The organism is Sulfitobacter brevis (assembly GCF_900112755.1).
GTDB classification, from domain to species: domain Bacteria; phylum Pseudomonadota; class Alphaproteobacteria; order Rhodobacterales; family Rhodobacteraceae; genus Sulfitobacter; species Sulfitobacter brevis.
Genome location: NZ_FOMW01000002.1, coordinates 225,280 through 282,287, shown reverse-complemented (window position 1 = coordinate 282,287; position 57,008 = coordinate 225,280). Strand labels below are relative to the sequence as shown.

Annotated in this window: 53 protein-coding genes (1 of these 53 running past the window's edge); 27 read left to right on the top strand and 26 right to left on the bottom strand. The window is 60.1% G+C overall.

The window, feature by feature from the left end:
* Window positions 1-166 precede the first annotated feature (166 nt).
* Window positions 167-1,705, top strand: coding sequence for a trimethylamine methyltransferase family protein (locus BM174_RS03870; protein WP_093922509.1), 1,539 nt, complete (start codon window positions 167-169; stop codon window positions 1,703-1,705).
* Here BM174_RS03870 and BM174_RS03865 read toward each other — a convergent pair whose 3' ends face one another.
* Window positions 1,706-2,008, bottom strand: coding sequence for a DUF6477 family protein (locus BM174_RS03865; RefSeq protein WP_093922508.1), 303 nt, complete (start codon window positions 2,006-2,008; stop codon window positions 1,706-1,708).
* 250 nt (window positions 2,009-2,258) lie between these two features.
* On the opposite strand from BM174_RS03865, the gene BM174_RS03860 reads away from it, so the two are divergent.
* Window positions 2,259-3,404: a DUF6456 domain-containing protein gene (locus BM174_RS03860; RefSeq protein ID WP_093922623.1), complete on the top strand. Its 1,146-nt coding sequence runs from the start codon at window positions 2,259-2,261 to the stop codon at window positions 3,402-3,404.
* Window positions 3,405-3,550: 146 nt separating this feature from the next.
* On the opposite strand, the gene katG is transcribed toward BM174_RS03860, so the two are convergent.
* Complete coding sequence (katG, locus tag BM174_RS03855; protein ID WP_093922507.1) at window positions 3,551-5,734, bottom strand: catalase/peroxidase HPI; 2,184 nt, start codon at window positions 5,732-5,734, stop codon at window positions 3,551-3,553.
* Window positions 5,735-5,753: 19 nt separating this feature from the next.
* On the opposite strand from katG, the gene BM174_RS03850 reads away from it, so the two are divergent.
* Both BM174_RS03850 and lipA read left to right on the top strand, forming a co-directional pair.
* Window positions 5,754-5,951, top strand: a complete 198-nt coding sequence (locus BM174_RS03850) for a hypothetical protein (RefSeq protein ID WP_093922506.1) — start codon at window positions 5,754-5,756, stop codon at window positions 5,949-5,951.
* A 136-nt stretch (window positions 5,952-6,087) separates the two neighbouring features.
* Window positions 6,088-7,041, top strand: a complete 954-nt coding sequence (gene lipA / locus BM174_RS03845) for a lipoyl synthase (protein ID WP_093922622.1) — start codon at window positions 6,088-6,090, stop codon at window positions 7,039-7,041.
* 8 nt (window positions 7,042-7,049) lie between these two features.
* On the opposite strand, the gene BM174_RS03840 is transcribed toward lipA, so the two are convergent.
* From BM174_RS03840 to hpt, 4 genes are all read right to left on the bottom strand, one after another.
* Window positions 7,050-7,961 (bottom strand): c-type cytochrome, encoded by a 912-nt coding sequence (locus BM174_RS03840; protein ID WP_245766257.1) that lies wholly within the window; start codon window positions 7,959-7,961, stop codon window positions 7,050-7,052.
* 3 nt (window positions 7,962-7,964) lie between these two features.
* The gene (locus BM174_RS03835) at window positions 7,965-8,447 is read right to left on the bottom strand and encodes a c-type cytochrome (RefSeq protein WP_093922505.1); all 483 of its coding nucleotides are present in this window, start codon (window positions 8,445-8,447) and stop codon (window positions 7,965-7,967) included.
* A 69-nt stretch (window positions 8,448-8,516) separates the two neighbouring features.
* Complete coding sequence (locus BM174_RS21005; protein ID WP_177209407.1) at window positions 8,517-8,690, bottom strand: hypothetical protein; 174 nt, start codon at window positions 8,688-8,690, stop codon at window positions 8,517-8,519.
* Window positions 8,687-9,223 (bottom strand): hypoxanthine phosphoribosyltransferase, encoded by a 537-nt coding sequence (gene hpt / locus BM174_RS03830; protein WP_093922504.1) that lies wholly within the window; start codon window positions 9,221-9,223, stop codon window positions 8,687-8,689. Before hpt ends, BM174_RS21005 begins: the two co-directional genes overlap by 4 nt.
* Before the next feature lie 67 nt (window positions 9,224-9,290).
* Here hpt and BM174_RS03825 point away from each other — a divergent pair, with 67 nt between their 5' ends.
* Window positions 9,291-9,743: a type II toxin-antitoxin system RatA family toxin gene (locus BM174_RS03825; RefSeq protein ID WP_093922503.1), complete on the top strand. Its 453-nt coding sequence runs from the start codon at window positions 9,291-9,293 to the stop codon at window positions 9,741-9,743.
* Between the two features lie 27 nt (window positions 9,744-9,770).
* Here BM174_RS03825 and BM174_RS03820 read toward each other — a convergent pair whose 3' ends face one another.
* From BM174_RS03820 to BM174_RS03805, 4 genes are all read right to left on the bottom strand, one after another.
* A complete protein-coding gene (locus BM174_RS03820; protein WP_093922502.1) occupies window positions 9,771-10,952 on the bottom strand; it encodes an ammonium transporter in 1,182 nt (393 codons plus the stop codon).
* Between the two features lie 140 nt (window positions 10,953-11,092).
* On the bottom strand, window positions 11,093-11,575 hold the full coding sequence (locus BM174_RS03815) for a CinA family protein (protein WP_093922501.1): 483 nt from the start codon (window positions 11,573-11,575) through the stop codon (window positions 11,093-11,095).
* A gap of 1 nt (window position 11,576) precedes the next feature.
* On the bottom strand, window positions 11,577-12,068 hold the full coding sequence (locus tag BM174_RS03810) for a phosphatidylglycerophosphatase A family protein (RefSeq protein WP_093922500.1): 492 nt from the start codon (window positions 12,066-12,068) through the stop codon (window positions 11,577-11,579).
* On the bottom strand, window positions 12,065-13,210 hold the full coding sequence (locus BM174_RS03805; protein ID WP_093922499.1) for a bifunctional 2-C-methyl-D-erythritol 4-phosphate cytidylyltransferase/2-C-methyl-D-erythritol 2,4-cyclodiphosphate synthase: 1,146 nt from the start codon (window positions 13,208-13,210) through the stop codon (window positions 12,065-12,067). The genes BM174_RS03810 and BM174_RS03805 overlap by 4 nt, the downstream gene beginning before the upstream one ends.
* 158 nt (window positions 13,211-13,368) lie before the next feature.
* Between BM174_RS03805 and dusB the strand changes: the two genes are divergently transcribed.
* From dusB to ntrX, 5 genes are all read left to right on the top strand, one after another.
* Window positions 13,369-14,358 (top strand): tRNA dihydrouridine synthase DusB, encoded by a 990-nt coding sequence (dusB, locus tag BM174_RS03800; RefSeq protein ID WP_425442321.1) that lies wholly within the window; start codon window positions 13,369-13,371, stop codon window positions 14,356-14,358.
* Window positions 14,355-15,428 carry a two-component system sensor histidine kinase NtrB gene (locus tag BM174_RS03795; protein ID WP_093922498.1) on the top strand — a complete coding sequence of 358 codons (1,074 nt, stop codon included), beginning with the start codon at window positions 14,355-14,357 and terminating at the stop codon, window positions 15,426-15,428. The genes dusB and BM174_RS03795 overlap by 4 nt, the downstream gene beginning before the upstream one ends.
* 2 nt (window positions 15,429-15,430) lie before the next feature.
* Window positions 15,431-16,804 carry a response regulator gene (locus BM174_RS03790; protein ID WP_093922497.1) on the top strand — a complete coding sequence of 458 codons (1,374 nt, stop codon included), beginning with the start codon at window positions 15,431-15,433 and terminating at the stop codon, window positions 16,802-16,804.
* Between the two features lie 215 nt (window positions 16,805-17,019).
* The gene (locus BM174_RS03785) at window positions 17,020-19,149 is read left to right on the top strand and encodes a sensor histidine kinase NtrY-like (protein ID WP_245766256.1); all 2,130 of its coding nucleotides are present in this window, start codon (window positions 17,020-17,022) and stop codon (window positions 19,147-19,149) included.
* Window positions 19,146-20,555: a nitrogen assimilation response regulator NtrX gene (ntrX, locus tag BM174_RS03780; RefSeq protein WP_093922495.1), complete on the top strand. Its 1,410-nt coding sequence runs from the start codon at window positions 19,146-19,148 to the stop codon at window positions 20,553-20,555. Before BM174_RS03785 ends, ntrX begins: the two co-directional genes overlap by 4 nt.
* 108 nt (window positions 20,556-20,663) lie before the next feature.
* Here the strand turns inward: ntrX and BM174_RS03775 are convergent, their stop codons facing one another.
* Window positions 20,664-21,128 carry a hypothetical protein gene (locus BM174_RS03775; protein ID WP_093922494.1) on the bottom strand — a complete coding sequence of 155 codons (465 nt, stop codon included), beginning with the start codon at window positions 21,126-21,128 and terminating at the stop codon, window positions 20,664-20,666.
* A 135-nt stretch (window positions 21,129-21,263) separates the two neighbouring features.
* On the opposite strand from BM174_RS03775, the gene trkA reads away from it, so the two are divergent.
* The 5 genes from trkA (at window position 21,264) to BM174_RS03750 (ending at window position 26,405) form a co-directional block, all read left to right on the top strand.
* Window positions 21,264-22,640, top strand: coding sequence for a Trk system potassium transporter TrkA (gene trkA, locus BM174_RS03770; RefSeq protein ID WP_093922493.1), 1,377 nt, complete (start codon window positions 21,264-21,266; stop codon window positions 22,638-22,640).
* An 18-nt stretch (window positions 22,641-22,658) separates the two neighbouring features.
* On the top strand, window positions 22,659-24,197 hold the full coding sequence (locus BM174_RS03765; RefSeq protein ID WP_093922619.1) for a TrkH family potassium uptake protein: 1,539 nt from the start codon (window positions 22,659-22,661) through the stop codon (window positions 24,195-24,197).
* 178 nt (window positions 24,198-24,375) lie between these two features.
* On the top strand, window positions 24,376-24,615 hold the full coding sequence (gene hfq, locus BM174_RS03760) for an RNA chaperone Hfq (protein WP_007119530.1): 240 nt from the start codon (window positions 24,376-24,378) through the stop codon (window positions 24,613-24,615).
* Complete coding sequence (gene hflX, locus BM174_RS03755) at window positions 24,612-25,910, top strand: GTPase HflX (RefSeq protein ID WP_245766255.1); 1,299 nt, start codon at window positions 24,612-24,614, stop codon at window positions 25,908-25,910. Before hfq ends, hflX begins: the two co-directional genes overlap by 4 nt.
* A 93-nt stretch (window positions 25,911-26,003) precedes the next feature.
* Window positions 26,004-26,405 carry a DUF2177 family protein gene (locus BM174_RS03750; RefSeq protein WP_093922492.1) on the top strand — a complete coding sequence of 134 codons (402 nt, stop codon included), beginning with the start codon at window positions 26,004-26,006 and terminating at the stop codon, window positions 26,403-26,405.
* Here BM174_RS03750 and BM174_RS03745 read toward each other — a convergent pair.
* Window positions 26,402-26,965: a pseudouridine synthase gene (locus BM174_RS03745; protein WP_093922491.1), complete on the bottom strand. Its 564-nt coding sequence runs from the start codon at window positions 26,963-26,965 to the stop codon at window positions 26,402-26,404. The genes BM174_RS03750 and BM174_RS03745 overlap by 4 nt on opposite strands.
* 1 nt (window position 26,966) lies before the next feature.
* Window positions 26,967-29,432, bottom strand: a complete 2,466-nt coding sequence (locus BM174_RS03740; RefSeq protein ID WP_093922490.1) for a penicillin acylase family protein — start codon at window positions 29,430-29,432, stop codon at window positions 26,967-26,969.
* Between the two features lie 76 nt (window positions 29,433-29,508).
* On the opposite strand from BM174_RS03740, the gene BM174_RS03735 reads away from it, so the two are divergent.
* On the top strand, window positions 29,509-30,402 hold the full coding sequence (locus tag BM174_RS03735) for an NAD(P)-dependent oxidoreductase (protein WP_143092418.1): 894 nt from the start codon (window positions 29,509-29,511) through the stop codon (window positions 30,400-30,402).
* A gap of 83 nt (window positions 30,403-30,485) precedes the next feature.
* Here BM174_RS03735 and BM174_RS03730 read toward each other — a convergent pair whose 3' ends face one another.
* Window positions 30,486-31,052 (bottom strand): lipid-binding SYLF domain-containing protein, encoded by a 567-nt coding sequence (locus BM174_RS03730; protein ID WP_093922488.1) that lies wholly within the window; start codon window positions 31,050-31,052, stop codon window positions 30,486-30,488.
* Window positions 31,053-31,221: 169 nt separating this feature from the next.
* A complete protein-coding gene (gene hemB, locus BM174_RS03725) occupies window positions 31,222-32,220 on the bottom strand; it encodes a porphobilinogen synthase (RefSeq protein ID WP_093922487.1) in 999 nt (332 codons plus the stop codon).
* Between the two features lie 119 nt (window positions 32,221-32,339).
* Here hemB and BM174_RS03720 point away from each other — a divergent pair, with 119 nt between their 5' ends.
* From BM174_RS03720 to BM174_RS03710, 3 genes are read left to right on the top strand one after another with little or no spacing between them, the layout of a single operon-like run.
* Entirely contained in the window at window positions 32,340-32,867 is a 528-nt protein-coding gene (locus BM174_RS03720) for a component of SufBCD complex (RefSeq protein ID WP_093922486.1), read from the top strand.
* A gap of 31 nt (window positions 32,868-32,898) precedes the next feature.
* Window positions 32,899-36,399 carry a transcription-repair coupling factor gene (gene mfd, locus BM174_RS03715; RefSeq protein WP_093922485.1) on the top strand — a complete coding sequence of 1,167 codons (3,501 nt, stop codon included), beginning with the start codon at window positions 32,899-32,901 and terminating at the stop codon, window positions 36,397-36,399.
* A complete protein-coding gene (locus BM174_RS03710; protein WP_093922484.1) occupies window positions 36,396-36,710 on the top strand; it encodes a hypothetical protein in 315 nt (104 codons plus the stop codon). The genes mfd and BM174_RS03710 overlap by 4 nt, the downstream gene beginning before the upstream one ends.
* An 18-nt stretch (window positions 36,711-36,728) precedes the next feature.
* Here BM174_RS03710 and BM174_RS03705 read toward each other — a convergent pair whose 3' ends face one another.
* From BM174_RS03705 to BM174_RS03690, 4 genes are all read right to left on the bottom strand, one after another.
* Window positions 36,729-37,931, bottom strand: coding sequence for a multidrug effflux MFS transporter (locus tag BM174_RS03705; RefSeq protein WP_093922483.1), 1,203 nt, complete (start codon window positions 37,929-37,931; stop codon window positions 36,729-36,731).
* A gap of 148 nt (window positions 37,932-38,079) precedes the next feature.
* A complete protein-coding gene (locus tag BM174_RS03700; protein ID WP_093922482.1) occupies window positions 38,080-38,565 on the bottom strand; it encodes a nucleotidyl transferase family protein in 486 nt (161 codons plus the stop codon).
* Window positions 38,566-38,723: 158 nt separating this feature from the next.
* The gene (locus tag BM174_RS03695) at window positions 38,724-39,365 is read right to left on the bottom strand and encodes a DsbA family oxidoreductase (protein ID WP_093922481.1); all 642 of its coding nucleotides are present in this window, start codon (window positions 39,363-39,365) and stop codon (window positions 38,724-38,726) included.
* Window positions 39,358-40,854 (bottom strand): class I adenylate-forming enzyme family protein, encoded by a 1,497-nt coding sequence (locus tag BM174_RS03690; protein WP_245766254.1) that lies wholly within the window; start codon window positions 40,852-40,854, stop codon window positions 39,358-39,360. Before BM174_RS03690 ends, BM174_RS03695 begins: the two co-directional genes overlap by 8 nt.
* A 77-nt stretch (window positions 40,855-40,931) precedes the next feature.
* Here BM174_RS03690 and BM174_RS03685 point away from each other — a divergent pair, with 77 nt between their 5' ends.
* Window positions 40,932-41,555: a helix-turn-helix domain-containing protein gene (locus BM174_RS03685; protein WP_093922479.1), complete on the top strand. Its 624-nt coding sequence runs from the start codon at window positions 40,932-40,934 to the stop codon at window positions 41,553-41,555.
* Window positions 41,556-41,627: 72 nt separating this feature from the next.
* On the opposite strand, the gene BM174_RS03680 is transcribed toward BM174_RS03685, so the two are convergent.
* Window positions 41,628-43,346, bottom strand: a complete 1,719-nt coding sequence (locus tag BM174_RS03680; RefSeq protein ID WP_093922478.1) for an extracellular solute-binding protein — start codon at window positions 43,344-43,346, stop codon at window positions 41,628-41,630.
* Window positions 43,347-43,841: 495 nt separating this feature from the next.
* Here BM174_RS03680 and BM174_RS03675 point away from each other — a divergent pair, with 495 nt between their 5' ends.
* Window positions 43,842-44,627 (top strand): 3-hydroxybutyrate dehydrogenase, encoded by a 786-nt coding sequence (locus tag BM174_RS03675; RefSeq protein WP_093922477.1) that lies wholly within the window; start codon window positions 43,842-43,844, stop codon window positions 44,625-44,627.
* Window positions 44,628-44,848: 221 nt separating this feature from the next.
* On the top strand, window positions 44,849-45,883 hold the full coding sequence (locus BM174_RS03670; RefSeq protein WP_093922476.1) for a patatin-like phospholipase family protein: 1,035 nt from the start codon (window positions 44,849-44,851) through the stop codon (window positions 45,881-45,883).
* 21 nt (window positions 45,884-45,904) lie between these two features.
* Here the strand turns inward: BM174_RS03670 and BM174_RS03665 are convergent, their stop codons facing one another.
* From BM174_RS03665 to BM174_RS03650, 4 genes are all read right to left on the bottom strand, one after another.
* Window positions 45,905-46,690, bottom strand: coding sequence for a DUF502 domain-containing protein (locus BM174_RS03665; protein ID WP_093922475.1), 786 nt, complete (start codon window positions 46,688-46,690; stop codon window positions 45,905-45,907).
* A 219-nt stretch (window positions 46,691-46,909) separates the two neighbouring features.
* Window positions 46,910-47,830: a pseudouridine-5'-phosphate glycosidase gene (locus BM174_RS03660; protein WP_093922474.1), complete on the bottom strand. Its 921-nt coding sequence runs from the start codon at window positions 47,828-47,830 to the stop codon at window positions 46,910-46,912.
* A complete protein-coding gene (locus tag BM174_RS03655) occupies window positions 47,827-48,717 on the bottom strand; it encodes a PfkB family carbohydrate kinase (protein ID WP_177209405.1) in 891 nt (296 codons plus the stop codon). Before BM174_RS03655 ends, BM174_RS03660 begins: the two co-directional genes overlap by 4 nt.
* Window positions 48,718-48,812: 95 nt before the next feature.
* On the bottom strand, window positions 48,813-49,628 hold the full coding sequence (locus BM174_RS03650; protein ID WP_093922617.1) for a DUF4198 domain-containing protein: 816 nt from the start codon (window positions 49,626-49,628) through the stop codon (window positions 48,813-48,815).
* On the opposite strand from BM174_RS03650, the gene BM174_RS03645 reads away from it, so the two are divergent.
* On the top strand, window positions 49,627-50,808 hold the full coding sequence (locus tag BM174_RS03645; RefSeq protein ID WP_093922472.1) for a HupE/UreJ family protein: 1,182 nt from the start codon (window positions 49,627-49,629) through the stop codon (window positions 50,806-50,808). The genes BM174_RS03650 and BM174_RS03645 overlap by 2 nt on opposite strands.
* A gap of 26 nt (window positions 50,809-50,834) precedes the next feature.
* Here BM174_RS03645 and BM174_RS03640 read toward each other — a convergent pair whose 3' ends face one another.
* Window positions 50,835-51,461 (bottom strand): thiamine phosphate synthase, encoded by a 627-nt coding sequence (locus BM174_RS03640; protein ID WP_093922471.1) that lies wholly within the window; start codon window positions 51,459-51,461, stop codon window positions 50,835-50,837.
* A 160-nt stretch (window positions 51,462-51,621) separates the two neighbouring features.
* On the opposite strand from BM174_RS03640, the gene BM174_RS03635 reads away from it, so the two are divergent.
* The 4 genes from BM174_RS03635 (at window position 51,622) to BM174_RS03620 (ending at window position 55,629) form a co-directional block, all read left to right on the top strand.
* Window positions 51,622-52,374, top strand: coding sequence for an RNA methyltransferase (locus tag BM174_RS03635; RefSeq protein WP_093922470.1), 753 nt, complete (start codon window positions 51,622-51,624; stop codon window positions 52,372-52,374).
* Window positions 52,375-52,494: 120 nt separating this feature from the next.
* Window positions 52,495-53,643 (top strand): heme A synthase, encoded by a 1,149-nt coding sequence (ctaA, locus tag BM174_RS03630; RefSeq protein ID WP_093922469.1) that lies wholly within the window; start codon window positions 52,495-52,497, stop codon window positions 53,641-53,643.
* Between the two features lies 1 nt (window position 53,644).
* Window positions 53,645-55,123, top strand: coding sequence for a carboxypeptidase M32 (locus tag BM174_RS03625; RefSeq protein ID WP_093922468.1), 1,479 nt, complete (start codon window positions 53,645-53,647; stop codon window positions 55,121-55,123).
* 167 nt (window positions 55,124-55,290) lie between these two features.
* A complete protein-coding gene (locus tag BM174_RS03620; protein ID WP_093922467.1) occupies window positions 55,291-55,629 on the top strand; it encodes a hypothetical protein in 339 nt (112 codons plus the stop codon).
* A 312-nt stretch (window positions 55,630-55,941) separates the two neighbouring features.
* On the opposite strand, the gene gyrA is transcribed toward BM174_RS03620, so the two are convergent.
* Window positions 55,942-57,008, bottom strand: the end of a protein-coding gene (gene gyrA, locus BM174_RS03615) for a DNA gyrase subunit A (protein ID WP_093922466.1). Its footprint extends 1,690 nt past the window's final position; only the last 1,067 of its 2,757 coding nucleotides appear in the window; its start codon lies off the right edge, out of view — the gene reads right to left on this strand; the stop codon is at window positions 55,942-55,944.

Below are 57,008 nucleotides of genomic sequence, written 5' to 3'. Positions count from 1 at the left end.
GACAGGTGGCAAGGGCGGATCGGGGCTCTGCCCCGAACCCCGGAGGTTTATTTGGCCAAATGAAGCGGGTCATGTCGTTTTTTTCTCTGGCAGGGCGTTATACGCGCGAGCGGGGTCGAAACGGTGCGGTAGAGACAGGCAACATTTGGGTTTGAAGGGAACGATCATGGCAGGAGAAGCACGACGGGCACGGGGCGGCGGCGGTGCGGCGCGGCGCGCGGAGCGCAGTGCGGTTTCGTTCGAGACGGCAAAGTACATCGAGCGCAACATTCCCAACTTCGAGATCTTGTCCGAAGAGGCGCTGGAGATCATCGAGCGCAATGCTGATATCATCCTCGAAGAGATCGGGGTGAATTTCCCTGATAACCCCGAAGCCTTGGCGCTGTGGCGTGAGGCCGGTGCGAGCGTGGATGGCGAACGCGTGCGTATTCCCAAGGGGTTGGCCCGCGAATTGTGCAAGACCGCACCTTCGGAATATACGCAGGTGGCGCGCAATCCGCAGCGCAATGTGGTGATTGGCGGGCGCAATCTGGTGCTGGCGCCGGTTTATGGCCCACCCTTTGTACGTGATGCGGCAGGTGGGCGGCGCTATGCCACGATGGGTGATTTCAATAAGTTCGTGAAGCTCGCCTATATGTCGAAGTGGCTGCACCATTCCGGCGGCACCGTCTGCGAGCCGACCGATGTACCGGTGAACAAGCGCCATCTGGATATGTTGCACGCGCATATGACGCTGAGCGACAAGCCATTCATGGGATCGGTGACCGAGCCGAGCCGTGCGCAGGATTCGGTCGATATGTGCGGTGTGTTGTTTGGCGAGCAGTTCGTTCAGGACAACACGGTGATGACATCGCTGATCAACATCAACTCGCCGATGACATTCGACGATGTCATGATGGGCGCGCTGAAAGTTTATGCCGAGAACAATCAGGCGGCGATCATTTCACCGTTTATTGTTGGCGGGGCGATGGCGCCGGTCAGCGTGGCGGGGACTTTGACGCAGGTTTTGGCCGAGGTTCTGGCAGGCATTGCCTATAGCCAGTTGGTGCGCAAAGGCGCGCCGGTGATTTTCGGGGCCTTCGTTACCTCGATCGACATGAATTCGGGCGCGCCGACATTTGGCACGCCTGAGGCCGCGCATATTACTTATGGGGCGGGTCAGCTTGCACGGCGGATGAACCTTCCGTTCCGCTCAGCGGGTTCGTTCTGCGGCTCGAAGCTGCCGGACGCTCAGGCGGCTTACGAAACTTCGAACAGCTTGAACATGGGCCTGCTGTCAGGGGTGAACTTCATGTTGCACGCCTGCGGATGGCTTGAAGGCGGTCTGGTCAGCAGCTTTGAGAAGTTTGTGATGGACGCGGACCAGTTAGGCACGTTGCACCATCTGGCGCAGGGCATCCAGATGGACGAGAATGCGCAGGCGCTGGATGCGATCCGCGAAGTCGGGCCGGGCGGGCATTATCTGGGCTGTGCCCATACGCAGGCCAACTTTAAGGCCGCGTTCTGGAAGAGCGATCTGCTGGACTACAAACCGTTCGAGACGTGGTCTGAAGAAGGCGCGCGCGACACCCAGACGCTCGCCAGCCTGCGTGTCGAGAAGATGTTGGCAGACTATCAGCAGCCCGCGATGGATCCGGCGACCCGTGAAGCTCTGGACGCGTTTGTGGCCCAGAAAAAGGCCGCCGAGCCCGACAGCTTCATGTAATCACACCAGCCCTAGCGGCACTTGCGCGGCCCGCAATATGCGGGCTTCGCCGACCATCGCAATCAAAACGTCAAGGTGCCGCATCAGGCTGTAGTCTGGTTCGGTTGCCTTGCGTTTTGTATTTAGCTCGGTCTCGATTTCAATCAATTTAAGAAGTGCCTGATAGTGGCGTGGCAACGTGCTGTGACCCAGCAGGCGTGGCAGATGCGCGTCGCGGCGGTAGCCTTCGGCGCCCACCTTGGCGGCACGCATCATCAGGCGGGGTCTGTGCATGTTTTGCAGCATGGTGATTACATCTTGCATTGAAAGCTCCTGAACAGTTTCGCAGTGAACCGACTCGGTCCCGTAAAGCGAGCATTGCACAACTTTTGAGGGTGTTGCGTGGGCTGGGGCAGGGCCGCACGCCGCCGTTACGACTGTTTATCCTTTGGAAACAATGATGGCTAAGCGAGGCTATTTTAACGAACAGGTAACTAATGCAACTCAGAGTCCTGTGGGTATGTCTGGGGATAACCTGTTGGTAACGCCAAATTAGATGGAGGTGGTAGACGCGATGCAAGTGGATTTGAGGCTTAACGAGCGTGGTGCCATTGGTGGGTTTGGCTTGCCCGGCTGGGTGCCCAAGGGGGTGCGGCATTACCTGGCCCATACCGAAACCGGCGAGCCGATTAGAGCGCTCGCACGGGAGGCGGGATGCCATGCCTCAACCATCTTGCGCCAAATCCGTCGGATCGAGACACGGCGCGATGATCCATTGGTCGATGCCGCCTTGCGGCACCTGATTGAGGGGCCCGCCGCCGCAAAACCACAGACGTCCATTGAGGAGAACAGGGTGATCACCAAACCGCAACAGGACGCCCTGCCAGACGAGACCACGCTGAACCGCGAGGCGCTTCGTATTCTACGGCGGCTTTGCGAGACCGGCGCGGTATTGGCAGTGGCGGCGCAAATGGACAAGGCAATTGTGGTGCGCGAAACAGCAGGAGGAGCCGGCGCGCGAACGGCAGTGGTGGAGGCTTCTGTGGCGCAGGCAATGGCGCTCAAAGACTGGATCTCGGCGACGAATACAGGGCGGATTATCCGCTATACTATCACTTCGGCAGGCCGTGCGGCGCTGGAAGAGTTGATGAGCAAACTGGGTGACGACGGCACCGGAGCGGCGGGATTTGCTGAAAGCCAGACGGCATTTTCGGGCAAGACGGCGGACGACGAGATGGCGGACGATATCGGGAACGATGCCCGCGGGTCACGCCGCGTGCGCTATAGTCTGGCCGAGAGCCCTTTGACAGCGCTGGCGCGGCGACGCGACAGAAGCGGCGAGGCGTTTTTAAGCGATGCGTTGGTCCATGCGGGCGAGCGGCTGCGCGAAGATTTTGAACTGGCACAGATGGGCGCACGGGTTGCCCAGAACTGGGACCACTTTTTGACAGCAGGGGCGGGCGGCGCGGCGGCAGGAAGCGGGGGCGGTGATGCGCCTGCGCGGGCGCGGTTGCGGGTGGCGTCGGCATTGGCAGATTTAGGGCCGGGCCTGTCGGACGTGGTATTGCGGTGCTGCTGCTATTTAGAAGGCTTGGAGGCAGCCGAGAAGCGGTTGGGGTGGTCGGCCCGATCGGGCAAAATTGTGTTGCGCATCGCCCTCATGCGACTGAAGCGGCATTATGATGAGACGACGGGGCCGGGTGGTGCGCTTATCGGGTGAGCGGATCATACTGGCGCAGATGTGCGTTTGGATGGGCGGGCCTCTGGTGGAGGTGTTTTGCCAAAAAGTGAAGCTGACTCGCAAATCCTCTACAAAGGAAAAAGGGCACCCGATTGGATGCCCTTTTTGTTGATTGTGGCCGTGGATCAGGCCAACTCGTGGCGGTCCGCCATCATCACCTTGTCCCAAGCGGCGACGAAATCGCGCAGGAATTTTGGCTCTGCATCGCTTTGACCGTAGACTTCAGCCAAGGCGCGCAGTTGCGAGTTGGAGCCGAAGACCAGATCGACACGCGAGGCGGTAAAGCGCTTTTCGCCTGATGTCCGGTCTTTTCCTTCAAAGTCGGCTTCGTCTTCTGATGTGGGTGTCCAGCGGGTGTTCATGTCCAACAATGTGACAAAGAAGTCGTTGCTGAGCGTGCCGGGGCGTGTGGTAAGCACACCGGTTTTGCTGTCGTCCCAGTTTGCGCCAATCGTCCGCATGCCACCCAGAAGGACGGCCATTTCAGGGGCGGTGAGGCCCATGAGTTGGGATTTGTCGACCAGCATTTCCTCGGCGGTGATGCGGTAGCGGCCTTTGAGGTAGTTGCGGAACCCGTCGGCGACAGGCTCCATAACATCAAAGCTTTCGGCATCAGTCTGTTCGGCTGTGGCATCGGCGCGGCCTGGAACGAAAGGCACGGAGATGGCGTGGCCTGCGTCGTTCGATGCTTTTTCGAGCGCGGCTGCACCGCCCAGCACGATGAGATCGGCCAGCGAGATTTTCTTGCCGTTGCTCTGCGCGCTGTTGAAGTCGGACTGGACCGCTTCGAGCTTCGACAGGATACCAGCCAGCTCGGACGGGCGGTTCACTTCCCAATCCTTTTGTGGCGCCAGCCGGAGGCGGGCACCATTAGCCCCGCCACGCATGTCGGACGCGCGGTAGGTGGAGGCTGATGCCCATGCCGTTTGCACCAGATCAGAGGTAGAGATGCCGCTGTCGATCAGCTTTGCCTTCAGGGCTTTCACATCAGCCTCATCGACAAGCGGGTGATCGACCGCAGGCACCGGATCTTGCCAGATCAGGTTTTCGGAAGGCACGTCAGGACCGAGGTAGCGCGCCTTGGGGCCCATGTCGCGGTGGGTCAATTTGAACCATGCGCGTGCGAAGGCATCAGCGAACTCTTCGGGGTTGGCATGAAAGCGGCGGGCGATTTTCTCATAGGCCGGATCCATGCGCATCGCCATGTCGGCGGTGGTCATCATGATCGGCACCTTACCGTTGCCATCGACCTGCGGAGCTTTCTCGCTCTCTTTCATCTCTTTCGGCTGCCACTGGTTGGCACCGGCGGGGCTTTTCGTCAGTTCCCACTCATTGCCGAAGAGCACGTCGAAATAGGTCATGTCCCACTGGGTCGGGGTCGGGGTCCAAGGGCCTTCGACGCCGGAGGTGGTGACGTGGATGCCGACACCGGTCTCATGGCTGTTGTTCCAGCCAAAGCCCTGATCGGCCAATGCGCCGCCTTCGGGGTCGTTGCCGACCATCAGCGGATCGCCCGCACCATGGGCCTTGCCGAAGGTGTGGCCGCCCGCAACCAGTGCGACGGTTTCTTCGTCGTTCATCGCCATGCGCGCAAAGGTGTCGCGGATGTCACGGCCTGAACCCATCGGGTCCGGGTTGCCATCGGGGCCTTCGGGGTTGACGTAGATCAGGCCCATCTGCACGGCGGCCAACGGGTTTTCAAGATCCCGCTCGCCGGAGTAGCGGCTGTTTTCTTTGTCACTGGTGGCGAGCCATTCGTTTTCGCCGCCCCAATAGACGTCCTGCTCGGGGGCCCAGACATCGGTACGCCCGCCGCCAAAGCCAAAGACCTTGCCGCCCATCGATTCGATGGCGCAGTTACCGGTGAGGATGAACAGGTCGGCCCAGCTCAGGCTATTGCCGTACTTCTGCTTGATGGGCCAAAGCAGGCGGCGCGCCTTATCGAGGTTGCCGTTATCGGGCCATGAGTTCAACGGAGCGAAACGCTGGCTGCCGGAGCTTGCGCCGCCGCGGCCATCTGCCGTGCGGTAGGTGCCTGCAGAGTGCCATGCCATGCGGATGAAGAACGGGCCGTAGTGGCCGTAATCTGCGGGCCACCAGTCCTGGCTGTCGGTCATCAACGCGAAGAGATCTTTCTTGACCGCATCGAGGTCGAGCGATTTGAACGCCTCGGCATAGTCGAAGTCAGCGCCCAGCGGGTTGGATTCGGCTGAGTGCTGGTGCAGCACCGAGATATCCAACTGGTTTGGCCACCAGTCACGGTTTGATCGTTTTGCTCTGCCCATTGGGCATTTATCGCCACCGTCCATAAAACCTCCGGAAGGTTGTTTGTTTGCAATTTCTTATCAACCCGCCTGCCTGCGTTGGAAAACGTGGGTCAGCGCGGCTGTTAGAATCATTCTAATGTTTGGCGGCGTCGGTGCAACGGGAAAACAGGGGCTTTCGGCCTTTATTGATGGTAAGCGCCTGTGGAAGATAGGTATTTTCCGAAAGCAGTGGCAAGCGGCGCAGGCGTTGGCGCGGTAACAACGGGGCGGATCGAGTTTACTTTGCCAAATCAAGGCAAGCGCGCGCGTGGTGCATGGGTGGTTTGTGCGGGGCTGGGCTTTTGTCTTTGGGATGATGTGGTAAGACGGGGCAACCGATACGAGGAATGGTGCAGATGCGCGATTTGAAGATTCCGGAGCAGCGTCATCCTGAAAAGGCGCGCAAGCCCGATAACGCCCAGCCCAAGAAGCCGTCATGGATCAGGGTCAAGGCGCCGGGTGGGGCGGGTTATGCTGCGACCGCGCGGATCATGCGCGAGAACAAGCTGGTGACGGTATGCGAGGAAGCTGGTTGCCCCAATGTCGGCGAATGCTGGAGCCAGGGCCATGCCACCATGATGATCATGGGGGAGGTTTGTACCCGCGCTTGTACCTTCTGCAACATTGCGACGGGCAAGCCGCCCGAGGCGCTGGATGCTTTCGAGCCGGGGCGGGTGGCTGATGCCGTGGCCAAGCTGGGGCTCAAACATGTGGTCATTACCTCGGTCGATCGCGACGATATCAACGATGGCGGGGCGGAGCATTTCGCCCAGACGATTCGCGCAGTGCGCCATCGCAGCCCTGACACCACCATCGAAATTTTGACGCCGGATTTCATCCGTTGCGATCCTGCCGTGTTGGAGCAAATCGTCGAGGCGCGGCCCGATGTGTTTAACCACAACCTTGAGACGGTGCCGGGGCTTTACCCCGAGGTACGGCCCGGGGCGCGGTATTTCCATTCTTTGCGGCTGTTGCAGCGGGTGAAAGAGCTGGACCCGTCGATGTTCACCAAATCGGGGATCATGGTAGGCTTGGGCGAGGACCGTCAGTCGGTCATTCAGGTAATGGAAGACATGCGCGCCGCCGATATCGATTTCCTGACCATCGGGCAGTATTTGCAGCCGACACCGAAGCACCATGCAGTCGACCGGTTTGTGCATCCTGACGAGTTTGCGGCCTATGAAAAGTCGGCATACGGCAAGGGGTTCCTGATGGTTTCCGCTTCGCCTTTGACGCGGTCCTCCTACCATGCGGGCGACGATTTTGCACGGCTGCGGGCAGCACGGAATAAAAAACTCGGACTCGGCTAAGGTGCGCGTTACTCCGCTGGTGCGTTCGGCACTGGCGGGACGGCTTTGAGGTAGGCGGCAATGGCTGCGCGGTCGCTTTGCGGCAATTGCACGAGGTTGCGCACCACTTCGGCCATTTCGCCTCCAGCGCTGTCATAGTCGGGGGTGAAGCCGGAGGTGAAGTATTCCACCAGATCGGCTTCCGACCAGTCTAATGCGGCGGGGGTGATATTGGGAATGCGGCCCTTGCCGGACGGGTTTGGCGCACCGGCGAGCCATTGGCTGCGGTTCAATCCACCCAGTGGGCCACGCGATGTATGGCATTCTGCGCAATGGCTAAGTGCTTCGGCCAGATAGCGGCCACGTGATACTTCAGGGGTGTGTTCTCCTGCCAATACGTAATCTTCATGCAGATAAAGCTTCTTCCAGACTCCCAAGCCGCGCCTGACATTGAATGGGAAGCCTACATCATGCGACACCGACGCTGTGGCCGAGGCGGGTAGGGTCATCATGAAGGCGTGCAGGTCAACCAAGTCTTGCGGGGCGAGATGATGGTAGGCGGTATATGGAAATGCCGGATAGTAATGTGCCCCCTCGGGCGAGACACCTTGGGTCACGGCGCGGGCGAATTGCGCAAGCGTCCAACTACCAATGCCCGCGTCCGGATCGGGAGAGATGTTAGGGACGTGGAAGGTGCCAAAGTCGCTGACAATCGCAAGGCCGCCGGAGAGGACAGGGGGGCCGCCGTCGCTCGGCTCAGCCGTCGGAGCCGTGTGGCACGACGCGCAACCGCCCGCTGCAAAGACCAGTGCCCCTGCATCAGGATCAGCGGTCAGCCCGGCGCCATATGATGCCTCAAGCGGGGCTGGTGCCGTGAGCATCCAGCCCGCCGCCGCGCCGAGAATGGCGCAACTTGCAAGGATCAGTGCGAGTCTCTTCAACGATCAGTTCTTGGGGCCGCGATAATCATCATGGCAGGCACCGCAGGCCTTGCCGATATCCCCCATCGCCACCTTGAGCGAGTCGAGATCGGTGCCAGCCGCATCAATCATCGCGGCGCTGGCATCTTGAAGGGCCATGAACTTGGCATCAAATCCGGCAGCGTCGGTCCAGATCTCTGCCTTGGCGCGGTTATCGTCGGCAACACCCTGCTCCGTGCCTTCCAGCCACAGCGATGCGCGGTCAAAACTAGCGGCGGCGTTCAGATTTTTGGCAGCGGAAGTGGCTTTTGCAGCATCGTACTCGGCTTCGCCCTTCGCCATCGCCCCGAGGATACCTGTGTGATATCCGATCAGTTGCATCTGGCCCTGACGGGCTTTGACCGAGTCAGCCTGCGGCTTCGACACATGGCTCGCTGAAAAAGCAGCGGTGGCGACAACGGCAATGCTCAGGCCGAGCGTAATTGCGGCTTTGGTAATCAATTTCATAATATGCTCCCTATACTGACGACAGGATAACACAGGTGGTTAAAGGTAGATTAACAAATTCGTGATTAACTAGAACTTGCGCGGAATCCGCTCAGCGCGGGCCCAGTCAGGCCAATAGCCGAGCCAGTCAATGCCCCAGATCAGCGCCGCTACGAGGATCACACCAAACACCAGTTTGACCCGCCCCATTGACGGCGGATTGCGGGCCCAGCGCGACATCCGGAACAGCCATTGCGGGTTCATGTGAAACGGACTTTGCCGATATAGGGCAAGTTGCGGTTGCGCTGGGCGTAATCGATGCCATAGCCGACCACGAATTCGTCGGGGATCTCAAAGCCGGTCCAATCGGCCTTCATCTCGACCTCGCGGCGGTCGGGTTTATCCAGCAGCGCAATAGATTTAAGCCGTGCCGGTTCGCGCGAAAGCAGCAGGTTTACAACGTGGTGAAGCGTATGGCCGGTATCAACAATGTCTTCGACAACCAGCACATCTCGACCTTCGATGGGGCCGCGCAAATCCTTGAGAATGCGCACTTCGCGCGAAGACTCCATGCCGTCACCATAGCTGGAGGCTTCGAGGAAATCGACCTCGATCGGCAGGTCAAGCTCACGCACCAGATCGGCAATAAACACGAAAGAGCCGCGCAGCAGCCCCACAACAATCAGCTTGTCGGTGCCGTCAAATTCGTCGTGGATCGCCTTTGACAGCGCTTCGATCCGCGCGGCAATCGCCTTGGCGGAAATCATTTCATCAATCACATAGGGGGGGTGCGACATGGCTTTGCCCTTGAAGTCATGGCTCTGAACGGTGAAACAGGGCTAACCCGAGCAGCGACGGATAGCAATGCCAACCCATTCCGAAACCAGAGAACTGCCCTATAGCGCGCAACAGATGTATGATCTGGTTGCCGATGTAGCGCGCTACCCCGAATTTTTGCCATGGACCGCTGCCGCGCGTATCCGCACGGACGAAGACCGTGGCGATCACCGCGTGATGGAGGCCGATCTGGTCATCAGCTTCAAGGTATTCCGCGAGCGATTCACCAGCCGTGTGGTGCTTTGGCCCGAAGCGATGAAAATCGACACCGAATATCTGGATGGGCCGTTCAAGCACATGCGCTCCAACTGGGCGTTTGAAGACACGCAGAACGGCTGCAAGGTACATTTCTTCGTCGATTTCGAGTTTCGCAACATGATCCTGCAAAAGATCATCGGCGTGGTGTTTAACGAGGCGATGCAGCGCGTGGTGCGGGCCTTCGAGACGCGGGCCGCAGCACTTTACGGGCCGAAGACATAGCAAGATGCCTCCGGCAGACGTGCCGTTCTAGCTGGTCATATCGTAGGCGCGTTCACCGTGAACCGTCAAATCAAGGCCGTTGGTTTCGGTCTCTAGGTCAACGCGCAGCGGTGTGATCGCCTTGCAAATGTAGATAAGAGCGATGCTGACGACGGTGGTAAAGATACCCACAATCGCCAGGGCACCAAGCTGAGCGGCCCAAGAGCCTAGCCCGAGCGCTGCAATCATGATGGTGCCGAAAATCCCGCCCACGCCGTGAACGGCAAAGACATCCAGCGTGTCGTCTATCTTGAGGCGGTTGCGGATCATCACTACGGCTTCCTGACACAAGATGCCCGCGACAGCGCCGATCAGCAGCGCGCCCCACGGGCCGACAAAGCCCGAAGCCGGCGTGATCGAGGCCAAGCCCGCGATGGTGCCGGTGACAATGCCGACGAGCGAGGATTTGCCGAACTTTACCTTCTCCCACAGCGCCCATGTCAGCGAGGCGGTCGCGGCAGAGATGTGGGTGACAGTGATCGCCATCGCGGCCCCGCCATCAGCGGCCAGCTGCGAGCCACCGTTAAAGCCGAACCAGCCGACCCAGAGCATTGCCGCACCAATCATCACGAAACCGGGGTTATGCGGCGGCGTGTTGTTGTTTTTGCGCGGACCGAGGAACACAGCAAGGATCAGCGCCGCGAGGCCCGCAGTTTCATGCACCACAATACCACCTGCGAAATCCTTAACGCCGACCACGCCGAAAATCCCGCCATCGGACATCATGCCGCCGCCCCAGATCCAATGCACCACTGGCGCATAGCACAGCAGCATCCACAGGCCGGAAAATAACAGCACAAAACCAAAGCCGACCCGTTCGACATACGAGCCGACAATCAGCGCTGGTGTGATGATCGCAAAGGTCATCTGGAAGGCAAAGAACAGGACCTCGGGGATAGTACCGGCGAGGGAATCGGCGGTCACACCATTCAGCCCGACCTTGGCCAAGCCACCCCAGACACCGCTTTCACCGGGGCCGAAAGCGATGGAATAGCCCACGAAGAACCACAACACGCTCATCAAACAGGCAATGGCATAGCAATGCATGAAAACGCTGAGCACGTTTCGGCTGCGCACCAGACCGCCATAGAACAGCGCAAGGCCGGGCAGCGTCATAAACAGCACAAGAGCGGTCGCGGTCATAATCCAGGCGGTATCGGCGGCGATCATCGTGGCTCTCCGGTTTGCAAAGGTTGCAGGCAGAAAGCGCAGCACAGACGGGCAGGGAAGCTTAATTGCGGGCAAAGCTGCCGCATTTCAGGGCAAAATGTTAAACGCCCAAGGATTAAGCGCCTCTCGGGCGTGTGTGATTATTTATCAGGCAGAGTCTCAAGCGCGGCGAGGAGCAGGCCGAGCGCGTGGTCGCGGGCAGCGCATCGCACGGCAGTGCGACCAAGGGCACCGAATTCGATGGTCTCGGTCTTGCACGCACCATTCGCTGCGATGCCAAAGCAAACTCGCCCTTCGGGCTTGTGCTCAGATCCGCCGGGCCCCGCGATCCCCGTGATCGACACCGCCAGTGCCGCAGCTGACCGTGCCAAGGCGCCACGTGCCATTTCGATGGCGATCTGCTCGGATACTGCGCCACGGGCGGAAAGGGTGGCTTGCGCCACGCCCAGCATCTCGATCTTTGCGGCGTTGGTATAAGTCACGAAACCACGGTCAAACATCGCGGATGACCCCGGCAAATCGGTCAAGGCGGCGGCAACCATACCGCCGGTGCAGCTTTCGGCGCAGGTAATCATCACGCCCGCGCGTGCAGACTGCGCCAAGATCTCTGACGCGACAGTCATGTCAAAGCACACCGTGATAAAGTGCCGCCAAGGCCAACACACCGATGGCTGCGAAAATACCGGCAAAGACATCATCCAGCATCACGCCCAAGGCGTCACCGCGCCGGTCGGCCCAGCCAATGATCAGCGGTTTCCAGATATCAAACAGCCGGAACAGCGCGAAGGCCGCGATCCAGCCCGGCCACATCGCGGTGATGCTGATGTCCATTGTCCATGCGGCATAGCTGAGCGGCGCCAGCGCGATCCACTGGCCGACAAGTTCATCCACTACAATGTGTGACGGGTCATGGTCGTCGCTGCCCTCGGTCATCTTAGACGTTGCCCACCACCCCTTGAGGAAGGCCACAATGATGCCGATGACAAGCAAGGGAAAGCCACCGATGATATGCACCAGCCACGCCCAAGGCAGTGCCACAAGCGACCCCCACGTGCCGGGCGCGGGGCGGATATAGCCGACACCCAAGAGCGTGCCGATAAGCGTTGCCAGTTTCATATTTTCACCAATGTTGCTGTTGCCATACAGGCGATGCCTTCGCCGCGTCCGGTAAACCCGAGCCGCTCGGACGTAGTGGCCTTGACCGATACCCGCGACAGATCGATCCCGAGGATTTCGGCCATTTTCGCCCGCATGTCTGCCGCGTGCGGCCCGACCTTGGGGTATTCGCAGATCAGCGTGCAATCGACATGGGTCAGGGTAAATCCCTCGCTCCGCGCGAGATCTGCGGCATGGCGTAAAAATACATGGCTTTCGGCACCTTTCCATTGCGGATCGCTAGGTGGGAAGTGCTGGCCGATGTCGCCCATCGCCAGCGCGCCATAGATCGCGTCGCTCACCGTGTGCATGCCCACATCTGCATCAGAATGACCGACAAGCCCCTGATCATGTGGTATTTTCACGCCGCAGAGCATGACGTGATCGCCCGCGCCAAAGGCATGCACGTCAAATCCGTTGCCGGTGCGAATGTCCATCTTCGTCTCCAAAATACGTGTGGCGCGGGCAAAATCGGCAGCCGTGGTAATCTTCAGGTTATCGGCGCTGCCTTGGGTGATGACAACATCGATCCCCGCGCCGCGCGCCACCTCGACATCGTCCGCGGCAGCCCCTTGGTGGGCCGCATGCGCCGCTCGGATGGTCGCGAGGTCAAAACCCTGCGGCGTTTGCGCGGCATAAAGCATGCTGCGATCCTGTGTCCCCGTCACCAGACCCTCGGCACCTTGCCACAGCGCGTCAGTCACCGGCAGGCCGGGGGCGGCGGCAGGGGCGGTTTCCAAAGCCTCCAAAACCCCGTCGATAACACCCGCCGACACACAAGGCCGCGCTGCATCATGGATCAAAACTTTGCCACTCTCCGGCAAGGCGGCAAGCCCGTTACGCACTGATGCAGCGCGGTCAGCACCGCCGGTCGTCAGGATCAGGTCGCCTTTAAGTGTCGCGCCGAGGGCCTCGTCATCGGGATGAAGTACCACCACAATTTGGCGCACCGAAGGATGGCGGCGAAAAGCGTCGATGGTGTGCTCAATCACCCGCGCCGTGCCGAGCTTGCGCCACTGCTTTGGTGTACCGCCGCCCGCACGGGTGCCGCGTCCGGCAGCGACGATCAGGGCAAAGACAGGTTCAGGCGGGCGGGTTTGCATGGCGTCTGTCTAGGCAAACACCTGCGCCAGCGCAATCATCCGTGATGGATGCTTAATTTTTAGGCACATGCTACGATTTGATCGCCTATCTCGGGGGTGTTTCATTGAGGTTAGCGCATGACACCGCTACAGATAGCGCAGTTGCCCAAGGATTAAGCATTGTGACACGACTGGCCCTTCCCTTTGATCTGACCCCGCCGGTGCTGCTGGCACCGATGGCCGGAATCACCGATCTGCCCTATCGCGCCTTGGTGGCGCAGTTCGGTGCGGGGCTGGTGGTGTCGGAAATGGTCGCCAGTCACGAGCTGCTCTGCCGCCGTCCCGGCACCCGCGAAAAGGCTGAGCTGGGCCTTGGCGTCGAAGGTACTGCCGTGCAGATCGCCGGTCGCGAAGCTGCGCCTATGGCCGAAGCCGCGCGGATACTTGTGGGGCAGGGCGCGCGGATCATCGACATCAATATGGGCTGTCCGGCCAAAAAGGTGACCCAAGGTGCTTCCGGCTCGGCCCTGATGAAGACCCCCGATCACGCGCTGCGTCTGATTGAGGCGGTGGTTGGCGCAGTGGATGTGCCAGTCACTCTCAAAACGCGGCTCGGCTGGGACGATGACATGCTGAACGCCGCCCCCATCGCAGTGCGGGCCGAGGCGGCGGGGATCAAGATGATCACCATTCACGGCCGCACCCGCTGCCAATTCTACAAAGGCCAAGCCGACTGGCAGGCGATCCGCGCGGTGAAAGAGGCCGTGACGATCCCCCTGATCGCCAATGGCGATATCATCGATGCGACAACGGCGCAGACCGCGCTCGACCAATCTGGCGGTGACGGTGTGATGGTGGGACGCGGCGCGCAGGGCAAGCCTTGGCTGCTGGCGCAGATCGCGCATATTCTGCATGGCACGCCTGCACCCGTACTGCCGCAGGGCGATGCCCTTTCCGATCTGATCTCAACGCATTACGAGGCGATGCTGAGCTTTTACGGCACCACCCACGGCCACCGCGTGGCCCGCAAACATCTGGGCTGGTACATGGATGGCGCTGGCACACCTGACGCTCTGCGCTTCGCTTTGCTGACCGCCCCGTCACCCATTGAGGCACTGCGGTTGATCCCGCAAGCTACGGGCCAAGTGTTCGCACAGGCCGCCGCATGATCCCCGATCGCCGCATCTGGACCTCTTTGCCGCTGCCGACCATTTTGATCGCCGCAGATGACACCATCACCGACGTAAACCCCGCCGCCGAAGGATTTCTCAACGCCTCGGCCAAGACGGTGACGGGCGTGCCGGTCTGGGATCTGATCGCGGTGGACGACCCGCTCGAGGTCGCCTTCGCGCGGGCCCGCGCCTCCCAGACCCCACTGTTTGTGAATGACGTCGATGTCGGCAGCGGCCACCGCGCGCCGCTCCAATGCGGATTACAGATTGCACCGCTGGCGGGGTCGGACGGTGAAATGATCATGATGATCTCTCCGCGTGAGCTGGCCGGTCGAATGACCCAGAACAACTCGGTTAAATCTGCGGCACGTTCGGCGATTGGCATGGCGGAGATGCTGGCGCATGAGATCAAGAACCCGCTGGCAGGCATCACTGGTGCGGCACAGCTTTTGTCGATGAACCTTAATGCAGATGATCTGGAACTGACTGATCTGATCGTCGCCGAAAGTCGCCGGATCGTGAAACTGCTGGAGCAGGTCGAGCAATTTGGCAACCTGATGCCGCCGCGACGACAGGCGGTAAACTTGCATGACGTGCTGGACCGCGCGCGGCGCTCGGCCCTGCTGGGTTTTGGCGCACAAATGAAAATCATTGAGGACTACGATCCCTCGCTGCCGCTGGCCTTGGGGGACAAGGATCAACTGTTGCAGGTGGTGCTTAACCTGCTGAAAAATGCGGCTGAAGCCGCTGGCAAAACCGGCGGCACCATTCGGTTGCACAGCTATTTCGAACATTCTTTCCGACTGCGCCGCGCCGATGGCACCGGCCAGTCGCTGCCCTTGCAGATCGAGGTGATCGACGATGGTCCCGGCCTACCAGAGCACATCAAAGGCGAGGTGTTCGAGCCCTTTGTCTCGGGCCGTGAAAATGGCACCGGCCTTGGCCTCGCACTCGTCAGCAAAATTATTTCCGAACATGGCGGCTGGATTTCGGTCACCTCCGTGCCCGGTCACACAAATTTCCGCATTTCATTGCCGCGCGCCCGCGTATCCGAACAGGAGAACTGATCATGGATGGTACCATTCTGGTAGCCGACGACGACCGTACGATCCGCACGGTACTGACGCAGGCGCTTACCCGTGCAGGCTGCAAGGTGCACGCGACCTCCAGCCTGACCACGCTGATGCGCTGGGTCGGTGAGGGCAAGGGCGATGCAGTGATCACCGACGTAGCAATGCCCGACGGTAACGGTTTGGAAATGCTGCCGAAAATCGCGATGGATCGACCCGATTTACCAGTCATCGTGATCTCGGCACAGAATACCATCATGACCGCGATCAAGGCTGCCGAGGCACAAGCCTTCGACTATCTCCCCAAGCCTTTTGACCTGCCGGACCTGATGAAACGCACGGCCCGCGCGCTTGACAGGCGCACCACCGCGCCGCGCAGCAAACCCGTTGAAGCCGGGGGCGATCCGGACCGTGATGATCTGCCACTGGTCGGGCGCACAGCGGTGATGCAGGCGCTCTACCGCGTGGTGGCGCGGCTAATGAATACTGATCTACCCGTGCTGATCTGGGGCGAAAGCGGCACTGGGAAGTCCCTGATCGGGCGCGCGATTCACGATTTCTCCGACAGACGCAGCTTGCCGTTTGTCACTGCCACTGGCGCCGATCTGGCCGATATCGAAGGCCCCGCGCGGGTATTGGCACGGGTGCGCGGCGGGACACTGCTTATTGACGAGATTGCCGACATTCCGCTGGAGCTTCAGGCCCGTATCGCGCGGATGATGGACGCTCCCGGCGATCACAATCCACGATTTCTGGCAACCAGCCAATCCGACTTAGCAGCGGCGATGAAGTCAGGCACCCTGCGCCGCGACCTGTATTACCGTCTGTCGGGGGCGACTTTGCATGTGCCCGCCCTGCGCGACCGGATAGACGATATCGAACTGTTGGCCACCCATTTTCTGGGGCGTGGCGAACAGTCGCAATCGGCCCCGCGCAGCCTGTCCGAAGGAGCGGCAAAGATTTTCGCCAATTACCCGTGGCCCGGCAATGTGCGGCAGCTGGAGCACGCAATGTTGCAACTGGCATTGACCAGCCGCGCGTCCGAGATTTCGCAGGTCGAGGCCGAGCAGGTCTTGGGCGGCCAGCCCGACCCCGAGCCTGTGCACGCGCAGGCCAATACCGAACGGCTGGGCGCGGCAGTGGAGCGGCACTTACGGCGCTACTTCGATCAACACGGCTCAATGCTGCCGCCCCCCGGCCTTTACGGGCGCATTCTGCGAGAGATCGAGGCGCCCATGATTGAGATTGCCCTCTCGGCCACGGCGGGGAATCAGGCGAAATGCGCCGACCTTCTCGGTATCAACCGCAATACTTTGCGCAAGAAGATCACCGATCTCGAAATTGAGGTGACACGCGGCCGTAAAATGATGTAAAACCGCCACATAACCGTGGCCATCTTGCTTCGTGCAGGATTAGGACCACAAAATAGGGCGGTTGGTGCAGGAATGCACCACATCATCGGTGGGGGCAGCGGGTGGCAACCCGGTCACGCAGATTCAATTTGGAACGATTAGGGCGTCTTCGGCGCCTCAAACGCGTGCGCAATTTGTTCACGCTGGGTCTGGTTGTGCTTGGCCCGGCCCTGGCTATGGCAACCTATCTGGTGCTGGGGCCGTTGGGGCAGGGTGGCAGCACGCTGAGCCTGCGTCTGATCCTGCTGGCCGATCTGGTTTATGTGCTTTTGCTGGCCGCCTTGGTGCTCAGCCAAGTGGCGCGATTGATCGCTGCACGACGCGCAAAATCCGCCGGATCGCGGCTGCACTTGCGGCTCACGGGCGTATTTGCGCTGATGGCGCTGATCCCGACCGTCACGGTCGCGATTTTCGCGGGATTGACGGTCAACGTCGGGCTTGAGGGCTGGTTTTCAGATCGCGTACGCTCGGTGGTGGAAAATTCGCTGACCGCTGCACTGGCTTACGAATCTGAGCAACGCGACGGGCTGATGTCCGACGCTGCGGCCTTGGCGCGGGAGCTTGACCGCGCGCGTGCCCGTGGCGTTGACGTCAGCGACAGCGAATTGCTGGCCGACGGGCAGCGCCAAATCCAGCGCGGCCTACGTGAGGCCTATCTGATCGACGGCACCGCGCAGATCCGCGCCCGTGGCGACCGGTCTTACCTTTTTGATTACGAAGCCCCGACCCGCGAGCAAATCACCGAAGCCAGCACTAAAAACCTGCTGGTGATCGAAGACTGGCCGAACAACGAATTCCGCGCCCTCGTGCCGCTGGCATCCTTCGTTGACCGCTATCTCTATGTCAGCCGTGACGTGGACGGGGAAATCTTATCGCTGCTCGATGATACCAAGGAAACAGTGCGGCTCTATCAACAGCTCGAATCCGATCGCGGCAGGCTGCTCTTTGAATTTGCCTTGGTCTATCTGGCTTTCGCCGTGATCCTGATTCTTGCGGCGGTGTGGTTGGGGCTGTGGTTTGCCGAACGGTTGTCCGGCCCTGTCGGGCGTTTGACGGGGGCCGCACAGCAGGTGGGCGCGGGCGATCTCGCCGTGCAGGTCCGCGAAGAGGAAGGCGATGATGAGATTGCGATGCTCGGTCGCTATTTCAACCAGATGACCCGCCAATTGCAGGGCCAGCGCGAAACCCTGCTCGACAATACCCGCCAGATTGAGCGCCGCCGCAGGCTGTTCGATTCTGTGCTGAGTTCGGTCACCTCAGGCGTTGTCGGTCTTGATCCCGAAGGCTGCGTTACCTTCGTCAACCGCTCGGCCATGCGCTTGCTGGACTGGGCCGAAGATCAACAATCACTGTCGCTGACATTCGCCATCCCCGAATTTGGCCCGCTGTTTGAAGCGCTGCGGGATGGCAGCAACGAGGTGATGCAAAGCGAGGTAAAAGTTTCGCGGCAAGGTTCGATGGAAAATCTGCTGGTGCGCATGGCCACGCGGCGCGCCGAGGACGGGCGGCTTGAAGGCTACGTTGTGGCTTTTGATGATGTGACCGATCTGGTCAGTGCCCAACGCATGGCTGCTTGGGGAGACGTGGCGCGGCGCATTGCCCATGAAATCAAGAACCCCCTGACGCCAATCCAGCTTAGCGCTGAACGTATCCGCCGCAAGTTTGTCTCGAAGGTCGGGGCCGACGCCGAAGCATTGGAACAGATGACCGGCGTGATCATCCGCCAAACCGGCGATCTGCGCCGGATCGTTGATGAGTTCTCGAAATTTGCCCGTATGCCGGAGCCGGAAACCAAGATTCAGGACCTGCGCCATCTGCTCCGCGATGCGGTATTGTTGCAGCAAACCGGACAGCCCGAGGTGCGCATTTCGCTCGACATCCCGAAAGACCCGCTGCCTGCCGCGATCGACGGCACTATGATTTCGCAAGCTTTGACAAATCTGATCAAGAACGCTGGCGAAGCCATTGAAAGTCTGAAACAAAGCGGAGCGCCTGAGGGGCTGGAGCCGCAGATAAAGGTTCATCTGGAAGTGGCCGAACACCACGCGCGTATTTCCATCGCCGATAACGGCATCGGCCTGCCCGAAGACCGCGCCCGACTGTTTGAGCCTTATGTAACCACCCGTAGCGAGGGCACCGGCCTTGGCCTGCCCATCGTCAAGAAAATTATCGAGGAACACGGCGGCAGCCTGACCCTCGACAACGCGCCCGTCTTTGACGGGCAATCGCATTTCGGAGCGATGGCAGTGATCACCCTGCCACTGTCTCCGCAACCCCCGACAGACCAAACTGGAGACAGCGCATGAGTGACATCCTGATTGTAGACGACGAACGGGACATCCGGGAGTTGATCTCGGACATCCTTGAAGACGAAGGTTTTGCCACGCGGCTGGCGGGCAATTCCGATGATGCGATGGCGGCGATCAATCTGGAACCGCCGGCGCTGATGATCCTTGATATCTGGCTCAAAGACAGCCGGATGGACGGGATCGACATCCTTAAAACCGTCAAGCGCGACAACCCGGATGTGCCTGTGGTGATCATCTCGGGCCACGGTAATATCGAAATCGCCGTCGCAGCGATCCGCCAAGGCGCTTATGACTTTATTGAAAAGCCCTTCAACATCGAACAGCTACTGGTGGTGATCCGCCGTGCGATGGAAACCTCGCGCCTGCGCCGCGAGAACCAGAGCCTGAAGCGCCGCGACGTTACAACCTCGGAAATGATCGGCGCCTCGGCCTCATTCCGCGCGTTGGTCGCACAGCTTGATAAGGTAACCAAATCCAACGGTCGCGTCATGCTGACCGGCCCTGCGGGTGCGGGCAAGGAAGTTGCCGCACGCTATATCCACACCCATTCCAACCGCGCCTCGGCTGGCTTTGTCACGGTCAATTGCGCCGGTGTGGAGCCCGACCGCATGGAAGAAGTGCTCTTTGGTCGTGAAACGCCCGAGCGCGGCGTCGAACCAGGATTGCTCGAACAGGCCCATGGCGGCGTCATTTATTTTGACGAGGTCGCCGATATGCCGCTCGGCACCCAATCAAAAATCCTGCGCGTGTTGGTGGACGAACAATTCACCCGCGTGGGCGGCAACGACAAGGTCCGCGTCGATCTGCGGGTGATTTCCAGCACCAACCGCGATCTTGATGCGGCCATCAAGGCGGGCAGCTTCCGGCAGGAACTGTTCCACCGGCTTAATGTGGTGCCTATCGCGGTCCCCTCGCTTGAAGAGCGGCGCGAAGATATTCCGCTGCTGGCCGAACACTACGTAACCCAGTTCAATAAATCCCAAGGCCTGCCGCTGCGGATGTTCACCGAAGATGCCGTGGCGTTGATGCAGACAATGATCTGGCCCGGCAACGTGCGGCAGCTTAAAAATCTGGTCGAACGGGTATTGATCCTTGGCGACGGTACCGGCCCCATCGAGGCCCGTGAATTGCCCGGCGAGGAAGAGAGCGGCGATGATGACGGCCGCGTTGTGCTTTCGGGCGCACTGGCGATGCTGCCGCTGCGCGAAGCCCGCGAAGCGTTCGAGCGTGAATACCTGCTGACCCAGATCAACCGTTTTGGCGGCAATATCTCCCGCACCGCCAATTTCGTCGGCATGGAACGCTCTGCGTTGCACCGCAAACTCAAATCACTGGGTGTGGTCACCTCGGCCAAAGCAGGCGTGCGCGTCGCCCATATGGACGAGGATGCTGAAGCCGACTGAGCAACCACGCGCCCCCTCTCTTTGACCAAAAATCCTAAGGGGCGCAGGTGGGGGGGAAAACCCCCACCTGCGCCCCGCCCGCGAAGTCCAACGCGAAAGCGCCAAGCGCTATCCGCGATTAACAATCTGGAACGAGCCGTCGCGGTTGCGGATCACACAAGATGTTTCACGCAAGGAGGGTAAGGTCGTGGTCGCCGCACGCGGCGCTGCGCGGGCCACCCCGTCGGGGCAGGCCGGTATTGTCACCGGCGCATAGCCGCGATCCGCCATACACTGCCCCTCGACACGGCGCCGCAGCCCGTCATTGGGATCAAAGGAAATCACCTCGCCCGGAATGTAATGCCCGCGCAGCACGCGGCACTGTCCCGCCGCATTGCAAATCCGCCGGGGCGGCACATATTCCGGCGGCAACCGCCGCACCTGCACCGAGGTAGGCACGTCTTTCAATGCCTTGACCTGACACTCCGTCGTCGCACGTCCCAGCGCGCTCACGGTTGCACCGGGCTTGTAATAGGTGGTCATCGGCGCACAGGCCGACAGTACCAGCAGACAGGGGAGGATGAGGTGTTTCATAGCCGCCAATATGCCGCAGATTCGCGCGGCTGACAATTGAATTGACCCTTGCCACGGCCTCTGTCATGGCCTCTAACCGACCGAAGACCGGAGGCGTTCTACGGGCTTGCGGTACCACGGCTGAAGGATGGCTTGATGAAAGTGATCATTTGCGGCGCAGGGCAGGTCGGGTGGCAGATCGCCCGCCACCTCAGCGGCGAACGGAACGATGTGACCGTGGTGGATAGCGATCCCGATCTGGTGCGCCGCGCGACCGATACGCTTGATGTGCAGGGCATTGCCGGATTTGCGAGCTATCCCGATGTGCTTGAGCGCGCAGGTGCGCGCGACGCGGAAATGATCATCGCCGCCACCCATTCCGACGAGGTCAATATGGTGACCTGTCAGGTTGCCCATTCGGTTTTTGGCATCAACCGCAAGATCGCCCGCCTGCGCAGCCAGTCCTACCTTGATGCGATCTATTCCGACCTTTACCGCCGCGACCACATGCCGATCGACGTGGTGATCAGCCCTGAGAAAGAGGTCGCCGCCGCAGCGCTGCAACGACTTTCCGCGCCAGCTGCCTTTGATACCGAAGTTTTCATGGAAGGGCGCGCGCACCTTTTGGGCATCACCATCGACAGCGACTGTCCGGTGGTCAATACGCCGCTGCGCCAGTTGACCGATCTGTTTTCGACCCTGCGCGCCGTTGTCGTTGGCGTACGCCGTGACGGCACGCTGTTTTCGCCCGAGCCGAAAGACCAGCTTTTTGTCGGCGACGATTGCTATGTCTTTGCCCACCGCGACGACATCCCCCGCACCATGGAGATTTTCGGCAAAAAGGCGACCAAGCTGGAGCGTGTGGTTCTGGTTGGCGGTGGCAATGTCGGGCTGACCGTGGCGCAGCATCTTGAGAGCGGTATGACGCGGGTGCGCACCAAGATCATCGAGAAAAACCGCCGCTGCGCCGAACGTGCGGCCACAGCGCTGGAACGGACCATCGTGCTGAACGGCGACGGTTTGGACGCCGCGCTTTTGGCCGAGGCGGGTATCAGCCGCGCCGACGTGATGCTGGCCGTGACCGATGACGATAAAACCAATATGCTGGCCTGCGTGCGCGCTAAGGCCGAAGGCTGTCCTTACGTGATCGCGCTGATCAACGACCCTACACTGGTGCCGTTGATGACGCCGCTGGGGATCGACGCTTATATCAACCCGCGGGCCACCACCGTGAGCTCGATCCTGCGCCACATCCGACATGGCCGCGTCCGCGCAGTCTATTCTATCGGCGATGCCGAAGCCGAAGTGATCGAGGCCGAGGTGATGTCGACCTCACCGATTGCGGGCAAGAAAGTATCCGAGATCGACTTCCCCGAAGGTGTGCTGATCGGCATGATCCGCAAGGGCGAGCAGGTGCTGCGCCCGATGGGCAATACCCGCATTGACGAAGGCGATGTGATCGCGCTGTTCGCACTGGCCGAAGACGTGCCAAAGGTCGAGCAGCTGATGCAGGTTTCAATCGACTTTTTCTAGAAAGGGATGCCGAAGGCCATGCGCCGCAAAAGCCACATCCGTGCTAACCTGCTGGAATTGCCACTTTTTCTGCTACTTTTCGGGGTGGCCTCTGCCTCGATGATCGTGCCGGCGGTTTACGGGCTGACCGTGCGCGATCTGGATGGCTCGCGGGCATTTTTCTATGCCGGATTGCTGGGTGTAGTGTCCTTCGTGATGATCGCCGTGGCCCACAATGGCCGCCGTCCGCGCCACGGGGCACTGGGGCCGTTAATGTCGCTGTTCTCGGCCTTTGTCTTCCTGCCGGTGATGCTGGCCATTCCCTTTGTCGAAGCGCTGCCGACCACCAAATTCATCCACGCCTACTTCGAGATGGTCAGCGCCATTACCACCACTGGCGCGACCATGTTCCGCGATTCTTCACGGCTCAGCGATACGCTGCATCTGTGGCGGGCGCAGGTCGGATGGATGGGCGGGCTGATGATGTGGATTTCGGCCTCCGCAATCCTAGCACCGCTGCACCTTGGCGGTTTCGAGGTTACATCGCAGGCCGAACCGGGGCGGCGCGGTCCGGGCAGCGGCATCCGCATGGCGCCGATTGATCCGCGCAAACGCCTTATCCGCGTCACTCGTACCCTCGTGCCGATCTATGCCGGTCTGACGCTGCTGTTGTGGCTGTTGCTGCTGGCGGGCGGCGAGACGCCCTTGGTGGCGCTGTGTCTGTCGATGTCGGTGCTGGCGACCTCGGGCATTTCGCCCATCGGCGGGCTTGAGGTCTCCACCCTCGGGGTGAGCGGCGAGGTGGTAATGCTGCTCTTTATGCTCTTCGCCCTGTCGCGCCTGACCTTTTCAAAAGACACCATTACCGCGACCCAGGGCGGGCTGCGCACTGACCCTGAATTCCGCATTGGTCTGTTCATTGTGATCGGCGTGCCGCTTGTGCTCTTTGCGCGGCACTGGATCGGGGCCTATGACGTCGCCTCGATGGAATATCTGGGGCAGGCGGCCTATGCGGCTTGGGGGGCGATCTTCACGGTAATGTCTTTCCTCACCACCACCGGATTTGTGTCCGAGCATTGGAGCGAGGCGCAAAGCTGGTCGGGGCTCGCCACACCGGGGTTGATCCTGATGGGGCTGGCGCTGATTGGCGGCGGTGTGGCGACCACGGCGGGGGGCGTCAAGCTGCTGCGGGTCTTTGCGCTCTATCGCAACGGTGTGCGCGAGATGGAACGTCTGGTGCATCCCCATTCGGTCAGTGGGGCCGGCACCTCGGGGCGCCGTTTGCAAAGCAACGGCGCTTTTATTGCGTGGATATTCTTCATGTTGTTTGCTCTGTCGCTCACGGCTGTCACCCTGCTGCTGACCCTGTCGGGTGCCAGCTTTGAGAGCGCGATAGTCATGGCTGTTGCGACCCTGTCGACCACCGGACCGTTGATGGAATACGCCGCCGACGCCCCGATCCGGCTGATCGAGATGAGCCTCGGTGCCAAGGCGATCCTGTGCGGAGCTATGGTCTTGGGGCGGCTTGAGACTTTGGCGATTATTGCGCTGTTGACCCCTGATCTGTGGCGCGCATAACTCTGGCAAGGTTGCACAAGACATAAACGCTCTGTTGCTTCCACGATACGCCATATCCCCCAATCGTTGCAGGCCGTTGTTTTGGGGGTGGAATGTCACCCCGCGTCAAGACATACTCCTTGTCCATAGGGGGGTCCGGTCCGCGGATGCCAGCAAGAACAAGAAGCGAGATCAAACTATGGCATCTGACAGACAGAACCTTCAGGACGCATTCCTCAATCACGTTCGCAAGACCAAAGTCCCCGTTACGATCTTTTTGATCAACGGGGTCAAACTGCAGGGTGTGATCACCTGGTTTGATAACTTCTGCGTTCTGCTGCGCCGTGATGGTCAATCCCAGCTTGTGTACAAGCATGCGATTTCGACCATCATGCCGAGCCAGCCGATCTCGCTTTACGAGGGCGAAGACGCCTCTTGAGCAAAGTAGCCTTTCAGGTCGACAACACCGACGGACCCCGCGTGACACGCGCGTGGGTGCTGCATCCTGACATCAAAAACAATAACGAGCGGCGCGAGCCGACCTCGGCCTTGGCCGAGGCTGTCGCCTTGGCCCATGCCCTGCCGCATCTTGAAGTGATCGGTGCCGATGTGGTGCCGCTGCGCACGGTGAATGCCGGAATGCTGTTCGGCAAGGGCAAGATCAAAGATTTTCACGACGCCTTCGAGGAAGGCGAGATTGATTTGGTGCTGGTAGACGGTCCCGTCAGCCCTGTGCAGCAGCGTAACCTTGAAAAGGAATGGGGGGTCAAACTTCTTGACCGGACCGGCCTTATTCTGGAAATTTTCTCCGACCGTGCCGCGACCCGCGAGGGCGTGCTGCAAGTCGAGATGGCTGCGCTGAGCTATCAACGCACCCGTCTGGTGCGGGCATGGACCCACCTTGAGCGTCAGCGGGGCGGTTTGGGCTTTGTTGGTGGTCCGGGTGAAACCCAGATCGAAGCAGACAGACGCGCCATTGACGACCAGCTTGTGCGCCTGCGCCGCCAGTTGGACAAAGTGGTGAAAACCCGTGCGCTGCACCGCGCGGCGCGGGCCAAAGTGTCCTATCCGATTGTCGCATTGGTTGGCTATACCAACGCTGGAAAATCCACGCTATTTAATCGCTTAACGGGCGCTGATGTGATGGTCAAAGACATGCTCTTTGCCACGCTCGACCCGACGATGCGCAGCCTTGAGCTGAAAGACGGGCCGGAAATTATCCTCAGCGACACGGTTGGTTTCATCTCCGATCTGCCAACCGAGTTGGTCGCGGCCTTCCGCGCCACGCTTGAAGAAGTGCTGGCCGCCGATATCATCTGCCACGTGCGCGATATTTCGCACGCGCAGAGCGAAGAACAGGCGCAGGACGTGCGCGAAATTCTCGCCTCCCTCGGTGTGCCGAAAGACATCCGCACTTTCGAGGTCTGGAACAAGCTTGATTTGCTGCCCGACGACCGTGCTGAAGCGGTACGCGCCCGTGCGGCGCGGGACGATAACGTGCTGGCAATTTCGGCGATCAGCGGCGAAGGGCTGGACGCCTTGCAGCATGTGGTGGCCGAAGCTCTGCAAGGGGCGGTGCGCGAAGCCGATCTGACGCTGGCGTTCTCCGAGGGCAAAAAGCGGGCGTGGCTGTTTGCGCAGGACGTCGTGCAAAAAGAGACCCAGACCGAGGATGGTTTTGCCCTGACGGTGCGCTGGTCTGCCGAACAGGAAGCGCAATTTCAGCGCCTTTAAACCGCGGCGGCGCTTTAACTGTGGCCTCAAAAGTCGCAATCTTGCCGGCGCGGGACATATCATAGCGCAGACCCCCGAAACCGGAGCCTGCCGATGACCTTAATCGTCCTATATCTTGCGACCTTTGTGCTGTTTCTCGGCCTCGATTTCATCGGGCTCAGCACGCTGATCAAGCCGGTGTTTGAAAAATCCATCGGCTCGTTGCTGCTGGATCAATTCCGCCTGCTGCCCGCGTTTCTGTTTTATGCGTTTTACGTGGCTGTTCTGTTGTGGTTCGTGTCATGGCCCGCGATCACCCAAGATAAAAGCCTGATCTGGGTGCTGGGCAATGCCGCGCTGATCGGGGCGCTGGGGTATGGCACTTACGAGTTTACCTCGCTTGCCGTGATGAAGGACTGGACCGCGCAGATGGTGGCGACCGATCTGACATGGGGCATTTGCCTGACAGCTGTGTCGGCCACGGGCGGAGTCTGGATCGCGCGGCTGCTGGCCTAGGCGCCGCTTTCTGTCGACCAGCGCCAAGTGCCGGGTTTAAGGCCCGCCAATTCCCAGTCGCCGATGCTGCGGCGGATCAACCGGAGCGTCGGCAGCCCGACATGGGCGGTCATCCGGCGCACCTGACGGTTGCGGCCTTCGCGGATAGTGATCTGCAGCCATGCATCTGGCACCGATTTGCGAAACCGCACGGGCGGGTCGCGCTCCCACAACCCTTCAGGCGCATCGATTTGGGTGATCTCGGCGGGGGCGGTAAGCCCGTCTTTGAGGGTTACACCACGACGCAACGCCTCAAGCGCCTGCAGGTCAGGGGTGCCTTCGACCTGTATCAGATAGGTCTTGGGCCGCTTGTATTTCGGATGGGCGATGCGGGCCTGAAGCGGGCCGTGATCGGTCAGCACCAACAGACCTTCGCTGTCGCGATCGAGCCGTCCGGCGGGGTAAAAGCCCTTCTCATCGATGTAGCCTGACAGGGTTGGGCGGGTCGAACCCTCTGAGCCTTTATCGGTGAACTGTGACAGCACGCCGAAGGGTTTGTTAAACAAAATGACGCGGTTCATCTTATTGCGCCGGACGCAGGGTCGTCACGCCAACGGCAGCGGCGCGAGCAAGCTCTTGATCCAGCGACATCGGGATATACTCACCGCGCCGCCAAAGCTGTGCCATGTCATCGTAATGGCGCGACAGGAAATGCCCTGATTGTCCCGTTGAGGTGACAAAGACTGACGAATCTGGATCGGCGAAATCATAGACGCCGCGATAGCCCGCACCGTGGACATTATAAAACGGGTTGGGCTCGGTGCCCTTGGTGCGCCCGCGCATCAAAGTATTATCGCCGCCCGAGGTCGATTGGCGGATGTTCACGAAGTAACGCAGCACGGGGACCTCGCCCAAGACCTGATGGTCGTGGGTGGCTTGGTGGGCATCGCCCCAACGCAGCGATTCCAGTTGCGTACCCCAAGTCTCGTTGATCCACAGCAGCGCATCATCCAGCGCCAATCGCGCCATATCGGGGCAGGTTTCAATCGGCGCGGATTGAAGGACATCGCACCAAGCCGCCGCACCATCGATGTTGCGGAACGCCCGTTCGATAAACAATGGCTCGACATGGCTGAATTCGTCGGCCAGCGGGCCAAGGTCGTCTTGGATCATCCGTGCCTGCAAGGCGCGTAGCCATGCCGCATAGATCAGCGGTTCGGGCATGTGCTCGTTCATCTCGCCCGACCAGCCTGCCAACAGCGTCAGCGCGCGTTGACGCTGGCGTTCGGGGGTTTTGTCTGGCGCGGCCTCTCCGGTGAACCACAGCTCGGCCCCCATCAGCGGCAGCAGCGAGCGTGCGGTAAAGCTGATCGTATCAAGCTGCGCCTCGATGAAGCTGTCGCGGGTATGGACCTGCCGGTTCTGCATCAGCCGCTGCCAACGCTGAATGCGCTGGGTGTCGCCCCAAAGATAGGAGACATGGTTGGGAAACGGGCGATCAACGGTTTTATTGTTGGTGTTGCCCAAGATACCGCCAGATGGCGCGATAAATTCGGGATTGGCCGTATAGGGCATCATGCCGTCCCAACGATTTGCCTTTTCCCAGCCCCGCGTCGGCATGCGGCCCTTGCTTTGATGGTTGGCGTCGCGCCGTGGCAGCGCGCCGATGGTCTTCATCGCGATGTTTTTATGGTCCGACAGGGTCAGGTTCTGCGCTGGCGCGATATAGCTTTCGGTCGCGGCAATGCCTTCTTCTACGGTTTTGGCGTGCATCAGCGCCATCGCCGCCTGGATTGAGGTGTCGCGATCACTTAGCACGGTCCAATTCACACTGGCTACGTGGCCAGACGGCGTGATGCTCGCCAGATTATAGTGGTTGCCTGGCATGACCGGCCCGTTTTCGGTCCAGCGCAGGGTGACGGTGACAGGATCGGCGTCCTTGACGTTGATGATCGACGAGCGCGTGCGGAACTTGCGAAACCCGTCAGGGGTGCGGTATTCGTTGCTGTTATCGGGATTCAGCGCTTCGATATAAACGTCCTGATCATCGACGTAAGCCGAGGTCAAACCCCAGCCGAGATCGGCACTGCGCCCGGTCAGCACCACGGGAATGCCCGGAATGGTGCCGCCGATCACGCCGCCACTTTGTAGCTCCAGCCGCGCCAGATACCAGATCGCGGGGGCCGAAAAGCCAAGGTGTGGATCGTTGGCCAACAAGGTGCCGCCCGAAGCCGAGCGGGAGGGATCAGCGGCCCAAGCGTTAGAAGCACCAGCAAAGGCCAGATGTTTGAATGGCGACAGCGGATGCGGATCAAGCGGGATGTTTTTGGCGAATTTCGGTGCATCTGGCACAAGTGCTGCGTACTCGGGCAGGGCCGCGATGCCCGCGCCCGGCACATCGGGGAGAATGTCTTTCAGCCGGTCCGGATCGGCCAGCGCCAGCGAGGTGCGTGCGCGGATCACTTCCGCCTCCAGATGGCCGGAGAGTTGCAGCCCCATTAGTTTGACGATGGCGAGCGAGTCCGCAGGGCTCCATGGTGCCATCGGCGCGTTAAACAGCCACATTTCAGGCGCACCACGACCCAGCGCTTCGGAGTTGATCTGGTCGAGCCGCGCGTTGACCCCGGCGGAGTATGCTTCCAACGCCGCGCGGGTCTCGGCGTCCAGAGCCTCCACGGAGCGAACCGAAAGCGTATAGATATCAAACCGTCGTAGCAGCTTATCGATGTTCAGCGTGGCAGTGCCGAAAACTTCGCTCAAGCGGCCTTGGGCAGTCCGGCGCAACAGGATCATCTGCCACATCCGGTCCTGTGCGTGGGCAAACCCCAGCGCATGAAAGACGTCGGCATCGGTTTTACCAAAGATATGCGGCACATTCGCATTGTCGCGCACGATTTCGACGGGGGCGGTCAGCCCGCGCACCGTAACCTCATCGTCGTAGTCGGGCAGGGACCGCGAGGCGAGCCAATAGGCCATACCGACGCCCAGAACCGTGAGGAAAATCAGCAATGCGGCCAAACGCACCAGCCAGCGAAAGATCAGGGCCATGTACCGCTCCGGTTCGGGCGCGCCAATTGACCAAGGCGCGTGAGGTGGTAGGTGTTACACCAAGGCAATAGCGCAACTGGATGGTAAGGAAAAGCAGATGGCGAAACTCGCATTTTTGGGGCTGGGCGTAATGGGCGCACCGATGGCCGGACACCTGCAAAAAGCAGGGCATGAGGTCACGGTTTATAACCGCACCGCTTCCAAGGCGCAGGACTGGGCTGACACGCACAGTGGCAGTGCGGCCAAAACCCCGCGCGAAGCGGCGCAAGGTGCTGATTTCGTGATGTCTTGTGTCGGGAATGATGACGATCTGCGCTCGGTTTGTGTGGGTGATGACGGGGCTTTTGCTGGCATGTCACGCGGCGCGGTTCTGGTGGATCATACCACCGTATCGGCGGCCGTCACGCGCGAGATGTCTGCCGCAGCCGAAGCGGCTGGCGTCAGCTTTATCGATGCGCCGATTTCGGGCGGTCAGGCGGGGGCGGAAAACGGCCAGTTGTCGATCATGTGTGGCGGCGATCAGGCTGCCTTTGATCGCGCGCTGCCGGTGATGGAGGTCTATAGCAAGATTTGCCGCCGGATCGGCGACAGTGGTGCAGGCCAGATGACCAAGATGTGCAACCAGATCGCGATTGCCGGCTTGGTGCAGGGGCTTTCAGAAGCGCTGCACTTTGCCGAAAAGGCTGGCCTTGACGGGCGTGCCGTAGTCGAGGTGATCAGCCAAGGTGCCGCCGGATCATGGCAGATGGCCAACCGCTATGAGACCATGTTGGATGATAAATTCGAGCATGGCTTTGCGGTGGACTGGATGCGCAAAGACTTGGGGATTTGTCTGGAGACGGCTGACGAGACCGGCGCCAGCCTGCCGGTCACGGCGCTGGTAGACCAGTTCTATAAGGACGTCCAAAAGATGGGTGGTGCCCGTTGGGATACGTCGAGCCTGATCAAGCGACTGCGCGCCGCGGGCTGATGCGGGATGTAAAAACGGCCCTATAATTGGGGCCGTTTTTGTTTATTCTTCAAAGACTTGCACCAAAATCCTAATGCATTGCTTTAGGGGATAATGCGGGTGTATTTCGTACCTTCCAGCGTTGCCCCGAGCCGCAGGCCGGCACGGCCAAAGACCGCTGCCAATACCGGCGCGAGTGCTGTGGTGGTATCGGCGTTGACGCTATCGCCCTTGTCCGAGATCACATACTCAAGATCGGCACCTGCGGCCCAACCGGGGGAGCGTCGAAAATCGCCCAGCGCCTGCTCGGTCATGAAAAACAGCACATGTGCATATTGCTGCGCCCCGATCTGGAGCCCGCCGGAGCCCTTAACGACCGAGTAATAGTCGACCGTTACATTGTTCACTTGCAGCGCACCGCGCCCGTAAGCGCCGCCCAAGCCCAAACCGGCCTCGGTGACCAGCGGCATGACGAGAACGCCATTGGCCTTGGAGGCGAGTTGAACGGTATTAGGGTAGGTGGCGTACATCTCGGAGAGGGTAGCATCGACGCGTGCATCAATGATGTGGGAGCCACGCCCGCCGAGGCCGTTGCCGCATGCCGCTGTCACACCAACGCCTGCCAAGGCGCCCATGGTAAAGACGCGTCGCGAAATATTCGGATTGCTCATTTGATCTGCCTGTATTGGTTGCCTGATGCCGGTTTGTCCGGCTTAGCGGCGAGTTTACGCATAATTCAGCAGAATGTCATGCGCTTTGGCCCGCTTTGGGCAGATTGTCGCCTTTAGCGGTGCTACCTGCAGCTTCGGGTTGCATCTGTTACGATATCCTGCGGCGCGACTAGCCTTTGAGCAATCTCGCGGCTTCGGGCGCAAAATAGGTTAGTACCCCGTCACAACCTGCGCGTTTAAAGGCCATGAGACTTTCTATCATTACCCGCTCTTCGTCGATCCAGCCGTTTTGTGCGGCGGCCTTGATCATCGCGTACTCACCCGAGACCTGATAGGCAAAGGTTGGCGCGCCGAAGGTATCTTTCACACGGCGGCAGATATCGAGATAGGGCAGGCCGGGTTTGACCATGACCATATCCGCACCCTCCGAGAGATCGCGCGCCACCAGACGCAGCGCCTCATCCGAATTGGCCGGATCCATCTGGTATGTCTTCTTATCGCCGGTCAGCGCGCCGGAGGCACCGACGGCATCGCGGAACGGGCCATAAAAAGCCGAGGCATATTTCGCGGCATAGCTCAGGATCGTCACATTGCTGTGGCCCGCCCCCTCCAACGCCGCACGGATCGCGCCGATGCGTCCGTCCATCATATCGGATGGTCCGATGATATCGGCACCGGCACCGGCCTGCGACAGCGCCATCTTGACCAGCGCCTCTACGGTGCGGTCATTGACGATCTCGCCATTTTCGACGAAGCCGTCGTGGCCGTTGATGTTATAGGTGTCCAGCGCCACATCGCTCATGATTGCCATGTCGGGCACCGCTTGGCGGATCGCGGCAATGGCGCGGTTGGCGGGGTTGCCTGCGTCCCATGCGCCGGCGCAATCCTCGGTCCGGTCTTCGGGCCCCGTATAGGGAAAGACGCAGATCGCCCCGATGCCCAGATCAGCAGCCATGCGCGCGGCATCCGCCACCTTATCGACCGAGCGGCGCGTCACCCCCGGCATGGAGGGAATCGCCTCTTCGATGCCTTCACCCTTGCGCACAAAGATCGGCCAGATCAGGTCACCCGCCGACAGGCTGTTCTCGCGCACCAAGGCCCGCAAGGCGGGGGTGGCACGGGTCCGGCGCAAACGCGTGGACGGGAAGGGTGCGTGGATCGGCTGCATCAAAATTACCTCAGTTTCAGTCTGAAAGGCTTGCCACGTATTTTAGCACGTCTCAAGGGTAGGAATTTGTCTGAAGCCCAGATATGAAACCCGAACTTAGACCCCCACGAGAGCAGACCTTGGACTGGTATCAAACCCTTTTTGAACTTATCGACATGCGCTCGTTCTCGAACTTGTGGTTCTGGATCATGCTTGCGGTCATTTGGTCCTCCACCAGCCATTGGGTGCTGGGCGTGCCGTTTGATATGGTGGTGCGGGCGCGGCGGTTTGGCGAACAGGCCCAGATCGACCTCGAAGATATGGTGCGGATCAATGTGAACCGGCTGCTTTATATCTCGCAGGTTTCGGGGCTGTGGTTGCTGGGCTTTACCTGCTTTGGTCTGACGACACTGACACTGCTGGGTTTCATCTACCGGCTGGAATTTGCGCAGGCGGTTTTGCTGCTGGCGTTCCCGCTGTCGCTGATTGCGCTTCTTAGCCTGTCGACCGCGCGGTTGATCCAGCAAGAAGATGCCGCGGGCGAGCGTTTGCAAAAGCGGCTGATGCGGCACCGTCTTTATACCCAGATCATTGGCATGGTCGCGATTTTTGTGACAGCGCTTTGGGGAATGTATCAGAACATGACCTTGGGACCGCTTGGTGGTTGACACCGCCTGCGGCAGCACCAATTGAGACGCCATGGCAGAACAGAACAAGATCACGCTGTCCGGCGTCCCCGAAGGCTTTGACGCACAGGCGATCCTGCGCGAAATAGACAAACGCGCCGTGCCGGTGATGCACATCGCGCGTGATGATAAACGCATGGCCGCGATGCAGGCTGCGTTACGGTTTTTCGCCCCCGACATGCCGGTGATGACCTTCCCCGGTTGGGACTGTCTGCCTTATGACCGCGTGTCGCCCAATGCCGATATCTCGGCGCAGCGCATGGCGACGCTTGCTGCTCTTGCCCATGGCATGCCCGAACGGTTTATCCTGCTGACCACGTTGAACGCAGCCACCCAGCGCGTGCCAGCGCGTGCGGTTTTGCGTGACGCAGCGTGGAGCGCGCGGGTCGGCTCGCGGGTTGATGAAAACGCATTGCGGCACTTTCTGGTGCGGATGGGGTTTGTGCAAAGCCCTACGGTGATGGAGCCCGGCGATTATGCGGTGCGCGGGGGCATCATCGACATCTATCCGCCCGGTGATCTGGGGCCAGTGCGACTTGATCTTTTTGGTGACGTGCTGGACGGGGCGCGGCGTTTTGATCCCGCCACCCAGCGCACCACCGAAAAGCTTGATCTGGTTGAACTGGCACCGGTGAGCGAAGTGATCCTTGATGAGGCCGCTGTTACCCGTTTTCGCCAGAACTACCGCATCGAGTTTGGCGCGGCGGGCACCGATGATCCGCTCTATGAGGCGATCAGCGCGGGGCGCAAACACCAAGGCGCCGAACATTGGCTGCCGTTCTTTCACGACGAGTTGGAAACGCTGTTTCACTATCTTCCCGGTGCAACAATCACGCTAGACGATCAGTCCACGCCGACCCGATTGGCACGTTGGGACAGTATCGCCGACCAGTATGAAACCCGCCGTCTGGCGATGAGCAACCGCTCGCGCATGGACAGTGTGTACAAACCTGCGCCGCCCGAAGGATTGTACCTGACGGATGCCGCTTGGGAAGAGGTCACCGCCGATCACCGGACCATCCGGTTTGTGCCATTGCCACAGGCAACGGGCCCGGGTGTGTTGGACGCAGGCGGTCGTATCGGTCGCAATTTCGCGCCCGAACGTCAGCAGGAATCTATTAGCCTTTTCGGTGCCTTGGCGACCCATATTAAAGCAAAGCTTGAGCTTGGTCCGGTGTTGATCGCCAGCTATTCCGAAGGCGCCCGCGAACGCCTGACCGGACTTATCGAAGACGAAGGATTGGCGGAAGCGATCCCTGTGCCCAATGCCACCCGCATCGGCAAACGCGGGCTCCATTTGGCAGTCTGGGCGCTGGAGCATGGCTTTGAAGGGCCGTGGGCCGGTACTAGCGCCTCTGGCAAAGACGGGTCGGTCCTCACCGTGATTTCCGAGCAAGACGTGCTGGGCGACCGGTTGATCCGCGCGCCAAAACGCAAGCGGCGGGCGGCGAATTTCCTGACCGAAGCGCAGGGTCTTAGCCCCGGCGATCTTATCGTGCACGTCGATCACGGTGTCGGCCGTTACACGGGCATGGAGGTGATCACAGCCGCTGGTGCTGCGCATGAATGCCTGCTGCTGGAGTACGCGGAGAACGCCAAGCTCTATATGCCGGTCGAGAATATCGAACTGCTGAGCCGCTATGGCCATGAGGAAGGCTTGCTCGACAAGCTCGGCGGCGGGGCGTGGCAGTCCAAGAAGGCCAAGCTCAAGGAACGAATCCGCGAGATGGCGGACAAGCTCATCCGCATCGCTGCCGAACGCGCCCTGCGGCGCGCGCCGGTGCTTGAGCCGCCAATGGGGGCATGGGACTCCTTTTCGGCGCGCTTCCCATACACCGAGACCGACGACCAGCTCCGCGCTATTGAAGATGTGATGGCGGACCTCACCTCGGGCCAGCCGATGGACCGTTTGATTTGCGGCGATGTCGGGTTTGGCAAGACCGAGGTGGCGATGCGCGCGGCGTTTGTTGCGGCGATGTCAGGCGTGCAGGTGGCGGTAATCGCTCCGACGACCTTGCTGGCGCGGCAACATTTCAAAAGCTTTTCGGAACGTTTCCGGGGTTTTCCGGTGCAAGTGCGCGCGCTTAGCCGCTTTGTCTCGACCCGTGATGCCGCGCTGACCCGGGACGCAATGGCAGATGGCACCTGCGATATTGTAATCGGCACTCACGCCTTGCTGGCCAAAGGCATCAGGTTTAAGGACCTCGGCCTGCTGATCATCGACGAAGAGCAGCATTTCGGCGTGACCCACAAGGAACGGCTCAAATCTCTGCGCACCGATATTCACGTGCTGACGCTGACTGCAACGCCGATCCCGCGCACGCTGCAACTGTCGCTTACCGGCGTGCGTGACCTGTCGATTATCGGTACCCCGCCAGTCGACCGTCTGGCGATCCGCACCTATGTCAGCGAGTTTGATGCGGTGACCCTGCGCGAAGCGCTGTTGCGCGAGCATTACCGTGGCGGGCAGTCTTTCTATGTAGTGCCACGGATTACCGATCTGCCGGAAATCGAAGCATTCCTGAAAGAACAACTGCCCGAGCTTAGCTATGTCATTGCCCATGGCCAGATGGCGGCGGGCGAGCTCGATGACCGGATGAACGCGTTCTACGACGGCAAGTTCGACATTCTGTTGGCGACGACCATTGTTGAATCCGGCCTTGATATTCCGACCGCCAACACAATGATCATCCACCGTGCCGATATGTTCGGCCTTGCACAGCTTTACCAGATCAGGGGGCGCGTCGGTCGCTCCAAAACCCGTGCTTACGCGTATTTGACGACCAAACCTCGTGCCAAGCTGACCGATACGGCGCAGAAACGTCTGCGGGTGCTGGGCAGCCTTGATACCTTGGGGGCGGGCTTTACGCTGGCTTCGCAGGATTTGGACATTCGCGGCGCGGGCAATCTGCTGGGCGAAGAGCAATCCGGCCAGATGCGCGATGTGGGGTTCGAGCTTTATCAATCCATGCTGGAGGAGGCGATTGCCAAGATCCGCACGGGCGAGCTGGAAGGTCTGTCCGAGGCAGACGACCAATGGGCACCACAGATCAATCTGGGCGTGCCTGTCTTGATCCCCGAAACATTTGTGCCTGACCTTGATGTGCGTCTTGGTCTGTATCGCCGCCTCAGCGGGCTGACCACCAAAGTGGAGCTGGAGGGCTTTGCCGCCGAGTTGATCGACCGCTTCGGCAAGCTGCCGCGCGAGGTCAATACACTGATGTTGGTGGTGCGGATAAAGGCGATGTGTAAACGCGCCGGTATTGCCAAACTTGATGGCGGGCCGAAGGGCGCTACCATCCAGTTCCACAAGGACAAGTTCGCTTCGCCCGAAGGGTTGGTGGCCTTTATCCAAGACCAGCGCGGGCTCGCCAAGGTCAAGGACAACAAGATCGTCGTGCGGCGCGATTGGAAGACTGAAACCGATAGGATCAAGGGCGCCTTTGCGATTGCCCGCGATCTGGCTGAACATGTGATTGCCAAAGAAAAGCAACTGGCCAAGGGGGCGAAATGAAACGTTTGATTGTTATTTCTGCGCTGTTTCTGGCAGGCTGTGATGCATCTGGCACCGGCCCGCTCATTGCCACCAGCCCGCGTGCGCCAGTCTTGCTAGGGCAATCGGCCAACGGCGGCACGGTGCAGCAGTTCAAGATTACCCGCAGCAATGCGCTTGGCGTGACGCCTGTATCCCACGCGGCGGTGGTGACACGAGCGCGCGAGATCTGCCCGCAAGGCTTCACGCTCTTGTCGCGCGAGGACGATGTAACCCGTCGCATCAGCGGTGTGATCTATACCGATGTTGTCGTGACGATGCGCTGCGCCTGAAAGCTGCGATCCTGTGGGTTATTCCGCGGCTTCCGGCACCCGTATGCCGCGCGTCATTAGCCGCATGATGCCAAGTGCCACAACAGCCATGACCAGCACCGAGGTGATGAGCGGGCGGGTCGTGCCATCAAACATCAGCCCCACGGGCGAGGCGATGAGCGCGGCCAGCACGGTGGAGAGTGATCCCACAACCGAGGCCGCCATGCCAGCGATATGGCCGACAGGTTCCATCGCGATGGCATTCAGATTGCCCAGCGTCAGCCCTGCCTGAAAGAACACGAAAGTCTGCCACAGGAGGAACGCCGCAAAACCATAAGGCCCGGCCATCATCGATAGATCGAACCCCAGTATCACGGCGGAAAGCACTATTTGTAGGCCAAAGGCAATCGAGACAAGCCGGTGCATGCCGTAGCGCACCACCAGAACCGCGTTCAGCAGGCTGGCACTGCCCGCCACCACAGCAATACCGCCAAACCAGAACGGGAAGCTCGCGGCGCGGCCGTAAATCTCGCTATAGATCGGCTGAACCAGCATCAGCGTAGAAAACAGCATCGCCATCGCCAAAGACTGTGCCAGGATCGACAGGCGCACCGAGCGGAGCGATAGAATTTCGATCACAGCCGCGATCATCAGCTTGGCCTTGAACGGGCGGCGGTTTTCTTCGGCCAAAGTCTCGGGCAGGCGCAGACCGGCCCAGATCGCCGAGATCGCTGAAAACAGGATAAACGCCAGAAATATGCCGCGCCAGCCGACCCAAGCGATGATAAGCGCGCCCATCGCGGGGGCTATCGCTGGCACGAGGGTAAAGATGATCATCACGATGGAGATGATCTTGGCCATTTCGCGCCCTACGTAAAGATCACGGATGATGGCCACGGCCACAACGCGCGGGCCCGCGGCCCCAAGCCCCTGAAACACGCGTGCCACCAGCATCATTTCAAGCGAGTCCGCCCACCAGGCGACAGCTGCGGAGATCATGTAAATCGCGGCCCCACCAATCACCACTGGCCGCCGTCCTACCGCATCTGACAGCGGACCGGTAAGAAACGTACCCACCCCCATGCCGAGCAGAAATGCGGTCAGGATCAAGGGGGCGCGATGGGCAAGGGCAGGGGTCAGCTCATTCGCGATCTCGGGCATGGCGGGCAGCATCGCATCAATCGAGAATGCAATGGTCGCGAACATCATCGCTACCAGCCCGACGAATTCGATCCGTCCCATACGATGCTCATCAGATCTTGTATTCACGCAAACCTCCGTCACGGCGCCGCGGCAGGTCAGACGCGAAGTCGCGTCAGGGATAACCTAAGGTTGCGAGGGTAACAATCTATTTAAACTTGCCGGAAATATTGTGCAGATGCCCTCCGATTCAGGCGACCGCGCCAGCGAGGGTGCCTCTGAAAGTGGGGGCAGGAATGCGCCTTGTTGGCAGGTAAAGTACCTGTGCAATATCTTCCAGTTCGTCAAATTCGGGGCTGTGATCTTGCGACACGGCAAAAACGGCCGCGTTATAATTAACGATATCGGTGCGTTTCTGGTGGTCCGAAGTTTCAGCGATCACGCGGTCGACGAAGCGGCATTTCTCCAGCAGTGCAAACCGTGTGGCAAAGGGCAGGCGGGGCATCACACCGCGCTCTGCCAAAAGCAGATCGCTGCTGCACCCAACAATTAACTCGTCGCAAAGCGTTGAAAGATGGCGCAAAATCCGCGTGTCATCGCCGCCCAACCCGTCGAAAGCACCATAGGTCAAAAGCACGCGGTGCCTGACCGACGCGCCCTGCCAAGCAACAGTTTGCTGTGCATCCGCGCACTGCAGGGGTACCATCTTGCTGAATATCGTTGAGTTAACTGCCATTGTCCCGCTCGTCTTTATTATTGGATGGAGACTTTTGCCTCTCATGTGATGTCAGCCTAAGGCAGTGATTCGCCCAAGGCAAAGCTTATTGTGCACCTACCCTTAGGCTTTAGCGTTGGCTGTGGCGGAGGGGCCATAGCCTCTCCGCTGCGCCTCTTTCAGGCGGTCGATGTCAGATCAGCAATCACCTTGGCCCAAAGCTCGGGCGGCTGTGCCCCGGGCACTGCGTGCTGGCCGCCCACGATAAAGGTCGGCACAGCGCTGACCCCCATTTTGCGGCTATGGGCATCGCGATCGCGAATGTCCTGCGCATCCACGTCCGAGGCGAGCAATCTTGTGACCACCGCTGCGTCCATTTCGATACCATCGGCAATGTCGGCCAGAACGTCGGCATCGCCAATATCGCGGGCATCGACAAAATAAGCCTTGAACAACGCGCTCACCGCAGCGGTCTGGCGCCCTTCGATCCCCGCCCAATGGATCAGACGATGAGCGTCCAGCGTGTTGGGGGTGCGCTTCATCGCTTCAAATTTAATATCCAGACCGGCTTTTTTCGCGTGCTCGACTACAGGTGCATAGGCGCGGACCGCAGCGTCCTTGCCGCCGAACTTGCCCTCCAGATAGTCGCGTCGGCCCATGCCCTCGCGCGGCATCTCGGGGTTCAGCTGGAAGGGATGCCATTCAATCACAAACGGATGGTTCGGGTGGTCGGCCAGTGCACGGTCCAGATGGGCCTTGCCGATATAGCACCACGGGCAGATCGGGTCCGACATAATGTCGAGCTTGATGGTGTCAGACATGGTTGTTTTCCTCGTAGGCGGCCTTGAGACGTCGGCGTTGCAGCTTGCCATTGGCACTTTGCGGCAGGTCCGGCACATGGATGTAGAGGCGCGGCTGTTTGTACCGCGCCAGATTGTCTTGGGCATAGCGTTCAAGGGCGGTCGCGTCCAGTGCAGCGGCGGCGGTGTAGAAGGCGGCAATCACCGTCACCCCCGTTTTCACCGCCACCTCGGTCACCCCGATACCGGTCACGCCGGGCGCTTGGCCCATTACCGCCTCGACCTCCAGCGGCGAGACCCGAAAGCCTCCGGCGTTCATCATATCATCGGCGCGGCCTTGATAGGTGATGAAGCCTTCAGCATCAGCCACGCCGATGTCACCGGTCAAAAACCAGTCGCCCTGAAACCGCGCGGCGGTCTGTTCGGGCGCGCCTAGATAGCCCAGCATCAGCCCCGGATCGTCGCGGCGCACGGCAATCACCCCTGTGGTTCCCGCCGCGACCGGCCCCGCTGCTCCCAGTATCGCGACATTGCGTCCGGGCTGCGGCGCACCCAAGCTCCCCGCCGCTGCGGGGCGCGACGGCGCGCCCGAGATAAAGGTCGAGCATTCCGACATGCCAAAGGCCTCAAAAGTGCGGGTGCCAGTGGCGTGTTCCCACTGCGCCTGCGTGGCGGGAGCCAACTTTTCCCCCGCACTCAACCCGTGGCGCAAGGCAGGCATCTCAAGGTGCTTCCCGTCTTTCACCATCTGGCGGTAGACCCCCGGGGCGGCGGCAAAAATTGTCGCCTTATGCTGCGCGATCAAGGCCGGCAAATCAGCCGCCGCTGTGCCCACCGCAGGGATCAGCGCGGTTGCCCCCATCGTCCAAGGGTCCATCAATCCGGTGCCCAGCGTATAGGTCCAGTTGAACGCGCCCGCATGCAAAAGCCGATCTTCGCCAGTCAGCCCATACCAGCCCTCAAACATCATCTGCCGCGCCCAGATCGCACGATGCGCATGCATTACTGCCATCGGGTTGCCCGAGGTGCCGGAGGTGAAAATGACATAGCCTAACCGATCCGGATCGCCCATGTGCCACGGCGCCGGGGCCAACGCGTGCATCATCCGCAATTCGGACAGATCAATCGTCGCGACACCCTCGGGGCACGGCACCTGAGGGTCGTGCAGCACAGCCTTGGGCGCCAGCACTTCAATGAGCTTGGCCACCTCGGGCGCGCTAAGCGCCGCAGCCGTTGGCGCAGGCACCAGCCCCGCCGCCAAAGCTCCCAGATAGGCCAATGGGAAATCAGTGGTATTACCCAACCGCATCAAGACGATATCACCCGGTACCAAGCCGCGCTGCAGCAGTCCCGTCGCTGTGCCACGCACCGCCGCAATCAACTGCGCATAGCTCCAGTCTTCGGCACCCTGCGCGCCCACCACTGACAGCGCGGTCTTCTGCGGGGTCATCGCGCCACGGGTCAACACATGACGCGCCATATTGAAGGGGGCAGGACAGGGGGGAAGCATGATATTTTCCATGCCCCGTCGCTAGCGCGGCGCGGCCACCGTTGCAAGCTGCCGGAGCTGTCGCTATAGCCCTTAGCATGAGCCGCGACAGCGTGAAATCCATGATCCAGATTGCCCGCAGCAGCGGCGAAAGCGACGCCGTGCCGCCCGTCGATCTTGGCGCACGGGTGCGTGAATTGCGCAAAGCCCGCAACTGGACGCTGGAACAGGCCGCGCGGCAGGCAGGGCTGGCCCGCTCGACGCTCAGCAAAATCGAAAACGGCCAGATGTCTCCCACCTATGACGCGCTTAAAAAGCTCGCAGTCGGGCTGGAAATCAGCGTGCCACAGTTGTTCACGCCACCTGCCGCCGAAAAGATCAATGGCCGCATGGCGATCACCAAATCCGGCGAGGGCACCGCAAAGGCCACTACCACCTACGAGCACGAACTGCTGGGCGACGCGCTAAGGCTTAAACAAATGCTGCCTTACCGCGCCCGTATCCGCGCCCGCGATATGGCTGAATTTGACGGCTGGGTGCGCCACGATGGCGAAGAGTTCCTCTATGTGCTGACTGGCGTCATCCGCCTTTATACCGAATTCTATGAACCCGTGGACATGCGCCGCGGCGACAGTGCCTATTACGACGCGACGATGGGCCACAATGTCGTCTCCACCAGCGACGAAGACGCGACCATCCTCTGGGTCACCTCCCTCGCATAACCCTTTTGACCGTGAATATCTTGGGGGCCCGGGGGCAAAGCCCCCGTGTGGCACACCCCCAGTTGTCAAATGTTACTCCGCCGCTTCCCACCACCAGACTTCGGGCATGAAATTCGGCCCGTCGCCATAAAGTGGCAAGGTATCGGGATATTTCATCCGCGCGTCATGGGCGATCAAACCCTCATCAAACTGCCAGAACGGGATCACATAGCGGCCCGAGGTCAGCACACGGTCCAACGCGCGGGTCGCGGCAGTAAATTCTTCTGACGATCTTGCGCTCAGCATCGTGTCGATCATCGCATCAATGGCGGGCGACTGAACCCCCATCAGATTGCGCGAACCTTCCTGCGTGGCGGATTCCGATCCCCAGTAATAGCGCTGTTCGGTGCCGGGGCTCAGCGACAGGGCGACGCGGAAAGAGGTTACGTCATAGTCAAAACTCGCCGTACGGGCGACATATTGGGCGTCATCCACCGTTTCAATCTGCACCTCGATGCCGAGCCGCTTTAACGCCTGTTGGTAAAGCTCTGCAATCGCGATGTTTTCACGGTTTCCCTTGGCCAGTAGAATAGAGAATTCCAGCGCTTTGCCTTGCGCATCACGCATCACCCCGTCAGCGGCGTCAAAACCTGCTTCCTCCAGCCGTGCCATCGCAGCGCGGATGCCGGTACGGTTGCGCAAGGTGCCATCGCTTTGCGGCAGCTGATAACCCTCAAGCGTGTCGGGCAGCAGCGAATCCTGAAACGGCGCCAACAAGGTGCGGACATCCTCGCCCGCATCGCCGGGCTGCATGGCGAGCGTGGAGTTGGAAAAATACGACGAAATCCGCGCCAATGCGCCGCCGGTCAGCGTTTCGTTAATATACTCAAAATTGAACGCCAGCAGCAGCGCATCGCGCACGCGCCAATCGTCAAAGGGCGCGCGGCGGGTATTCATCGCAAATCCGGTCATGCCGGAAGGCTTTTTGTGCGGAAAGGTGGATTTCACCACATCGCCGCGGGTGATTGCCGGAAAGTCATACTGTGTGGCCCAAGTTTCAGCGTTAAATTCACGCACCGCCGAAATCTCTCCAGCTTTGAACGCCTCGAATAGCACATTGCCATCGCCATAGAAGTCGAGTTTCACCTCGTCAAAGTTGCTGGTTCCCCGACGGAACGGTACATCGGTGCCCCAATAGTCGGGATTGCGGGTCAGCGTGACATGGCGACCAGCCTGATAGTCGCTGACCGTATAAGGGCCGGTGCCGAGCGGTATCTCTGCCAAGGCGGCATTTTTGAAGTCTTTTCCTTCCCATTGCGCGCGCGACAGGATCGGGCGCATCCCTGCCAGCAGCGCCAGTTCGCGGTTGTCGCTGTCAAAGTCGAACCTGACCGAACGCGGGCCGGTCTGTTCGATTTTGGCGATCTGGGAATAGAGCCCGTGGTAACGTGGATGCCCTTGGGTGCCGAGCAGTTCGTAGGAAAAGAGCACGTCAGCGACCGTCACCGGAGTGCCGTCAGAGAATCGGGCCTCTTGGCGCAGAGTGAATTCGACCCAGGTTCGGTCGGCATCTGTCTCAATCGATTCGGCTAAAAGCCCGTAAAGTGCGAAGGGTTCGTCCCAAGAACGGCCCATCAAACTTTCGTGAGTGAAGAAAGGCAACTGCCATGGAGAGGTACCTTTTGCGATGAATGGATTGAGGCTGTCGAAGCCGCCGGTGTTGCCCAGAGTGATTTTGCCGCCCTTGGGTGCATCAGGGTTTGCATAGGGCAGGACCACAAAGTCTGGTGGTAGGACAGGGTCTCCATACATAGATATCCCATGCTGCGGTTCTGCGCTGGCGACGGAGGTGCAAAGAATCAGTGAACAAACCGACCCCGCTGCTCGAATTTTATGGAAAAAATCTAAGGTCATTTTCGAAACAATCCCGCTCTGCCTTTATTATATTGGCTCTTTGCATATCTGCGCTTTCCCTTGTTATCAAACTTTTAGCTTGGATTGCTGATCCAGATTGCGTATAACAGGGTCACTGCTCGATAGGTTTCTTGCCTGTATGAAACCTGCCTCAATAACTTAACGCCCGCTTCGTGCGGGCGTTTTTTTTGGCGCCGGCAGGGGTGCCCTCCGCATAGTCGCAAGCCGCCGTGGGGGGAACGGGTCTTTCAGCGCACCGGCAGGTTTCGGCCCATCGCGCCCCGAGGGTGGCGGCCCTTCACAGAATCGCGATGCGCAAACTGCAATTCATCCGTTCCCTTTGCAGGTGCGGCACGCCATGATGCCCGCGCAGCAAGACATCAGGAGAATTTTATGGCCTTTCGCATCGACCTTTCTGGCAAAACCGCCGTCATCACCGGATCAAATTCCGGCATCGGGCTTGGCATCGCGTGGGAGCTGGCGGAGGCTGGCGCGGATATCGTGCTCAACTCCTTCACCGACACTGCAGAAGACCACGCACTTGCAAAAGAGATCGCCGATAAGACCGGCGTGAAGGCGCGCTATATTCAGGCGGATATGTCCAAAGGCGCGGACTGTCGCAAGCTGGTCGAAGAGGCTGGGGCCTGTGACATTCTGGTGAACAACGCAGGTATCCAGTTTGTCTGTCCGGTTGAGGATTTCCCCGCAGACAAATGGGACGCGATCATCGCGATTTGCCTGACCTCGAATTTTCACACCACAGCCGCGGCGCTGCCGATGATGCGCAAGGCAGGCTGGGGTCGGATCATCAACATCGCTTCGGCGCACGGGCTACGTGCTCATAGCGACAAATCGGCTTATGTCGCCGCCAAGCACGGGGTTGTCGGGTTGACCAAGACTGTTGCCTTGGAAACTGCCGAAGAGGCGATCACCTGCAACGCGATTTGCCCCGGTTTTGTGCTGACGCCGTTGGTGGAAAAGCAGATTGTCGATCTGATGGCAAAGAAGGATCTGGACCGCGACACCGTGGTGCGGGATCTGTTGCTGGACCGGCAACCGTCCAAGGATTTTGCCACGATTGACCAGATTGCCGGATCGGCGCTGTTTTTGTGCAGTAGTGCGGCGGACCAGATTACCGGCACCACGATGAGCGTCGATGGCGGCTGGACGGCGAGCTAGACGGTCACTCAACAAGGAAAGCGCAGCGAGGGTCCGATACCCTCGCTGGCTTTTGCTTCAGCAGCATTGAGGCTTCTGCAGAAAAATACTGCAAATGCGCCCTTTTTTCAGGGTGTCGTAACGGCAGCCTCGGCGGGTTGGGCTGTTGACGCGTTGAGGGTTTGGCGCGGCGCGGGGTGCTCCGCAAAGAACAGCCCTTCATCTTAGGAAAGAATACAAACATGGCCGCGAAAAAACGGATTAATCTGGCGTTGCAAGGCGGCGGCGCCCATGGGGCGTTTACTTGGGGCGTGCTGGAGCGGTTTTTGCAGGACGACGAGATCGAGATTTGCGGCATCTCGGGAACATCGGCGGGCGCGCTAAATGGGGCGGCGCTGAAGGCGGGGATGGTGACGGGCGGGCGCGACGGGGCGTTGGAGAATTTGACGTGGCTTTGGCAGCAGGTGGCAGGCGTCAGTGACCTGCGGATGACCCATTGGATGGCGCCCTTTGGCGTTGGAGCATTGAGCCAAGCGATGGCCTATAGCTGGCCTGTTAGTCTGGCGGACCAGATGTCACATTTGATGTCACCCTATGCCTATGGGCCGTTTTACAAAAATCCGCTGTCCGATATTGTAGAACGGTTTGACTATGGTCGCGTATGCAATGATGTGGCGCCGCAATTGTTTATCTGCGCCACGCGGGTGCGCAACGGCAAGGTGCGGGTGTTTTCGGGCGCGGAGTTAACGCCGGATGTCTTGCTGGCCTCTGCCTGTCTGCCAAACCTGTTCAAAGCGATTGAGATTGACGATGTGCAAACCGGCCGCCGCGAGGCGTTCTGGGATGGCGGCTATACGGGCAATCCGGCCTTGTTTCCATTTTTTACGCCGGAATTGCCTGATGATATCGTGGTGGTGAACATCAACCCGCTGGAGCGGGAGGGCATTCCGAAAACGGCGCAGGAGATTCAAAACCGGATCAATGAAATTAGCTTTAATTCCAGCCTGCTTAGGGAATTACGGGCCATCGAATTTGTGCAGCGAATGCTGGATGACGGCACCGTGCCGGATGGCCGGATGAGCCGCGTGCGGGTACATATGGTGGCCGATGATGATCTGATGGGCAAGCTGTCCGCCGCGACCAAGTTGGTGCCAAATGTCGCTGTAATCAGCGCGTTGAAAGACGCAGGCTTTGCGGCGGCAGAAACTTTCTTGAAGGATCATCGCGCCGATATCGGCAAACGCAGTTCGGTAGACCTGCCGGATATGTTCGGGTAGCCCGCCATTGCCCGTCGGCTTTTAACGATCTGTCAGGCTCGTTCTGCGTTCCTGTTCCACGGTATCGACTTTGTCTAGCAGGTCCGTAACGCTCTGGTCGTCCGATGTGAGCGGGCGTTTGGGGGGATAGACCAGCCCTGCCGATATCACCAGCTTGGCGGCGTCTTCGACTGTCATATCAAGCTCGATCACATCCTTGCGCGGAAAGAACAACAAGAACCCCGAAGTCGGGTTTGGCGTGGTCGGAACAAAGACGCTGATCATCTCGCCGGACGGGTCTGATTTCGCGGCAATCTCGCCCTTGGCAGTGGTCGAGATAAATCCGAGCGCCCAGATACCGCGGCGCGGGTATTCGATCAGGCAAGCGGTTTCGAAGCTGCGCTCGGACTGGGCGAAAATGGTTTCCGAGATTTGCTTGATTCCCGAATAAATGGTGCGCACCACGGGTGTACGCTCAACCAGACTTTCACCGAAGCGGATGAAAGAGCGACCGATCCAGCCTTTTGCCATCCAGCCGATGATCACAGTGAACACCAAGAAGATGATTACGCCAAAGCCGCGCACATTGAATTGCACCGAACGGTCAAGCCCGAAGAAGTCCTGGATCAGCCGGTCTGGGTGGTAAGCTTGGGGGACCAGTGGCAGCGTCCAGCCGTCAATCCAGCCGATTACCGACCAGATCAGCCAGATCGTCAGACCCACAGGGGCGATGACCACCAGACCGGTCAGAAAGGACGCCCGAAGCCGCGCGACGATGCTGCGTCGCGGCTGGGGCTGTGGGGGCTCGGGGTCAAACGGTGTGTTCATTTGGGGCGGGTAACTCGCAACGGGATCAGAGGCATAGCTAGTGCGTCTGGGGCATGACGACAATGGCAGGGCGTGGGAATCAACGTCTGTGCGGTGGATTAGCTGGCGTTGACGGGACAAAAAGCCCGTTTGGGCAGCATTATCCCCGCGCAACAGGTGCGCGGCACCCAGGGGGCGGGCGCAGCGCCGATCTGCGGGGAGCAGATCAGCGCGGATACGTTAGCGGGTCAAAGCTTGCATGGACGTGGCGATCTGCGCCGCGAGGCGGGCGTTGTTGCGTACCAGTGCGATATTGGCGGTCAGGGAGCGGCCATTGGTCAGCTCGTAGATGCGCTGCAGCAGATAGGGGGTGACGGCCTTGCCGCGAATACCAGCCGCGTCAGCGTCGCCCTGCGCTTGGGCGATGATCGGGGCAAGTTCCGCCGCCGCGATTTCATCGGCCGCAGGGATCGGGTTGGCGACCAGCTGGCCGCCGGGCAAGCCAAGGGCGGCGCGGGTCAGGTGGGCGCGGGCGATCGCGTCGGCATCGTCGAGCCGCAGCGGTGATTTCAATGGCGAACTGGCGCTCCAGAACGCGGGAAAGCTGTCTTGGCCGTAGGTGATCACCGGCACACCTTGAGTTTCCAGCACTTCGAGGGTCTTGGCGACATCAAGGATGGCTTTGGCCCCGGCAGCGACGACCGTGACGGGGGTTTGGGCAAGTTCCATCAGATCGGCCGAGATATCAAAGCTGTCCTCGGCGCCCTTGTGCACGCCGCCGATACCGCCCGTGGCGAACACCGCGATCCCCGCCTGATGTGCTGCAATCATAGTCGCCGCGACCGTGGTGGCACCGGTGCCGCCCGTCGCGATGCAGACCGCCATATCGGCGCGGCTGAGCTTAGCCACGCCTTTGGCCTGCGCCAGCGTTTCCAACTGCTCCGGCTCAAGACCGATGTGCAGCGTGCCATTGATCACGGCGATGGTGGCGGGAGTAGCGCCCGCTGCGCGCAAGTCGTCTTCGACCTGCCGCGCGACCTCCAGGTTTTGGGGGTAGGGCATGCCGTGGGTGATGATCGTGCTCTCCAGCGCCACGATAGGGGTGCGCGCATCGCGGGCCTGTTGAACTTCGCGGCTAAAGCTGAGGGGCAGGGTTGTCATATCTTGGTCTCTCCGGAAACATAAAGGGCGGCGGCCTCAAGGGCGTCGGTCAGGGCGGCATCGGGGGTGGCGCCACGCAGCTCGGATGCGATGTGGGCGGCCATGAAAGTATCGCCAGCGCCGGTGACGCGGGCGACGTGCACTGGGGGGGGGGACTGGGTGACGGAGCTTTCGGCACTGCCTACGGTGGCAGGGTTGCCGCCATCCGTGACCACAACCCGCAACGCGCCACGGGCCAACAGACCTGCTGCCGCCTGCACCGAGCTGTCGAAACCCGTCTGGCACAGGATGCCCGCTTCTTCGAGGTTAACGTAGAGCGTGCCCCGCCCCGCCTGAAGGAAGGGATTGAGCCTTTGCGCTTTACCCGGAGAGGCGGGGGCGACACGCAGATCGGCTTGGGCCAGCAGCGGATCGCGGGCGATCTGTGCCAGCAGGTCCAGCGTCAGGTTGCCGTCAAGCGCCACAGCGCCGGTGAAGGGCGCAGGCAGGGTGCCATCGGACAGCGGGCGCAGGATTTTGTCACCAGCAGCTTCCAGCGAATGGGCGTCTGCGATGGCGGCGATCAACCCGTTGGCACCCTCGACAGCCATGTAACGGTCGGTGGGCAGATCATCGGAGCGGTAGATATAATCGGTCGCCAACCCGCGCACCGTGCAGGCGGCGATCAACTCGTCGCCCTCGGCGTCGCGGCCCACAGCGCTGAGCAGTGCGGGCGACAGGCCAAAGCGCGCCAGCGCCATGCCGATGTTCAGCGCAACCCCGCCCGGCAGGCGGGTAATCCGCCCCGGCATGTCCGAGCCTTGGCGCATGGCGTTTTCGGATCGACCGATCACATCCCATAGGACGGAACCGATACACAGGATGTCTGGGGTCACAGGTGTTTTCATGGGCGGCATCTAGCCGCGTCACCCCGTGCTGTGCAAGACGCCGGACCGCAGATTGCCGTCCGGCGTTTTGCCGAGGCTCAAGAAACTGCCAGAAGTTACTCGGGCACCTTGAAGGTCAGTGCAGCCCAGAGCGTCTCCCAAACCGGAGCGGCAGGATCGCGGGCGTCCTTTTCGGCCTTGCGAAGTACAACACCGTCAAACAGATACTCATGGCCTGCTGTAACGGGGATGGTTGCAATGCCTTCCGCGTCAGTCCGGTGCAGGGTGATGCTCACGGTTTCATCAGGGGCGCGGTCAAACACCTCGACCTGCGCATTGGCACGCGGCTGGTTCTGATAGGAGAGTGCTACCTTCATCCCCGATGACAGGTCATCCGTATAGGGGTTGGTCAACGCAACGAACTCGGTCTCCATCCCGCGTGCAGCGTCCGCGCCTTTGCCACCACCTACAGCGATCAGAGCCTTGGTGTGGCGGGTATAGGTTTCCTTGAAATTCTCCTGCCGCCAGCCCTCATCGATATGCTGCTGCTCGGCCTGCGGAAAATCCTTGTGTTTGGCGAAGGCGAGAAACTTCTCCCACTCCTTGTACGTGACTGTCGATGCAGTGGTCTCGTAGATCACCGAGAGCAGGCCCTCACCATCGGGCGCGTTCATCTGGAAGGCCGGTGAGTCGCCCAAGCGGGGCGTAATTTTAGCGACATGATTATCAAAGAAAGCTTCATAGCGTGCCGATGAATTACTGAAATACGCGAGGCTCACGCCTTCAAATTCCTGCCCGTTGCGAAAGTCAGCTTGAATTGCCGCGCCGGGTGCCACTTGATAGGCATGCGGCGCGATCCAGTATTCATGCGCGAAGGCTGGCGTAAGCGGCAACGTCAGGCCGATAAAGAATAAACAACGGGACAGAGACATGACAAAGACTTTCATTGGTACCCTTAGAAGACTGGCCTTATGGGCGTCTTTGTCAAGTGTGCTCGCGGTGGCATCACAAGCGCATGAGGTGCAGCCGACCATCGGCGATCTGACGGTTGCGGACGGCAAGGCCGAGCTGGTGTTGCGGATCAATCTGGAGGCGTTTCTTTCTGGCATCGACTTGGACGAGATCGCGGATACCAATAATGCCGAGAATGCGGAGGATTATGACGCGCTGCGCGAATTGTCCGCCGAAGAGATCGAAGCCCGTGCCCCCGGCCTGCTGAAAGGCTGGAACACCCTGCCGCTGATCGAGGTCGATGGCACGCCCGTGCCATTGCAGAGCATCTCGGTAGCGGTGCCGCGCGATGTGAACATCGAATCGCCCCGTGTGGCAGAATGGCGTCTGGCGGGGGATGTCGCCCAAGGGGCCAGCCAAGTGATTGTGCGATGGCCCGATGGTGCAGGCGCGATGGTGCTGCGCCAGCAAGGGGTGGAGGAACCTTTTACCGGTTATCTGGATGGCGGTCAGACCAGCGAGGCAATCGCGCTGGGCGGCGGTGGGCAACAAAGCACCCTGCAAGCTTTCGTTACCTACATTCCCATTGGCTTTGACCACATCCTACCCAAGGGGCTGGATCATATCCTGTTTGTGCTGGGGCTGTTTTTGCTCTCGACCCATCTGCGGCCGCTGCTCTGGCAGGTTTCGGCCTTTACGCTGGCGCATACCGTAACACTGGCGCTGGGCGCGATGGGCTGGGTGACCGTGCCTGCGGCCATCGTCGAGCCGCTGATTGCAGCCTCGATCGTCTTTGTCGCGGTGGAAAACATCTATTCTTCCGGCCTCAGCCGCTGGCGGCCCTTGGTGGTCTTCGGGTTTGGGCTGTTGCACGGGCTGGGCTTTGCCTCGGTGCTGGGAGAGTTCGGTCTGCCCGAGGGGCAATTCCTTCCGGCGCTGATCGGCTTTAACGTGGGCGTCGAGTTCGGGCAGCTGACAGTGATTGCCGTGGCCGCAGTCTTGATCTGGCTGGCGCTGCAAGCAGCGCGGGCGTCAAAGCTGCAGGGGGACGAGATCATGATCCAAGAACGCGAAGTGCTATTCCGCGCCGTGTCGATCACCGGATCCCTGATAATCGCATTGATAGGGGCTTACTGGGTCGTCGAGCGGGTTTTCCTGTAAGCCCCTATCAGGGTTAACTTTATAACTCAGCGCTGGGCCATTGCGGCAATCAGTTCCTTGAGGCCGGCGGCGGGATCATCCTGCCGCCAGATCTCATCCCCGATGCCAAAGAAGTCGGTGAAAGGGGCAAGACGGCGCATTGTGTCGACGTCCAAGCCGCCTTCGGCAACGACAGGCACTTCAATCACTTCGGACCACCACTGGAAGAGGTCGTCCTCGGCGGTGCTGCCATCGCCCAGCGTGCCTGCATTGACGGGCCCAAAGGCGACGTAATCCGCACCGGCCTCGCCTGCGGCCATGCCTTCATGGCGCGAGGTCGCGCAAAAACTGCCGATAATCGCGTCTGCGCCAAGCTCCTTGCGGGCATAGCGCACGGTGCGCGCGCCATCGGCCAGATGCACGCCGTCAAGGCCCAGTCGCTCAACCAGCAACAGGTGCTCTTCGATCACCAGCGCCACGTCGCGGGCATGGGTGATTTCGCGCAGCGCATCGGCGGCCCGCGCCAGTCGGTCTTCGTCACGGGTCGAGAGCGCGAGGCGCACACAAGCAACGGGATGGGCATCCAGTACCGCGCCAAGCTGGGCGAGGAACGTGCTGAGCTCAAGCTCGGGCGGGGTGATCAGATAGATCTGAGGCTGTTCGGGGGTGTCCATCTGGCGGTCCTTGGTTAATCGCGGTGTCGCAGCGTGACTATCCTATGGCAAAAGAAAAGGAAATGTCATTGCGCGGGTAGGGCGGGGATCAAGTGCAGGTGTAGGAACAGCAAGCAGGCGCGTTCTTGCGATGTGGTCCCCGCAGGGCTAAGACGCGGCCATGACAGATGCTATCACCCCCCCGACGATTCCGGCCTTTGTGCTGGTGCGCCCGCAAATGGGCGAGAACATTGGTGCCGCCGCGCGGGCGATGTGGAATTTCGGGCTTGATCATATGGCAGTCGTGGCGCCGCGCGATGGCTGGCCCAATCCGGCGGCGGTCGCCATGGCTTCGGGCGCGGGGCGTCTGCTGGATGAAGCACGGCTTTATAGCGATCTGCCCGAAGCGCTGGGCCGCACCGATTTTGTCTTTGCCACCACGGCGCGCAATCGCGATCTGACCAAACCGGTATTCAGCCCCGAGGCGGCAATGGCCGCCGCCGCCGAAAAAATCGCCAGTGGCCAGCGGGTCGCGGTGCTTTTTGGTCCCGAACGTGCGGGCCTGGAGAATGACGACATCTCCCGCGCCAATGCGCTGATCTCGGTGCCGGTGAACCCCGAGTTTCCTTCGCTAAACCTTGCGCAATGTGTGTTGCTGGTCGGCTATGAATGGCGCCGCGCCCAAGGTGATGTGAAGGCCCAGACCGTTGGCATGGCAGGCACCGAATGGGCCAGCGGCCAAGAGGTTGAGCATCTGTCGCAGCATTTCGAAGAGCGGTTGGAGACGGCGGGGTTCTTTTATCCCGACCACAAGATCGCCTCGATGAAGGTCAATCTGCGCAATATGTGGTCGCGGATGCCGCTGACCCGAGCCGACGTGCAGACGTTCCATGGCATGATGCGCCAGATGGTCCGCTGGAAAGAACGCGACTAAGGCGCAGCCGACCGCCGGACCCACCCGTATATTCCACGACGTTTGAGGCCGGGCTTTCATCCTAGACCTTGCCCGCATGTTGTCCTACCTATCAGGGCAATTCAGCAATCGGGGTGCGCCATGGCGGAAAAACGCAAATTGTTCGAAGATGTTGGCGGGGCGCAGGCCACGCGGCCTGTCGCGCAACCGGGCGCAATTGATCGCGGCCGAGGCGGCGCGCGTGGCCCGATCCGTGTCTGGCTGATGATCCTTTTTGCGCTGGTCTTTGTGATGATCGCCGTCGGCGGAGCCACACGGCTGACGGATTCCGGCCTGTCGATAACCGAATGGCGGCCCTTTACCGGCGCGATGCCGCCGCTGAACGAGGCCGATTGGGAAGAAGAGTTCGCCAAATACCAAGCAATTGACGAATTCCAGATCCAGAACGACTGGATGCAGCTTTCCGATTTCAAAAAGATCTATTGGTGGGAATGGGGCCATCGCCAGTTGGGCCGCGTGATCGGCCTTGTCTGGGCGCTAGGGTTCTTGTGGTTCCTGCTGCGCCGCCAGATTCCGACAGGGTGGAGCGGGCGATTGGTGTTTGTCGGCGCACTTGGCGGCGCGCAGGGGGCAATCGGCTGGTGGATGGTCGCCTCGGGCGTGACCACGGGCGAGGCGACCACCGATGTGGCGAGCTACCGTCTGGCGACCCATCTGGGGCTGGCCTTTGTGATCTTGGGGTTCATCACGTGGTATGTGCTGCTGCTGGGCCGACCCGAGCGCGACCTGATGCAGGCCCGCCGCGCCAAAGAGCGCAAGCACTACGGGCTGGCCACGGGGATGCTGCATCTGGCCTTCATTCAAATTTTGCTTGGGGCGCTGGTCGCGGGGATCGACGCAGGGCGCTATTTTGTGGATTGGCCGTTGATGCAGGGGCAATTCTTTCCGCCCGATGCCTTCAGTATCACCCCGGGCTGGCGCAACTTCTTTGAAAACCCCGGACTGGTGCAATTCATGCACCGGATGACAGGCTATCTGCTGGCGATCTTCGGGGTCGTCGTCTGGCTGCGCGGCCGGCGTTCGGCGCATCCACAGACGAGGTTTGCGTTTAATGCGGTCTTTGCGGCGCTGGCCTTGCAGGTGGTGCTCGGCATTACCACGGTGCTTTACGCGGCACCCGTACATATCGCGTTGGCGCATCAGGCGCTGGCGGTGGTGCTTTGGGTCTTGATCCTGCGCGCCCGCTTTTTGTCGGCCTATCCGGTCGCTGCGACCATTCGAGGAAAATAACATGTCTGCCTATGATGAACTGATGGAATTTCAGCGCGAAACCGAGGCGCTCTCGCAGGTAGCGGGGCGTTTGGGCTGGGATCAAGAAACTATGATGCCACGCGGTGCCGCTCCCCAGCGCGGTGAAGAAATGGCCGCGATGGAAGGCGTGCTGCACGCCCGGCGTGTCGACAGCCGGATTGCGGACTGGCTGGACACGATTGAAGAAAGCAGTCTCGACGAGGTCGGCCACGCCAACCTGCGCCACATCCGGCGCGATTATGACCGTGCCACCAAGGTGCCCGCCAAGCTTGCGGCCCGTATCGCACGGGTCACGTCACAGGCCCAAGGAATCTGGGCGCAGGCCCGCGAGGACGAATCTGTTGCTGCGTTTCTGCCGACGCTGGCCGAAGTTATCGCCCTGAAGCGCGAAGAGGGCCAAGCGCTGGCCGCAGGCGGTGATGTTTATGATGCAATGCTGCAAGACTATGAGCCCGGCACCACGGCAGCAGCACTTGAGGCAATGTTTGGTGCCTTGCGCCCCGAATTGACCAGCCTGCGCGAAGCGGTACGCGCCGCCGAGGCGCCCCCTGTGCTGGAAGGCGTGTTTGACGAAGCCGCACAGATGAAGCTGACCCGCCAGCTTGCCAAGACTTTCGGCTATGACATGAGCATGGGGCGGGTTGATAAAGCGGTGCATCCCTTTGCCTCAGGCTCGGGGCTTGATGTGCGCATCACCACCCGCACCAATGCGCTAGACCCGTTCAATTGTCTTTATTCAACGATCCATGAGGTCGGCCACGCATGTTATGAACAAAGCATTGATCCGGCCTATCTGCTGACGCCTTTAGGCAAGGGCGTGTCGATGGGTGTGCATGAGAGCCAAAGCCGTATTTATGAAAACCAACTCGGCCGTAGCCGCGCCTTTACCGGTTGGCTGTTCGACCAGATGAACGAAGCCTTTGGTGATATCGGCGTGAAGGATGCCGACACCTTCTACCGGATTGTGAACCGCGTCTCCGAAGGCTTCATCCGCACCGAAGCGGATGAGTTGCAATATAACCTGCATGTGTTGATGCGCTTTGACCTTGAGCGTGCGCTTATGTCTGGCGATCTGGCTGTGGAGGACGTCGAGGCGGCGTGGAATGAGCGGTTTGCAGCCGATTTCGGCTATGCCGTCGACCGTCCGTCCAACGGTGTGTTGCAGGATGTCCATTGGTCCGTCGGTCTATTCGGATATTTCCCGACTTATACATTGGGCAACGTCTATGCAGGCTGTTTGAACGAAGCGATGCGCCCTGCAATCCCCACGCTCGACGAGGATCTGGCGAAAGGCGATACAAATAAGGCGACTGCGTGGCTCAAGCAGGCGGTGCAGACCCACGGGGGGCTTTACGAGCCGCGTGATGTGATCGCACGCGCCATCGGTAAGGAGCCTTCAGAGGAGCCCCTGTTGCGCTATTTAAAGGCGAAATTTATGGATATTTACAAAATCGGGTGATAATCTTAGAGTAGACGCAAGATTAGACTGGAACCATCATTAATACGGCGCGTATTATGAGTGTGGTAAGGGGTTAGTGTTTCGCTTGAACGTTAGCCTTTCCGTTAGTTCGGAATCGTGTAATAAGCGCCGTAGCTGAACAAAATTTTCCTCGGGAGTTGATCCAAATGAAACGTTTTCTTTCCATCACCGCCGCCGTCGTACTGACAGCCACTTCGAGCTTCGCTCAAACCACCTCACAGGCCGCTGTCCTCGAAGGTAACAGTGGTAACCCAGCCTACCCGCTGGTTGTACAGGGCGCTAACGGCGTTATCTATAGCTGCGAAGCAGCGATCGTTGCAGTCGATGGTGTAAATGCGCGCCGTTGCGTTAAAGCCGATGCATCCCTCTACACCGCCGGCAGCGGCTTGGCGACTGGCGCAGCAATCGGCGCAGGTCTTATCGGGATCATCTTGATCGCATCGAACGGTTCGAACTCCACAACAACAACAACAACCGGATCCTAATCTACGCCCGTTTTTCGCCAGTTGATTAACTTCCGACGCTAATTATCCCCGCGTTCTGCATGACAGAGCGCGGGGATTTTTTATACGTAATGTGTGGTTTGGCACGCCAAATCCTCAGGTGATAGCGCCATAGGACGCGCGATGATCTGGGCGAGGTGATCGATTAACGGGCATAGCGGTGTTCGGTTTTTGCGCATGTACTTTCGATACCTTCGAATGCAAAGAGGCCCCAACGAACCTTCGTCGGGGCCTCTTTTTTTCTAGGCTTCGGCAATCAACCGGTTAAGCGGCTGGCTGATAGCCCGGCAATCATCACTCGGTGGCAGCGTCACCCTCAATCTCTTCGTCGGCCTCGGCGCCTTGATCGGCGATCCATGCCACACTGACAACTTCCTCGTTCTTGCCGGTGTTAAACACCCGAACCCCGCCCGCGCTGCGTGAGCGGAAGGAGATGCCCTCGACCGGCACACGGATCGACTGCCCCTTAGAGGTCGCGAGCATGATCTGGTCGTCCAACTCGACAGGGAAGGAAGCGACGATTTGGCCGCCGCGCATCGCTTTGTCCATCGCTGTGACGCCAAGGCCACCGCGCCCACGGACTGGATAGTCATGGCTGGAGCTCAGCTTGCCCGCGCCTTTTGCCGTGATGGTCAGGATCAGGTTCTCGGCAGCAGACATCGCTGGATAATCAATCTCGACCGCCGCGCCTGTAGTTTCCTCATCATCAGATACTTCGGCCTCATCAGTCAAACCCGCCATCGCGCGACGCATCTTGAGATAGGCTTGGCGCTCATCTGACGTCGCATCGAAGTGGCGGATGATCGACATGGAGACGACCTTGTCGTCGCCGTTCAACCGGATACCGCGCACCCCGACAGAGGCGCGGCTGTTAAATACCCGCACATCGGTCGCAGGGAAACGGATCGCGCGGCCCGAGTTGGTAACCAACATCACATCGTCATCATGCGAGGCGATGCGGGCGTTGATCAGCGTCGTATTGGCGTGATCATCCTCGAACTTCATCGCGATCTTGCCGTTTGATTTCACATTGGTGAAGTCCGACAGCTTGTTTCGGCGCACAGTGCCTGCCGATGTGGCAAAGACCACCTGAAGATCGTCCCAATCCTTCTCGTCGCGGTCCACAGGCATAATTGCCGCGATGGAAACCCCGACAGGGATCGGCAAGATATTGACGATCGCCTTGCCCTTAGAGGCCCGTCCGCCTTGTGGCAAGCGCCAGGTCTTGAGCTTGTAGACCATGCCATCGGTGGTGAAGAACAGCAGCTGCGTATGGGTATTGGCGACAAAGAGCGTGGTGACCACGTCTTCTTCTTTGGTGGCCATACCGCTGACACCCTTGCCACCGCGGCGCTGGCTGC

Coding starts and splice junctions, on each gene's coding strand:
- BM174_RS03805 (WP_093922499.1), bottom strand. CDS start 13,210: ATGCAAACCCGCCCGCCTGAACCTGTCTTTGCCCTGATCGTCGCTGCC.
- BM174_RS03810 (WP_093922500.1), bottom strand. CDS start 12,068: ATGAAACTGGCAACGCTTATCGGCACGCTCTTGGGTGTCGGCTATATC.
- BM174_RS03860 (WP_093922623.1), top strand. CDS start 2,259: ATGCAAGTGGATTTGAGGCTTAACGAGCGTGGTGCCATTGGTGGGTTT.
- BM174_RS03650 (WP_093922617.1), bottom strand. CDS start 49,628: ATGTCTCTGTCCCGTTGTTTATTCTTTATCGGCCTGACGTTGCCGCTT.
- BM174_RS03785 (WP_245766256.1), top strand. CDS start 17,020: ATGGCAACCTATCTGGTGCTGGGGCCGTTGGGGCAGGGTGGCAGCACG.
- BM174_RS03710 (WP_093922484.1), top strand. CDS start 36,396: ATGAAACGTTTGATTGTTATTTCTGCGCTGTTTCTGGCAGGCTGTGAT.
- BM174_RS03765 (WP_093922619.1), top strand. CDS start 22,659: ATGCGCCGCAAAAGCCACATCCGTGCTAACCTGCTGGAATTGCCACTT.
- BM174_RS03620 (WP_093922467.1), top strand. CDS start 55,291: ATGAAACGTTTTCTTTCCATCACCGCCGCCGTCGTACTGACAGCCACT.
- BM174_RS03700 (WP_093922482.1), bottom strand. CDS start 38,565: ATGGCAGTTAACTCAACGATATTCAGCAAGATGGTACCCCTGCAGTGC.
- BM174_RS03690 (WP_245766254.1), bottom strand. CDS start 40,854: ATGCTTCCCCCCTGTCCTGCCCCCTTCAATATGGCGCGTCATGTGTTG.
- BM174_RS03680 (WP_093922478.1), bottom strand. CDS start 43,346: ATGTATGGAGACCCTGTCCTACCACCAGACTTTGTGGTCCTGCCCTAT.
- BM174_RS03815 (WP_093922501.1), bottom strand. CDS start 11,575: ATGACTGTCGCGTCAGAGATCTTGGCGCAGTCTGCACGCGCGGGCGTG.
- BM174_RS03825 (WP_093922503.1), top strand. CDS start 9,291: ATGCCAACCCATTCCGAAACCAGAGAACTGCCCTATAGCGCGCAACAG.
- BM174_RS03820 (WP_093922502.1), bottom strand. CDS start 10,952: ATGATCGCCGCCGATACCGCCTGGATTATGACCGCGACCGCTCTTGTG.
- BM174_RS21005 (WP_177209407.1), bottom strand. CDS start 8,690: ATGAACCCGCAATGGCTGTTCCGGATGTCGCGCTGGGCCCGCAATCCG.
- BM174_RS03835 (WP_093922505.1), bottom strand. CDS start 8,447: ATGAAATTGATTACCAAAGCCGCAATTACGCTCGGCCTGAGCATTGCC.
- mfd (WP_093922485.1), top strand. CDS start 32,899: ATGGCAGAACAGAACAAGATCACGCTGTCCGGCGTCCCCGAAGGCTTT.
- BM174_RS03670 (WP_093922476.1), top strand. CDS start 44,849: ATGGCCGCGAAAAAACGGATTAATCTGGCGTTGCAAGGCGGCGGCGCC.
- BM174_RS03695 (WP_093922481.1), bottom strand. CDS start 39,365: ATGTCTGACACCATCAAGCTCGACATTATGTCGGACCCGATCTGCCCG.
- BM174_RS03635 (WP_093922470.1), top strand. CDS start 51,622: ATGACAGATGCTATCACCCCCCCGACGATTCCGGCCTTTGTGCTGGTG.
- BM174_RS03865 (WP_093922508.1), bottom strand. CDS start 2,008: ATGCAAGATGTAATCACCATGCTGCAAAACATGCACAGACCCCGCCTG.
- BM174_RS03665 (WP_093922475.1), bottom strand. CDS start 46,690: ATGAACACACCGTTTGACCCCGAGCCCCCACAGCCCCAGCCGCGACGC.
- BM174_RS03660 (WP_093922474.1), bottom strand. CDS start 47,830: ATGACAACCCTGCCCCTCAGCTTTAGCCGCGAAGTTCAACAGGCCCGC.
- BM174_RS03775 (WP_093922494.1), bottom strand. CDS start 21,128: ATGAAACACCTCATCCTCCCCTGTCTGCTGGTACTGTCGGCCTGTGCG.
- katG (WP_093922507.1), bottom strand. CDS start 5,734: ATGGACGGTGGCGATAAATGCCCAATGGGCAGAGCAAAACGATCAAAC.
- ctaA (WP_093922469.1), top strand. CDS start 52,495: ATGGCGGAAAAACGCAAATTGTTCGAAGATGTTGGCGGGGCGCAGGCC.
- lipA (WP_093922622.1), top strand. CDS start 6,088: ATGCGCGATTTGAAGATTCCGGAGCAGCGTCATCCTGAAAAGGCGCGC.
- BM174_RS03655 (WP_177209405.1), bottom strand. CDS start 48,717: ATGAAAACACCTGTGACCCCAGACATCCTGTGTATCGGTTCCGTCCTA.
- BM174_RS03730 (WP_093922488.1), bottom strand. CDS start 31,052: ATGAGCAATCCGAATATTTCGCGACGCGTCTTTACCATGGGCGCCTTG.
- hemB (WP_093922487.1), bottom strand. CDS start 32,220: ATGCAGCCGATCCACGCACCCTTCCCGTCCACGCGTTTGCGCCGGACC.
- BM174_RS03705 (WP_093922483.1), bottom strand. CDS start 37,931: ATGGGACGGATCGAATTCGTCGGGCTGGTAGCGATGATGTTCGCGACC.
- BM174_RS03870 (WP_093922509.1), top strand. CDS start 167: ATGGCAGGAGAAGCACGACGGGCACGGGGCGGCGGCGGTGCGGCGCGG.
- trkA (WP_093922493.1), top strand. CDS start 21,264: ATGAAAGTGATCATTTGCGGCGCAGGGCAGGTCGGGTGGCAGATCGCC.
- BM174_RS03675 (WP_093922477.1), top strand. CDS start 43,842: ATGGCCTTTCGCATCGACCTTTCTGGCAAAACCGCCGTCATCACCGGA.
- hpt (WP_093922504.1), bottom strand. CDS start 9,223: ATGTCGCACCCCCCCTATGTGATTGATGAAATGATTTCCGCCAAGGCG.
- BM174_RS03795 (WP_093922498.1), top strand. CDS start 14,355: ATGATCCCCGATCGCCGCATCTGGACCTCTTTGCCGCTGCCGACCATT.
- BM174_RS03640 (WP_093922471.1), bottom strand. CDS start 51,461: ATGGACACCCCCGAACAGCCTCAGATCTATCTGATCACCCCGCCCGAG.
- BM174_RS03745 (WP_093922491.1), bottom strand. CDS start 26,965: ATGAACCGCGTCATTTTGTTTAACAAACCCTTCGGCGTGCTGTCACAG.
- BM174_RS03740 (WP_093922490.1), bottom strand. CDS start 29,432: ATGGCCCTGATCTTTCGCTGGCTGGTGCGTTTGGCCGCATTGCTGATT.
- hfq (WP_007119530.1), top strand. CDS start 24,376: ATGGCATCTGACAGACAGAACCTTCAGGACGCATTCCTCAATCACGTT.
- BM174_RS03685 (WP_093922479.1), top strand. CDS start 40,932: ATGAGCCGCGACAGCGTGAAATCCATGATCCAGATTGCCCGCAGCAGC.
- BM174_RS03625 (WP_093922468.1), top strand. CDS start 53,645: ATGTCTGCCTATGATGAACTGATGGAATTTCAGCGCGAAACCGAGGCG.
- BM174_RS03645 (WP_093922472.1), top strand. CDS start 49,627: ATGACAAAGACTTTCATTGGTACCCTTAGAAGACTGGCCTTATGGGCG.
- BM174_RS03750 (WP_093922492.1), top strand. CDS start 26,004: ATGACCTTAATCGTCCTATATCTTGCGACCTTTGTGCTGTTTCTCGGC.
- ntrX (WP_093922495.1), top strand. CDS start 19,146: ATGAGTGACATCCTGATTGTAGACGACGAACGGGACATCCGGGAGTTG.
- BM174_RS03790 (WP_093922497.1), top strand. CDS start 15,431: ATGGATGGTACCATTCTGGTAGCCGACGACGACCGTACGATCCGCACG.